The sequence below is a fragment of the Paenibacillus sp. LHD-117 genome (assembly GCF_030929555.1).
Classification (GTDB): domain Bacteria; phylum Bacillota; class Bacilli; order Paenibacillales; family Paenibacillaceae; genus Pristimantibacillus.
This window is the reverse complement of record NZ_JAVFVT010000013.1, coordinates 1-57,671: the sequence shown is the minus strand read 5'-3', so window position 1 is coordinate 57,671 and position 57,671 is coordinate 1. Positions and strand designations below refer to the sequence as shown.

Genomic DNA, 57,671 nt, shown 5'->3' with positions numbered 1-57,671 from the left:
TCTCCACGACCTGTCTATGCAGCTGATTCCGGTCATCCATAATATCCTGCACCGTAGATTCGAAATAATGGAATTCATCGGTGTATTTCTTCATCGACGGTTTGGGGGAATCCGTCAGCCGGTTTCTCATCGACTGCGCAAACCGGTTCATCGGTTTAAACGTCCATCGGCCGATCACGGCGGCGGACGATGTCGCGACAACGAACAGGACGACCGCAAGCACGGCCAGCCCGTTCCGGAATAGGGCAAGCGGCTTGGAAAACTGGGATTCGGGCACAACGCGCACGATATGCCAGCCGGTATAAGCGGCATCGACATAGAATACCGAGGAGGTTGTCTGGTCCACGTCGGCAATGAAATGGCCGCTCCCTTCCGGATCGTTTAACAGGGTGCCGATGTAAGGAAACTCGCTAATGTCCTTGCCCAGCTTGCCGTTGTCCAGATGAAGCACGACGACGCCTTCGCGGTCGACGATAAACGTCTGGCCTTCATCCGTTTCCGCCGTGTTCTGGATGAGTCCGAATAAGGAATCTTCCTTGATATTGACGGCAATGGCGCCTTTCCTCGAGCCGGCGGAATGGATGAGCGGATACGTCCGGACGAGCGTCACGACGTTCCGGTAGACGGGATATTGGGATCGGTTGATCATCACTTTGCGAGTCGTAATCCATTCGAAGAAACCATCGTATTGCTCGAATTGGGAAACCCATTGAAAGTCGCCCGACAAATCCTTTTCCGTCAAAATATTGCCCGAGACGAGCCGCTGCTTATCGTACGAGTACAGATCGATGGTGAATATATAGTCCATGCTCTGGATCGCGCCCGTGATCAGATTGGAAACCCGGATCTGATTGTTTTTGGTTCCCTGCTCGTTCAGCTCGTAATTGTAAAACCGGACAACGTCTTCGTTTTTGAGCAATTGGATCGTCGACTTGTCGATATGCTTCAAGGTAAGCTCCAGCTTATGCTCCACCTGCCCGAGCAGCTCCATGTTCGTGTCGATCAGCTGCTGCTTCAATTGGCCGTTGAATATGGTATAGGTAAAAAATATCGAGGAGGAAACGAGGAGGAACAAGACGATGGACAAAACGCCGATCGCTTTGACATGCCTTCGATTTTTTGCCAGCTTCATTCTAGTTCCCCCTTTGTTTACCCGTTCTTGCGACTGTCTTTAAAAGCCCCCTTTGTTCTCCTCGTACCACTTCTGAGCGATCTCTTCGGCCTTCGCGCCGCCGAGACGCTCCCATTCCTTGCGGATTTCGCCCAGCGCCCATGCGCCGTCGTATTTCTCGCCCTGCGTGACGGCGGTCGCCCGCGTCTCTTTGATGAAGGTATCCAGCGTCGAGCGGATTTCATTGATCTCGTCAAAGCTTGGCTGGTAAGGCATATCTCTCCGGAATTCGTGCTTAAGCGTAAGCTTGATCGATTCCACGTTCAGCCCGGCGATCTTCTGCGATTTTTCATCGTCGGAGGCCATGGCGAGCAGATCCTCCGGATTTACGACCTGCTGCCTTAACACGGCGTATTCGCCGGCGTAAAGCACTTCCTTATTGAATTTATCTTCGTCGATCCGCTTCGGCACGCCGTTCACCATGTTGTAATGGACGCCTTCCTCGCCGTAGGCGAGCGGGAACCAACCTCCGTCCACGAGCCAGTCCAAATATTCGATGGCCGCCTTCGGGTTTTTAATTTCTTTATTGAACGTTACGAAGATGTTAGGCGTCGATTCCTGAAACGCGCCGTATCTGCCGTAAGGGGATTCGACCATTTCCATGGGAACCGGACGGGCTTCGGGTACGTTCGCGAGCAGATCCTGGATCATGATGTCGTTGGTTCCGCCCCCCCATTGGCCTAGGTAAATGCCCGCCTTGCCCGTGGTCCATAGCTGCTTGGAACGCTGATTGTCGTTATCCGTCAAGTATTCGCGGTCGACGAGGCCAAGCTCGTACAGCTGCTTCTCGAGTTCGATTACTTCGGCGAACCGGTCCAGCGTCGCGCCGTATTTCATCTTGCCGTCCTCCAGATACCACATAGAGTTTATGGCGCCGTACATCGCCGCGTAGATATCGCTGGTGGTATGCCCTACGATCGGCGAGCTGTCCGGATCATGTTCCTTGAACGCTTTCGCGACCTCGATGAATTGTTCGACGGTCTGCGGTTGTTCCAGGTTCAGTTCATCCAGCCAATCCTGGCGGATCCAGATGCCGTGGTTCGCGATCCCCGTGATCGGCCTTTTTGTGGCTATGGCGTAAATCTCTCCGTTAAAAGTCAGATGAGGCAGAAGATCCGGATTTTCTTCCAAATATTTTTTGTACGACGTGCTGTACTTTTCAATATAATCGCCAATCGGTTGAATGACGCCCTGCGAGACCAGCTTGCCAACATAAGAGCGGTCATACTCCCAGACCAAATCGGGCGCTTGATTGGAAGCGAAGAGAACGTTCAGCGAATCCTGCGACTGGTTGCGAGGCACCGGCACGATCGATACGTCGATGCCGGACTGCTCCCGGATCCACTTCACCCAGCGGTTGTCCTCGTAGGTGCCTTCGTCGCTGGATACGCGTCCCCTGTCGAACATAGAGATGCTTACTTTCTTGGGCAATCCTTCGTACGGGTCCTCTTCGCCCTGCTTGCCGCCGGAAGGCTGGTCGCTCTCCTGCGGCTTGCCGTCATTCTCCGGCGTATTGGAGCCGTTCGCGCCATTCGAGCAAGCCGTCGCGAGCATGGCCATGATCATGGCCATCATGAGCAGCAGATGCCTCTTCTTCATTTTTTTCCCGTTTCTTTGCATACTTGACCTCCTATTGGTAATTTTTATTATATCAAAACGCGCTGGAAGAGCGTTTGATAACTTTGATAGGGCTACCCTTTGATGGAACCCAGCAGCACCCCTTTGATGAAATGCTTCTGGAGAAACGGATAAACGCACAGGATTGGCACGATGGCGAACACGATCGCGGCCGCCCGGATGCTCTCCGGCGTGATGACGGCTTGCATGACGCCTTCGCCGCGCAGCAGCTCGCTGCTGACCAGGTCGATCATCTGATACAGCTTCACCATCAGCGACAATTTATCCGTGCCGCGGATATAGATAAGCACGTTCATATACGAGTTCCACCAGCCCACCGCGTAGAATAGCGTCAAGGCGGCAATAACCGGTTTCGACAGCGGCAATACGATCTGCCACAGGATTCTGAATTCGCCGGCGCCGTCGATCGCCGCCGACTCCTCAAGCTCCTCGGGCAGTCCTTCCAGGAAGGACTTCAGGACGAACATGTTATAAGCGCTTATCAGCGCGGGAAGCCATAGCGACCAATACGTATTAATCAGGTCGAGACTGTTCAGCAACAAGAAGTTCGGAATAAGGCCGCCGCTGAACAGCATCGTGAACAAAATCGCCATGAGCATGATGTTCCTGCCCTTCAGCCGCGATTTGGACAAGGGATAGGCGGCCATGACCGTTAACAGCATGTTCAGCGCCGTTCCCACCACGGTGATGATGACGGTATTTTTCATGGCGACGACGAGCTGTCCGTCCCGGATCAGATTATGGTAGGCATCGAGGTTGAATCCGATCGGCCACATGAATACTTCGCCTGCGTTAATGGCCCGGCTGCTGCTGAAGGACGTCGCGATAATGTTGACGAAGGGAAACAAGGTCGCGTAGGCGCACAGCGCCAAGAACACGAAATTTAACCAACTTGCTGGAGAAAACCGGCGACTGCGGCTGCTCATCGGGACTCGCTCCTTCCTGTTCGTTACCATAGGCCCCGCTCCCCCATCGCCTTGATGATCCGGTTCACCGACACAATCAAGATTAAAGCGATGACCGATTGGAACAAGCCGAGAGCCGTTGTATAGCTGTACTGCAAATTGACGAGGCCGCGCGTATACACGAACGTGCTGATGACTTCCGCAACGCTCGTCACGGCGTCGTTGCGAAGCGCGTAAACCTGCTCGAATCCGACGTCCATCATTCGGCCGACTTGCAAAATAAGCAGAATCGCGATCGTGCTGCGGATGCCGGGCAGCGTCACATGCCAGATTTGCCTCAGCTTGCTTGCTCCGTCGATTCTGGCCGCTTCGTACTGCGTCGGATCGATCGAAGCCATCGCGGCGAGATAGAGAATGGTGCCGAAGCCCGCTTCCTTCCAGATGCCCGAGGCGATAAAGCTGATCGGCCACCAAACCTTGTCGGCCATAAAGTAGATCGGCTCCATCCCGAAGCCCTTCAGCAAGTAGTTCACAAAACCGGTGGATGGCGACAGCAGCGCGATCACGATGCTCCCCAGCACGACCCATGAAATGAAATGGGGGATGTAAAGCAAGTTTTGCAGCGTTCGCTTATACCACTCCACCCGCACCTCGTTCAGCAGAATAGCCAACACGATCGGCACGGGAAACGCAAACGCGAGATGGTACAAATTAAGAAGCAGCGTATTTTTGAGCACGACATAAAACTCCCGGCTTGCGAACAGCTTCTCGAATTGATCGAATCCGACCCATGGACTGCCCCATATGCCGTCTGCCAGGCGATAATTTTTGAAGGCTATGATTTCCCCGAACATCGGCGCGTATTTAAAAAGAAGAAGATAAGCCGCGACGGGTACCAGCAGCATATAAAGAAAGCGGTTGCGAGAAAGCTGCTTCCAAAATTCCGGCGTCCGTTTCACTTGCGGCGACGTTTCGGCGGGCAGCTTGGTTGGAGCGGGTTCTTCGATCGGCGCAGCTGATTTCATTCGAATGTCATTCCCCTTTCTAATTGAATTTGTTCGTTTCCGCCCTGCAGCCTTAACCTATCACAACCCCTTCGCCCCCTGAAATCGCCACTTTTTGTTGCGCTATGCTTTAACCGTCCGCGCGTATCTACGATTTTTGTGATTGTATGCTTTTTCCATTAACACATCCTTTTTCGATCATGCGGAATGCAAAAAAAGGCTGTCCCAAAGGTCATTTCAGACCTTGAGACAGCCCCTTCCACTATCTATTTAATTTTGCCGTACGGTGCGGCTCGTTACTGCAGAGCTTCCTTCAGCTCTTCCGGCGAACGATCCCACCAATCCGCGTTGTGTTCGATCAGCAGCTTGCGAAGCGCCGCCTTCTCGGTCTCCCCCAGATTGTCGAGCATGTAACGACGTTTGATCGCGTAATCCAGACGGTTCACGTGGTCGGCGAGAATTTTCCAGCCCCGCTTCGCTTCCGTATCGACCAGCATCTCGCAAGAGGTGACGCCCGCGTAATACGAACCTTCCTCATTACGGTCGACGGCTACCCAAACGATCCAGCACGGGCGGCCGTTCGGCGTATCTTCCTTATTCGGGGTAAACTTGATGCCGCGCTCCACCTTGCTCTTGGCATGCATAATGCCTACGTCGATATACGCGACGCCTTCGTCGATCATGACGCAAGCCACGTCGCTGAGGTCGATCGACCCCGCGCCGAAGCCTCTATGTTTCTTGCTGCTCACCACGTTGAGCGACAAGGATTTTTTCTCCTTCGTTTCCGGTTGTTCCGGCATGTTTCCCTGCTCCGTCAAGCTTATCCCACCTTCCCATTCAAGAGGTTGTTGAACCCTCACGACAATAATTCCATTTTAGCTAATAATCTTGGAATTGCAAACATATACATGCTTTAGATGCTTGTCAACGGGAGGGAAACGTTCAATGACTCCACGCAATGTCAAACGCCTATTATTCGGTTTGCTCGCAGCCGCATTGCTTGCGATATCCGTGCAATTCGGCTTCGGGAACGCTTGGCAATCCCAGTATACGTACGCCTTCGCCCCTGCCGCCAAAGCGCCAAACGCATCTCCGCCTGCCGCGAATTCGGCCAAGCCGCAGGCCGTCCAACAGCCGGACAAGACGCTTCCGCCTCAGCCGCAGAGTCTCAGCAAGCGCGTCGTGGAGTACCACATCAGCGTCAGCCTGAGGGAAGATGGCCAACACCTCGACGGGGAGCAGGACGTCACCTGGACGAATCCGGGACGCAAGCCGGTATCGGAGCTCTACTTCCACCTCTACCCCAACGCGTTCCAGTCGGCCAAAACGACCTTCATGACGGAATCCGGCGGGAAGCTGCGCCAAGACAAAGCGACGCTGAACAGCCGCAGCCATATCGAACTGCTGTCGCTCCAAACGCTTGAGGGCGAGAGTCTGCTCCCGCGCCTGCAATACATGCAGCCGGACGACGGCAACACGAACGATTATACACTCGTTCGACTGAGGCTGCCCGAGGCGGTCGCGCCGGGCAAATCGGTTACGCTCAAGATGAACTTCGAGGTCAAGCTGCCCGAAGTGTTCGCCCGCATGGGCTACTCCGGCGACTTCGTCATGGCGGGCCAATGGTTCCCTAAGCTTGCCGTCTACGAAACCGTAGGCATGCGCGGCCGGACGAGCGAGGGATGGAATGTCCACCAATACCATGGAAACTCGGAGTTTTACAGCGACTTCGGCATCTACAGCGTTCGCATCGACGTTCCCGAGTCGCATGTCGTAGCCGCCACCGGCTTCCAGACGAAGCCGATCGTGACGAATGAAGGCCGGAAGGTGTTCCAGTTTTACGCGGAAGACGTACACGACTTCGCCTGGGCGGCGTCGCCTGATTTCGTCTACGAAGAGACCGCGTACTCCGACAAAGGCATTCCGGGCGTCCGCATCAAGCTGTATCTGGATCCGCTTCACGCGGATCTGAAGGACCGTTACTTCCACGCGGCCAAGTCGGCGCTCGCCAATTATGCCAAATGGTACGGTTCGTATCCGTACAATACGCTCTCGATCGTCGTACCGCCGGATGGCGCGAACGGCGCGGGCGGCATGGAGTATCCGACGCTCGTGACGGCGTTCGCGGCCATAAGCCCGAACCCGGGCTATGACCTGGAGCGCACGGTCGTGCACGAGATCGGCCATCAATATTGGTACGGCATGGTCGCTTCGAACGAATTCGAAGAGGCGTGGCTCGACGAAGGCTTCACCTCCTACGCCGAGGACAAAGTCATGGAGGCTGCGTACGGCATTACCCCCAACCTGCGGCTCGAGGCAAGCTACATGACGGATCCCGCTCCGCTCAAGCAGCCTTCGTGGGCATACGCCGATTCGAATCAATACGCCGAGAACGTCTACATGCGCGCCAAGCTGGTGCTGATCGATATCGAGAACAAAGTCGGCGACAAGCTGATGGAGCGGATACTTCGCATCTACTTCCAGAAGTACAAGTTCAAACATCCGACAACGGGCGATTTCCAGCGGGTCATAGAGCAGGTGACAAAAGCGAAGTGGACCGATTATTTCAACCAATACGTCTACAGCAACCGGACCGCCGACGTTTCCGTCGAAGCCATTGGGGTAAAGCCGATTGACCAAGATGGCGCGGTCGCGTACGAATCGACCGTCTTGATCCAGCGTAACGGCGGGCTGACCGGCCCCGTGCCGATCGTGCTGCGGTTCGCGGACGGCACGACGCTGACCAAAGAATGGTCCGATACCGAGACGCATATTCAGTTCACCGAAGTGTCGAACTTCCCGCTGCAATCCGTCACCGTTGACCCGAACCAGACGAACGTGCTCGACAACAAGCTCATCAACAACTTTATGCTGGCCGAGCTGCCGAGCGAGTCCCGGACGCGCTGGAGCCTCGCGGCGATCAAGCTGGTCGAAGGCATTCTCGGCGCGATTAGCTGGTAAGCGCCATGATCTACCATTCGCACGCAAGGAGCGATAAGCGATGAAGACTCATATTTCGCAAGGCTGGCGGCTGACGTTCAAACATTTTCACCTGGTGCTGCTCTTATTCGTCTATCAATTCGGTTGGGGCTTCTTCTTGTACCGCATCATCGATCAGACCGTCACCCCCGTGCTGCGCCGCTTTCCCGATTCGGGCTCGTCGGAGCAGGCGATGCGGCACTTCGTGACGGAAGCGCAAATTCAGCTGTTCAAAACGGATCTCGTCGCGCCATACCTATGGATGCTCGGCGGTCTGTTCGCGGCCCGGATGCTTCTCACTCCGCTGTTCAACGCCGGCTTCTTCTACTCGTTCCATGAACAGACGCGCTCAGGAGGCAAGTCGCGGTTCCTGGAAGGCATCAAGCGGACATGGCGGCCCATCCTGCTGCTCTATGCGGTGCAAGCCGTTCTGACGGCGGCGCCAGGCATTTGGCTCGTGCCCCGCGGCCTGACCGCGCTCATCCGCAGCGGCTCCTACGAGGAGCTGGCGCTCACGCTGCTGCCCGGCATACTCGTTTGGGTTGTCTGGGGGGCGCTTCTGCATCTCTTGTTCCTTGCCATGCAGGTCGGAGCCGTCTCAGGGGAAGGCATTTTCTCCTCCTTATGGCGATCCATGCGGGGTTTTCTCCCGTACGCGGGTTTGTCCCTGGTCATGTGGGGCATCGGCGCGGCGATCGCTCTCGCTGTAAGCAGCATGTCGCTCGTATGGGCAGGCCTGATCGCGCTCATCGTTCACCAAAGCTATTACCTAGTGAAGACGCTCATGAAAGTATGGACGGTTGCGGCGCAATACGACTGCCTGCTGGCGAAGTAACGGCCAGCTTGCGTAATCTTGGCGCAAGGCATAGTGAGCTCAAGCGAATGCCAAGTTCGCGCGGCATGTTCACGCACGCGTTCGATTGCTGATTATTCGGAAACATGCTTCTACACGAAACTGCAACAAGGATTGTCAAGCGAGTCGCCTGCCTGATTCGAGCCTCCAACAATTAGAGGGAAATTCCCCCACAAATTAGTCGGAATTATCGAAGTACGGATGATTACCTGGAAAAATGCCCTCTAATTCCTTACGAACGTACCCATTCGGACGTTTTCTCCCAACTTAAAGGGACTTTTTCCAGCTGTTATCCTCTCCACGGCTCATCATATCCATTTGCGGGACTAATTCCTTCTAAATGCCGAATGTCCGATAGCTCAATAAATAAATTTGTCCCGTTTCAAAGCGAAATCCCTCGGTTTGGCGTTAATGCCGACCTAGGGATTTTTGAGTTGGCTAACCGTTTAGCTCACGGAGCCCTTCGATTCTAAAAAAACCGTCAGCGAATTTTCGCTAACGGGTCGTATGTCTAATCAAAGGCTTAGAGCAACGCTTCGATTGCATCCGTCATGTCACTCGGCTCCTCCGTCGATTCGAACCGCCGTACGACGCGGCCTTCGCGGTCGACGAGGAACTTCGTGAAGTTCCACTTCACCGACGGTCCCTCGAGGCTATCCGGGTATTTCTCCTCCAGGAAGGCATTCAGCATCTTGCCGCTCGACGTTTCCGTATTGAAACCACCGAACGGCAGCTCTTCGGTCAAGTGCCGGAACAAAGGATGGGCATCGTCGCCGCGGACATCCGTCTTCGCGAACAGCGGGAACGTGACGCCGTAGTTCAACTGGCAGAAGGATTGTACGTCGGAGTTTGCACCCGGCTCCTGCTCGCCGAATTGATTGCTAGGGAAGCCCAAAATTTCAAGCCCTTGCTCATGATACTGCTCGTACAGCTTCTGCAGCTCCGAATATTGCGGCGTAAAGCCGCATTTGCTTGCCGTATTCACGACGATCAGCACTTTCCCCTCATATTCTCCCAGACTGGCTTGTTTCCCGTTAATCGTCTCCAGCTCGATATCGTAAATGCTCATTTGTACCTCTCCTCTTTGAATTTAATGAAATTTAATTGTATAAAATTTATTATGAAAAAAAGAATACCATGCCTGACCTCCCCCTGTCAAACATGGTGTCTCTCTACGTTTCTTAGCCGCAGGAAATCGCCCAGCATCGCGAACCGCCACGGGACGATCATGCCGAATGCGAGAAGATAGAAGATCGCTCCCGTCTGCGGGATCGACATGTATTGCTCGACAACGTTATGTAGCAGCAGCCGAAGCAGGAACAACGTGACCATGATAGCGATAAAAGCTTTGGAGCGGCGAACGAAAATATGCTCCTCTACTCGCTCCAGCCGGGTCGTCACGATAAGCGGAAACGCGAACAGCAGCAGCCCCGTTCCGAAGGCGGACAGTCCCCACATCCACGGAATATGCGTCACGGGGAACGCGAACATCGCGAACCCCGTTGCCATGCCAAGCGGAGGCATGATGATTTTCTTCAGCGTCGTCGGCTTCTTCCCGGCCCGCAGGCGAAGCACGATCAGGCTAATGCCTGCCAGCGCGGAGAATACGAGAGAGCCGGCTTGCAGGAGCGGATTCGACCACACGCTAGCGAACCTCCTTAATACGAACCTCGGATATGCGCATGCACATGCTCCTTATAAAAGGTCCGGATCCGATCCATCTCGTCGTCCGAAAACGGCGGGACATGCAGCGCCGCCAGGTTATCCTGCACCTGCGCGACATTCTTAAAGCCGGGAATGACGCAGGTGATCGCTTCATGATCCAGCAGCCAACGAAGCGAGGCGCGCGTCATGTTGTTGCGGTCAACCTCGATCCAGCGCAGCTGTTCGGCCAGCTCGACTCCCTTCGCGAATCCGAGCCCCGCGAACGTCTCGCCGACGTTGAACATCTCTCCGTTCTCGTTGAAGCGGCGATGGTCGTCGGCCTCGAAAGTCGCAGCTGAAGCCGCAGCGAACTTGCCCGTAAGCAGGCCGCTGGCAAGCGGCAGCCGCACGAGGATGCCCACGCCTTTCTCCTTTGCTTCTCCGAGCAGCCGCTCGGCGGGCTTCTGGCGGAACAGGTTGAAGATCACCTGCAACGAGCGAACGTTCGGCTGCCCCAAGCAGAACAGCCCTTCTTCGACGGATTCCACACTGACACCGTATTCGCGGATTTTGCCCTCTTCCTTCAGCTTATCCAGCACGCCGAAGACGCTGCCGTCCTGCAGGATCGACAGCGGCGGGCAATGAATCTGGTACAGGTCGATGCGCTCGCGTCCCAGCCGGCGAAGGCTGCCTTCGCAGTACGCCCTGACGGATGCCTCCGAATAGGTCGCCTGTTCGCGGATATCGCCTGCCCTGCAGAACTTGGTCGCGATCAGAATGTCGTCTTCCTTACCTTTGGTCGCTTGCGCCAGCAGCTGCTCGCTATGGCCTTCGCCGTATACGTCGGCCGTGTCGAAGAAGTTCACGCCGGCTTCGATCGCCGTCTCGAGCGCGCGCAGCGACTCCGCATCGTCCTTGCTTCCCCATGAGCCGCCGATCGCCCATGTGCCGAAGCTGATCTCGCTTACTTTCATATCGGAAGAGCCTAATGCCCGGTAGTTCATATCTTTGTACCGCCTCTCGAAGGAGATGATTCAGCTTTCCTCCAGTTTACCGTTCCGCCGCCCCGCAAGCAAATCGATCCGTCTCCTCCGAACTATATCCGTTATCGCGTCAGATCGTCCGCCAGTCGGTAGCCGGCTCCGCGGACGGTCACGATGTACCTCGGCGTTACTGCGCTGTCCTTCAGCTTTTTGCGCAGGCTCTTGATGTGAACGTCGACCACGTTGCTGCCTCCGTAGAACTGCAAGCCCCACACCGCTTCGAGCAAGCTCTCGCGCGTGAGCACGGAGCCGTCTGACGTCACGAAATGCAGCAGCAAGTCGTATTCCGTCTTCGTCAGGTCGATCCGCTGGCCTCCTCGGGCAACCGTCATCCTGCGGAAATCGATCCGGATATCCTTAAAGGATCGCGTATCTTCGCTGACCGGGGATGCGGCCGCGGCGACGGGCGAAGGCGACGGACGGTTCTCCAGCATCTGATTAATGCGCGCCAGCGCTTCCTCCGGGTCCGACGGCCATACGAGCAGCTCCGCTCCCGCGAGCTCGGCATCGCCGCGCCCCGCGTAAGCTTCGCGGTCGAGCAGCACGAGCACCGGCACGCCGTGGGCGTTCGCCGCCTGCAGCAGCTCCGCGCCGCCTTGGAGCGTATGCCCGGATCCGGGGTTGGCGATTGGCAGGGCATCATAGACAAGCAGCTCCGGCTGCAGCGCGGGAAGCAGGCTGCCCGTGAACTCGTGCAGCGAGAATACGTCGAAGCAATCGCCCGACAACGTCACGAGCAGGCTTCTGACCCGATCCGGCAACGGGCTCACGAGCATGACCCGCTTCGTCAGCGAGCATAATACGCCCTCTGTGAAATCCGTTATGAGTTGATCTTCGCGCATGTTTCGCACACTCCTTCCAGCACGACGTGAGCGTGCTCGATCCGATAGTTCGTTTCCTTCGCCACGGACGCAATCCAGCTGCCGGGCAACTCCGTCAGCACCTCGTCGACACGCCCGCATTTCGCGCAGACGATATGCTGGTGCTCCTCCGTTCTAGCGTCGTAGCGGCTAACGGCCTCCCCTAGCTTCAATTCGCGAATCAGCCCCGCGTCGGCCAAGTAACGGAGCGAGTTATAGACGGTGCCGTAGGCAAAGTTAAAGCCTTTGCCCCGCAGCCTCTCGATGACATCCGCCGCCGTGGGATGATCGAATGACTCCTGGACGACCTCGTAGACGGCCTTCCGCTGTATCGTTAAGTTTATTTTCGCCATGGTGTGATCATGCCGCCTTTAATAATGATTTTAGACTAAGTATAAATATAATTATGTGAATAATCAATGGCAATACGAACCGCTTTCCGCCGATTCATCTATCAAAATTAAAATAATCTGAATATTTACAAAATTGAAATAATAGGTTATGATGGAGGTAATCTAAACGAGAGGGGATAGTCCATTGAAGCAAGTTAGCGATGCATGCCCCACTTCATAGGAGAGGAGCTAACAGGTTCCGGGCATGCGGGTCCCAGCGATCGTAACGAAGCCGAGACGAGGACGTGACGTCAGCGATACGATGAACGTCGAAGGAAACGAAATACTTACCGAAAGGATGGCGTTCAAGGTGAAACGGCAGTCGCAGTCCATTGGCAGCGAGGCGCGTTTCATTCCGGGAATTCTAAGCTCATTATAAGGTGCAACACTTATAAATCTTAGAATTCAAGGAGAAATTCAGGAAGCCATGGATTGGAGCGTTAGAATAAATTGCATAGTTGTCTAATCAGAAAGTAAAGGGATTCCGGTTACCTTAGGATAAGCGGAATCCCTTTTATGTTGCCGTGCGGCCTCGTAACGTTACAAGATGGGACTGAGCAGTCTGGAAACCGATTCCTTGAACCGGTCCCAAAGCGGCCTGTTCCTGTAATCCTCCATCGTCAGCTCGCGCGAGCTCTCCGCATCGTCCCAGAAGATGTCCGCAAGCTCCGCCGCCGTGTCCGTGTCGTAAATAAACGCGTTCATCTCGAAATTCAGCTTGAAGCTCCGGATATCGAGATTGGCCGTCCCTACTGACGCGACCTTGCGGTCCACGACGAGCGTCTTCGCGTGCAGGAAGCCTTGCTCGTACAAGTAAACCTTCACCCCGCTCGCCAGCAGCTCCCCGAGATAGGAATGGGTCGCCCAATAGACGAAGAAATGATCCGGCTTGCTTGGAAGCATGATGCTGACGCTTACGCCCGATAACGCCGCGATGCGAAGCGACGTCATGAGGCTCTCGTCCGGCACGAAATACGGCGTCTGCAAGCAGATCGTTTCTTTGGCGGAATGGATCATTTTGATATACGCGTTCTTGATCTCCTGATATTCGGTATCCGGTCCGCTTGCGACCAGCTGCATGCCGATAATGCCGTTGCCGCTGCGCGGGTAAGGGAAATACCCGACGTCGAGCGGTATCTTCATCGAAGCCGCCAAGTTCCAGTCCATCAGGAACTGAGCCTGCATCTGCAACACCGCCCCGCCCTGCACCTTCAAATGCGTGTCGCGCCACGCGCCGAAATGCTCGTTCAGCCCCAAGTACTCGTTCCCGATATTAAAACCGCCGATATAACCGGTCCTACCGTCGAAAATCGCCAGCTTGCGATGGTTGCGGTAATTGATTTTCATATTGAGATAAGGAATGCGGGACGGGAAAAATGCCGCTTCCATGCCACCGGCCGCCCGGAGCTCGCGGAAATACCGTCTCGGCAGAGCGGAGCTGCCGATATGGTCGTAGAGAAACCGGACCTCCAGTCCTTCGGCCGCCTTCCTGACCAGGGCGTCCATCAATCGCCGTCCAAGCTCGTCGTCCCTGACGATGTAATAAACGAGATGGATATGATGCTCGGCTTTCTCGATATCCGCGATCAGTGCATCGAACTTCCGATTGCCGTTCGTGAAGATGTCTACGACGTTATTATTCGTATACAGCGCGTAGCTCGTCGTTAAATTCATGAACATCATGTCCTGGTAGCCCGCCATCTCGCTGGAATCGGGCAGAAGTTCCCGCTGCGCGAGCAGTATCCGCTGCTTCTCCAGCGTATCCTCGATAATCCGCCGATTGTCGCCGAGCAGCCTGTTCAGCTGCCGCTTGCGCATTTTTTGGCCAAGTATCAAATAAAGCGCGAAACCCAAAACCGGAATGAAGAACAGCACCATCAGCCAAGCCCATGTCGAGCTAGCGTTGCGCCGCTCCAGGAAGATGACCGTGACGGCGAGGAAAATATTCAAAATAATGACCAGGAACGATAAGTTTTGCAGAACGTTCATGCGGACACCCGCGCCTTTCGCCTATGCCAATGGCAATTTCTCTACCCTTCGCCGTAACGTTCCAAGTATAAAAGGGGCCGAGGCTTGTCCATCCTAGTGGTAGGCGTACAATCGCGGCAGAGTCGTCCTCTCCGCGTAACGCTAAAATAGCTGGCACGGGAGGTGAATTTCCAATGGCAAAAGATGTATTGTGTGAAGTCAACTCCTGCAAATACTGGGCCGCAGGCAACCATTGCTCTGCTTCCTCCATCTACGTGGTGAACAACCGCAGCAAGCAGGCAAGCAATTCCGAGGAAACCGATTGCAAGACCTTCGAACCAAAGATATAAGCGCAACATCTTATCCAGGCAGGCGGCGCAACGCCGATTCGCTAATGTCCCGAGGAATTCCGATCGGCATGCGCCCCTGCTCATGAGATATATTACGTTTTACATTTATTTTGCTACCGGTACCGCATTATAATACTCCTCCAACGTCAATCCGCCCGAAGCCAGCTCTTCCGCCAGGTCATCTCCTACATACCGCAAATGCCACGGCTCGTACTGATAACCCGTAATCTTGTCCTTGCCCTCCGGATACCGAACGATGAAACCGAATTTCACCGCATTCGCCGCAAGCCAAGCCGCTTCCTCCGTATCGCCGAAACAATCCGCGGCCGCGCAAGAACCGTCGCTGCTCGTCACGTCGATCGCCAGTCCCGTCTCATGTTCGCTGGTTCCCGGAAGGGCGCTGTACGTTCTGGCTTTCTCGTAGCCGTCACGCTTCACGTACCGGTCGAACAGCTTCGTCTGCGTCGCATGCGAGCGGTACGCCGACACGCCGGCGAGATAGATGCCGTCCGCCTCCGCTCCGCTGAACAACTTCTCGAGCGCTCTCGCAGCCTCTTCCCTCAGCATCCGCTTCTCGACCTTGTCGGAGAATATAAACTTTACATTCGGATAATCGAGATCATCGGGCTCGTAATCCTCCGGCAGCTTATTGTACGGATTCACGAGCGCCGTGACGCTTGCCGGCTGCGCGATGACGGCGATGGCGCCGTTCTCGCCCCTGGAGATGCCTTCGCCTTCTCCCGGCTTGTCTCCCTTGCTTGGTTTTTCAGTCGGATCTTTCTCAGGCTTGTCCGCTCCGCCGCCGTTTCCCGCGCCGTTGCCGCCTTCCTCCCCGCCTGGCTCGTCCGGCACGCTAATCTCGCCGGAATTTCCAGCTCCGGGAGCATCTCCCTCCAGCTCGCCGCCGCTATTTCCCGAACCCTCTTCCAAGCCTTCGGCCAGCTTTGGAGGCTCTTCCAACTGAGGTGATGTATGGATGAGGCCGGCTTGCTTCGCCGCAAAGTAACCTCCAAATAAGAGCACGCCAGCCGTTACGACAACCAAAAATGCCTTTTTCTTCCTCATTTTCGTTCCTCCTGCAGTTTAAGGGCTGTTTTGCCTTTTGACTTTTGGCTGTCAAAAGGAGCATAATGATAGTGACTTTACAATAAATATACTAATACTCTCTGAACGCTAATGAAAGCAAAGCGGCTTGCTCCAAGAGATAGAGATAAGCCTGTTTGTGCTGTGAAAGGTAGGGTCAATAAACGTGTCAATCTTAAATTCCAAACGATTGTTCAGTACTCGTCCGATACTGTTTTTCTCGTTCCTTTTGCTGTTAAAGAGTTACCTGGCATGGACGGTCGTCTTCGAAGGCGGTCCTTCGTGGACAACCCTGCTGAAGGAAATCCCGTTCGTGCTCATCGTGTTCTGCTTGATCGAATGGTTCGCCAGCAAGCGCAAATTTCTTTATTATTTGATCGCGAATCTAGCCATGACTTCTATTCTATTTGCTGTCATTATGTATTACAAGTATTACGGTGTAATCGTAGACTATTCGGCGCTGCAGCAGGTTAACCAAGTGACCGCCGTCAAGAACAGCGTGTTCTCGCTCATGGATCCGCAGTACCTGCTGATCTACATCGACGTCGTGATCATGATCGTGCTGCTGTTCTTTCGCAAGAAAGCAACGGAAGTGAAAGAAAAGTTTTTCTCCTACAGGGAAAATAGAAGAGTCGTGCTCGCCGTCTTGTCCGTGTCGGTCGCGCTCTGCCTGTTCAACGTCTTGCCGAACAGCGCCAGCATGAACGAGATTGTCAAAGCCGAGCAAATGGGCATTTTGAATTACGAAGCTTACCGCATTCTAGCTAACAAAGATATCGAATATGTCGATTCCGATGAAATTACGCAAGAGAAGATTCAGTCCGTAAAGAACGTTCAGAGCCCGGCGCAAGCGAAGCTGTTCGGCTCCGCCAAAGGCAAAAACCTGATCGTGCTCCAGATGGAGTCCATGCAGAATTTCCTGGTGAATCTGTCGATCGAGGGACAAGAGATTACGCCTAACTTGAACAAGTTGGTGAAAGAAAACAGCTATTTCAAACATTTCTATCAACAGGTCGGCCAAGGCAACACGTCCGACGCAGAGTTCGTCGTGAACACGTCGCTGTACATCCCGCCGAGAGGCGCGGCAACGCAAATGTACGCGGGCAAGGAGCTCCCGAGCTTGCCGAAGCTCGTGAAGTCGGCCGGCTACGACACGGCTACGTTCCATACGAACGTCGTGGAATTTTGGAACCGCGGCGAGCTGTACAAGGCCGTAGGCTTCGACCGTTACTACGACGCAGACTTCTTCGGCGGCGAAGATACCGTATTCTTCGGCGCATCCGACGAGGTGCTTTATAAGAAAACGATTGAAGAATTAGCCCGCATGGACGCGAGCGACAAGCCGTTTTATTCGCAGGTCATCTCCATGACGGCGCATCATCCGTACACGATTCCGCAGGACAAACGCCTGATCGACCTGCCCGACCGTTACGACGGTACGCTTGTCGGCGATTATATCGAATCGCAAAACTATGCCGATCACGCGCTTGGCGAATTCATCGCCGATCTGAAGGCGCGCGGCATTTGGGACAATAGCCTGATCGTGCTGTACGGCGACCATCTCGGCCTGCCGATCTATTCCCTGGACAATCACGAGATGGATTTAATGGCGGAGATCTACGGGCGCGAATACACGTACACCGACATGATCAACATTCCGCTCATTGTCGTGAACCCTGGCGATCCGGCTCCGGCCACTTACGAACAGCTCGGCGGGCAAGTCGACGTGCTGCCGACGACAGCCAACTTGCTTGGATTGCCGCTGGAGGGTCAAATGCACTTTGGCCAGGATCTGTTCAACCAAACGTACAACATCTTGCCTCAACGTTATTATTTGCCGACGGGCTCGTTCTTAAGCAGCGAAGAGCTGTTTATGTCCGGCAGCGGCTTCGGAGACGGCAAACATTACCCGCTCGCGGGCGACGGAAACAACGAGCAGCGATCCACGGAAGACGAGTACGAACGCGCGTTGGAGCTGCTGAAGTTATCCGACAGCTACGTGCAGTCGCTTCCGGATTGGAAGAAGGAATAACGTCGGCCGGTCCGTTCAACCAACAACCCTTTTTTATGCCAATGCGAAGGGCTTCCCCCAAGGTCATGATCGACCTGGTGGAAGCCCTTTTTCTATCGATTGGTCGTTGCCCGGCCTGGGCTTTGACTCCTAAAAGTCTAGTTACCCTTCACCGCTTCAAGCACCTCTTGAGCGTGGCCCTCCACGCTGATGCCGCGCCATTCGCGGGCGAGCTTGCCGGACTCGTCGATCAGGAACGTCGAACGTTCGACGCCGATGTACGTTTTGCCGCCCCAGCTAAGCTCCTTCCAGACGCCGAACAACTCGGCCACGCCGTGTTCCGTATCGGACAGCAGCAGGAACGGCAGCTTGTATTCCGTCACGAATTGCTCGTGGGAAACCAGATCATCCGGGCTAATGCCGATCACCTCGGCGTTATGGCTGGCGAACTCCTCGTTGAAATCGCGGAAGTCGCAGGATTCGGCCGTACAGCCCGGCGTCATGTCCTTCGGATAGAAGTAAATGACCAGCTTCTTGCCTCGGTAATCCGCCAGCGATACCTCTTGCCCGTTCGATGCGAGCAGCTTGAAATTCGGCACTTGTTCGCCGACTTGCACGATTTTGTTGCTCATACCTCTCAGCCTCCCAATCATTGAATGGATTGTATGTCTTCTTGCATTGAAGCCCCATGCCATACCTATGTCTAGCTTGCGCGCATCCGATATTGGAAACATGCCCGCTTCGAGCCTTCGAGCCTGCGCCCGCTACTCTCGCTCGATACGAAGTCCCCGTTCGCCTTCCGACAGACCAAGCTTGCCTATGCCTTCGACCGTCGCCTCGAAAGGATAACATTCGGCCGTCAGGTTGGTGAAATGCCATCTGCGCCCCGGCTGCACGACGATGAACATGCCGACTTCGTCGCCAACCGGATTAAAGCTGTCGCTGCGTCCCTGATAACTGCGGATGCCAATCGCCTCCAGCTGGTCAACCGCATCGACGACATCCTTCGTCGGCATGCCGATCTCGCTCATTCCTTCGATGTCCCGCTCCGGATCGAACGGCCGATCGATGGCATTGTCCATCGTATGCCGCGCGATCAGCTCAAGGATATTCCCGGCCGGATCCATGAAGTAGACCGAATCCGAATCCCAAGCCTCGCTGCGGGAAATGTCCTTGCCATCCTCCCTCCCCAGCTCCGTGACCGTTTCGATCCATCTTTTTGCTTCGTCCAGCTTGTTCTCGGGAATATTGAACGCAAAATGGTAGTACGGGATCGCAGCGGCGTTATCCTCCACGCCCCTCGAGTCCCGCTCACGTTTGACGAAACGCAGCCGCGTCGCGCCGGCCTGTACGGCCAGTTCATCCTCGCTTGCGGACACCACGGGGAACCGCATCCTGTCGCAATAAAAATCCAGCAGCTTTCCGGGCTCCTCCGTCCAAAACATTGCTTCAAGTATTCTCATGACATCCCACCTTCCCCGCCCGCTGGCACTTTCTCGTAAAAAATCGTCTCCTGCGCCATCCACGCCCGCGCTTGCCCTGCATCGTCCGCGATGCCATAAGCCGCGATCAGCTTCGTAAGCGCCGCCTCCATGCATATGCCTTCGAGGAATACCGCGCCCGCTTCGATCAACTCGTGCGAGGACGCGTACAACGCATCCGAAGCGTCCTTCAGCGGACTTAAATAAACGTCGATGCCCTGTTCCTTGCAGCGCGAGATAAACGCCGGAAGCGAATAAGGCCCGCTTGCCAGCGCGCAGGCGGTGCCGGAATGATGCAGGTCGTGCAGAATGGCGCTCGGGCGCCGCTCTTGATCCTCCCAACGGTACAGCGAGTAGTTCAGACCCGGATACGGGCGTATGTATAAAACGGTATCGTCCAGCTTCAGCGATTCCGGCTCCCACCGCAACGCCGCACGAGCCGAACCGAGCGACTCCGGCCGAGGATTTCTTGCGTCATCCTGCCAGACGAACCTGCGGTCTTCCATTCGCCCGAACGGCAGCTCGTACGGACTGCGGAACTGATCCGTGAACGATTCGCATTGGATAATTCGCGTGGCCAAATAAACCAGCATCTCTCCGCGGTCGTTCTCGTAGACGGCGAATACGCCGGGCAGCGCCGCGTCGGCGACGAAATCGATGGAAGCGGCCAAATTGCGCAGTCCGTTCGCCCGCGCGTCCGCGATCGGATAATTGCTTGCCGTCAGGATGAGCGGGACCGCTATGTCCGAGAAGAGGTAGCTTAACATCGGAGCCGTATAGGCAAGCGTATCCGAGCCGTGCGTCACGATGACGCCGTCGTACGATCCCGGATCGGTCTTGCGGATGGCCGCCGCAAGCGTCCGCCAGTCGTCGGCGGTCAGATTCTCGCTTAGCAGATTCAGAGGCTGCAGAGTCGTCAGCTCCACATCCGGACGAGCCTCCTCCATCCCCTCGTACGCCTCGAGCAGCGCGTACGACCCGGAGTCGTGGACGTTAATGGAACGTCCTTCCGCTTTGCTTCCGATCGTCCCCCCCGTAAATATAACCAAAAGCCGCTTCATGAAGCAGCCTCCTTCCTAACCTATCCATTGAAGGTTTCCCAGTTTGCGCATACGGATATGCAGTACCCATCCTCCGCGCGTCTCTCCTCATCTTACTACTCGGGCGGCATCCTTGTCTAAAATCTCCCGCAAGCGGTCCCGAGCGACGCCAAACGGCCGCTCCGCAAAGCCGGAGCGGCCGTGGACGTTATTTGGATCAAGCCTTCTGCAGCACCAGCTCGAGCTGAACGGAAAGATCGTTTTCGGCCTCGAGGACGATGGTGTGAGGGCTTGTCATGCCGAAGTCGGAAAATTTCACTTTGGACGTCCCGGAGAGAAGCAGCTGTCCGTCCCTGAACATGGCGGTTGAATCGAACGCGACGTCCTTCTCGACCCCCTTGACCGTCAGCGTGCCCTCGATCGTCAGTGGCACTGCCGTTCCTTCGGTCCATTCCGCGGGCATTTCCGAGAACGACTTCGTTCTGAACGTTGCCTGCGGGAATTCGGATACCTGCAGCAGATCCGCCCGTTCCTTCATGTGCCCGTCGCGCTGGCCGTTGCCGGAATCGAGCGCGTTCATGTCGAGCGTCCCTTCTCCGGTCATGACGGCCGGATCGCTCAGATCCACGCTCCACGATCCGGTAACCGCTTCGTTGACGAAGTTAACCGTTTCCTTCGAGGTCGTGACCGACCAATACACTTTGGAACCGCTCGCGATAGCCCACATGCCGTTCAATTCGTCTGCCGGTACGGACGCGTTTGCCGTACCGTTCCCGGCTCCGGCAACCGATTCCGTCCCGTTCGAAGGCGCCGGAGCTTCCTGCGAACCCATGACCGACTCGACCTCCACGTTGTTGCCGAGATAACGATCCATCGCCGCGTAAGCGCCTGCACCAAGGACAACCGCTGCGGATACTGCTAGAAACACGATATGTTTTTTCTTCATGATTTCCCTCCTCTATATACGGCGGCGGCCGTCCGCTAGCCCCAGTATACCTGTCCAATATGTCGAGCAGATGTCGGCGGCGGCAAATATTGAAATTCCTTCCGGAGACGTCATTCAGTTGACGCCCTTCCATTGCGGGGGAAAAGTTTGGTTGCTACAATGGGAGCAATATAAGCTTAAGGGAGAGGTTGCCGCGTGAAGACCATCCTGGTCGCAGAAGACGAGCCCGCGATTGCACGCGTCTTGTCCGCCTATCTGCGAAAGGCCCAATTCCATGTAAGTATCGCCGCCGACGGACGGCAGGCGCTCGACTTATTCGCCAAGGACTCGCCGGCGCTCGTCGTGCTTGACGTCATGCTGCCGCACATCGACGGCTGGGAAGTGCTTAGCCGGATCAGGGAAACAAGCAGCTGCCCGATCATTATGCTGACGGCGCGAAGCGAAGTCGAAGACCGGCTGAACGGGCTGAACAAAGGCGCCGACGATTATATGCCGAAGCCGTTCGTTCCGGAGGAGGTCGTGGACCGCGTGCAAGCCGTGCTGCGGCGTCCTTCGCAATGGACTGACGGATTAAGGCAGCGCCGCTTCGGGCGGCTCAGCATCGACTTTTCCGCGCAGCACGTTTCGCTGAACGGCGCCCGGGTCACGATGATGCCCCGCGATCTGGCCCTTCTGTTATTCCTTGCGGAGCATCCCAATCAGACCTTCACCCGGGAGCAGCTGCTCGAGCATGTTTGGGGCGCCGACTATGAAGGAAGCGACCGTGCGGTGGACTTGTCCATCAAGCGCATCCGGCAAGCGTTGTCCCACTGGCCTGCGGAAGAAGGGGATATACGGACTTTAAGGGGAACGGGGTATCAATTTTGGATCGAAAACTAGTGAAACAAACCTCGATTTTATCCTATTGGACGGCACGGTATTTCATCATCCTATGTATCGGTCTGCTGGTGCTGGCCGCCGCCGCGGTCTGGTGGACCAAGCAGCAAACGATGGATAGCCGCCTGCAGACCGTCGAGCTGCTTGCGCAAGACATCGCCGACCGGCTAAGCGGCACGGATGGTACGGTCGTCGTCCCCCCGGATCTGACCCGGCTGCTGCAGAAGCGTTCGCAATATTTCCGTCTCGGGCCAGGCATTTGCCTCATCGTGACGGACATGGACGGCAAGCTGCTGTACGCCTCCGACCCGCTGACGCAGGAGGATCTGCCGAACAAGCTGAACGCCGACCTCGACCAGGCGCGGGAGCCTGGCATTAAAGCGATTATCGCGCCCATTACGTACCTTGACGAAAAAATCGGCCAGGTCACCATCCTACAGCCTATTCGCCCTCTTACCCAGCTGCACGACGTTCAATGGGCTTTCGGACTGTCGTTCGTTTGCTTGGCCCTGCTTGGCTGGCTGACCATTTATTTGTTATCCAGAAAACTGTCCCGCCCCATTCGCAAGGTGGCGTCTGCAGCCCGCGCTATTAGCCAGGGGCGTTACGATGTCCGGCTTGACGAGCAGACCAAAGAACGCGAGCTCGGCGAGCTCCTTCATTCCTTCAAAGAGATGGCCGCAAGGCTCAAACAGCTGGAGCATTCCAGAAGCTTCATGCTGGCCGGCTTGACGCATGAGCTGAAGACGCCCGTCACATCGGTCAAGGGATTGATCTTCGCCGTTAAGGAAAAGGTAGTCCAGCAGGAAGAAGCGGACGAGTTTCTGGACATCGCCTTGCAAGAATCATGGAGGCTGGAGCGCATGGTGGCCGACCTGCTCGATTACAATTCGCTCGCAGCCGGCGTGGTCCGCCTCGATCGTCACCGTCTGAACGCTAACGCGCTGCTTGACGAAATCGTCTATCAATGGAAGCTGCTTCAAGGCGACCGTATCTCGGAGCCCGTTCTTTCGCTGCCCGAACAGACGATTTTCATCCAAGGCGACTCGCTGCGCATTCAGCAAATCGTGGTCAATCTGCTTAACAACAGCATGCAGGCCAAACATCCGGATCATCCGCTTCATATTGAAATTACGTTAACTGGCAAATCCGGCATGGCCGAAATAACCGTTTGCGATAACGGCACCGGCATCCCCGAGTCCGAACAGCACCTCGTCTTCGAGCGGTTCTTCCGCGGGGAGAATAAGAAGCACGCGATTCGCGGGCTCGGCCTCGGTCTTGCGTTCAGCAAGCTGCTCGCGCAGGCGCAGCAAGGCGATTTGTCATTCAATCGCAGCACGGAGCAAGGGACTTCTTTCTCGATTACGCTGCCGATTGCCCCGCCGTCATAGCGAGAACTTGTATGATCTCATTTATTCTTTACCCACTAAATTGAGAAAACCTCTATCGAGGCCTTTCGATGATGAGCGACCTTCAGCTTTGCAAAGCAAAGCATCTTCGTAAGCACAAGGTAGGTTTTATCGCCAAATCGAATTTCGGTTTTCGATGGCTCGAAAACTTATTAATTCTATTGTGGTAAGAAGCCGCGCCCCCAGGGCGCGGCTTCTCTACTTGATCCGTATCCGACTATTCTCTGTGATTGTGCACAAACACTTCTTGCTCCCGCCGGCCTGCTTCCCTTGCCTGATCGCCGCGCATGAACGGCCACCAGTTCGCTTCCCCGAACACTCTCACCATGACCGGGATGAAGAGCGGCAGCATGACAAGCGCGTACAGGAACAATCCGCACAGGACCATCGTCGCGATCTGGAGCAGCGACATGACGCCCGACGGCAGCATCGCCGCGAACGTACCGCCCAGTATGACGGCAGCCGACATGATGACCGAGCCCATGTTTTTCATCGCTTCCAGAATGGCCTGTTTCGGCTCAAGATGGCGATACTCGCGGAAGCGGTCCATCAAGAAGATGCTGTAGTCGACGCCGAGCGCGACCAGCAAGACGAAGCCGAAGAACGGAACGGCCCAGCTGATGCCTGTCAGTCCGAGCATGCGAACGAAGATGACTTCCGTGATCGCAAGCGACGTGTAGAACGTCACGAGCAGCGAAATTACGACGTAAGCCGGGATGATGATCGAGCGGAACAGTACGATCAGGATCAGCGTAATGCCGATCAGCATCAGTATGACCGTCCGCGTGTAATCCTCGTTCGAGATCGTGTCGAGATCGTGGTTCATGCTCGTCACGCCGCCGATTGCCGACTGCGCGCCTTCGTAAGCCGTGCCGCGGAGCGCCCGGTCGACGGCCGCTTCCAGCGAGGCAATCTCGGCCATCGTGTCTTCCGAATACGGATTGCTGTCGAAAATAACATCGAACTTCGCAGCGCCCCGATCCGGTGACATGTAGACGTCAAGCGACGATTGGAACTGCTCGTCGTCAATCGCTTCCTGCGGGATATGCCAGCCCGTCAGCTCTTTGTCCGGCGCGTCGGCCAGATTTTGCAAATAGCCGCCAGCGGAAGCAAGGCCATCCGTCACTTGCGTCAATCCGTCAACGCTCTGATCCAGCCCGCTCGTCAGCTCGCCGAGCTGATCGTTCAGCGAGACAAAGCCGGCCTGCAGCTCCTGCTGGCCCGCGGCAAGCTCGCCGAGGCCCTGCGTGACGCCCGGCAGCTGGCCGATGATCGCGCCTTGGCCGGCTGCCGCTTGGGCGATGCCGCCCTGCAGCTCCGCGATCCCCTTGGCAAGCTCGCCAAGGCCTGCAGCCAGCGCTGATTGTCCTGCCGCGGCCTGCTTGTAGCCCGCGTTCGCTTGCGCCATGCCGTCAGTGACGCCTGCCAGCTGGCCGTTCAGCTCCTTCAGTCCGGCGCTAAGCTGCGCCGCACCTTGCTGCAAACTGGCAACGGCCAGCAGCGTCTCTTGGAATTGCTCGTCGTCTTTCAGCTCTGGATACTTCTCTTCCAGGCCGCTAAGGCCGCTCGACACGCCGGATAACCCTTCCGCGAGCTTCGCCCCTTCCGCGGCAACCGATTCGTAGCCGGCATTCAGGCCGGACAAGCCGCCGCCGATCGTCTGGTAGCTCTCGAGCAGCTTAGCATTCGCCGCGGCAAGCTCTTCGGCGCTTGCATTCGCCTGCTCGAGGCCGGCCGTCAGCTCCGCGGCTCCGGCTGTGCCGTCTTTCAGCCCTTTCTCGATGGCGCGTAGACCCGCCGCAAGCTGATTCACGCCGGAGCGGAGCTCTTCCGTCCCCGCCGCGAGCTGGCCCGCGCCGTCCGCCGCTTCGGCAAGCTTCGGCGCGTTGTCGCCCAGCGCGCTGCTCGCCTCCGCCAGACCGCTGCTAATCTCGCTTAGGCCGTCTCCGCTTTTGCCAAGACCGTCATCCAGCGTCAGCACTTGATCCGACACGAGGAAGTCCTCCAGCACCTGGCCCGTCGGGCGCGTCACGCTGCGTACCGCCTGCACGCCCTCCACCTTGGACAGCTCACGGCTCACTTGTTCGAGCGCGGCGAGGCCTTCCGGAGTGTCGAGCGGTTGATCGGACTTGATCACGACATTGGTCGGCAGCGTCTCGCCGGGGCTGAAGCCGTCCGCGATGACGTTAAACCCTTTGACCGAATCGTATTTCTCTCCGATCTCGTCGAGCGAGTTAAAGGAGATCGATCCCTTGTACGCCGTTAGGAACGGCACGATCAGGACCAGCAAGATGACGAGCGCCCACACCGGACGCCGCAGCGAGAAGCTGCCGACCGTTCCCCACAAGCGGCTCTGCTTATGCTCGAGCGTCCCCTTCGCCGGCCAGAACAACGCGTTCCCGAGCACTGCCAGGAAAAACGGCACGAGCGTGAACAGAGCGAGCAGCAGAATGACGACCCCGACCGCTACCGCCACGGCCGAACGGTACAGGACGAACGTCGAGAAGCCGATCGACGCGAAACCGACAAGTACGGCAAGACCGGAGAACAAAACCGTTCTGCCGGCGGTCCTGTATGTGTGAATAATGGCCTCGGTCCGATCCCCGCGATGGGAGAGCTCTTCCTTATACCTGCTGATTAGCAAAATGCAGTAGTCCGTGCCGATGCCGAACAACACGGCCACCATGAAGATTTGCGTGAAGTTCGACAAGGGGAAGTTGACGTATTCGACCAGGTACGCGACGATCGACTGCGACACCAAATAGCTGAAGCCGACCGCCAGCAGCGGCACGAGCGGCGCCGCCGCCGAGCGGAAGACGACGAACAGGATCACCAGAATAAAGCCGACCGTAATGAATTCCGTCTTCTTCAGCCCTTCTTGCGAGCTTTGCACCACGTCTTCGTTAATGATCCAGTTGCCCGTATAGTAATGGTCCACCGATACGTCATCGATCGCGGCGTACAGCTCGTCGCGCACGGCCGCCAGCTCGCGCTCGCCCGCGCTGACATGCAGCAGAGCCAGAACGGTGCTGCCGTCCTCGGACATCATCTGCTCCTTCAGCTCCGGAATATCGAAGTGGGACGTAACGTCGAGCACGCCGAGCGACTTACCTTCCTCGCCGCCCAGCTTCTCGATCGTGGCCTTCGCTTCCGCGAGACCCTCCTCGCCCAGCCCGCCTTCCTTATGGAATACGAGCACGGTGGACATGCCTCCGCCCTCATCTCCCGAGACAGCTTCCGAGCTTGAACCCTCCTTCGATCCTTCGCCGGCACCGTTCGAGGCGGCCCCGATATCCTTCGCGAGCTCGTCGGCCATTGTCGAGGAATAGCCGTCCGGCACCGTTATTTGGCCTTTCGTCCGGACGAGCTCCTCCATATTCGGCGCGCCCGCCATCAACCCGGCTGCGGCCAGCACCCACAGCGCCAGCACGAGCCACTTCAGCTTCAATATGATTCTCACTGCTCCACTCCCTCTCCTCTTGCTTCTCTCTTGCTCTCTGTTATGCTGCCATCGTCAATCTTCCCGTTTACGTCTCCGACATGACGCGCGCCAGCTTCTCGAACGTCGCGATGAACGTAAGCGCCTCTTGCTCGTCGAACAGATTCATATAGCCGGCCAGCATCGCCTCCACCTGCTCCTCCATGAGATCGCACAAGCGCTTCCCTTCTTCCGTCAAAACCAAATTGATGATCCGCCGATCGCTTTCTTCCGGCATACGGCTGATTAGCCCCTTATCGGACAGTCGCGTAACAATGGCCGTAATGGAACTTTTTCCCACGCAAAAAATGTCGGACAATTCCGAAGGCGTGCATCGCCCGGAATAATTCAAGTAACGCAGCATCTTGAACTGGTCGACGGTGAGTTCTTCCGGCATCATGTCCTTCATTTGGGCATGCAGCCTGCGTTCAACGACGAAGTTGGCGCCTTCGTAGCGGCGTATTAAATCTTTTAGAATACAGCTTTCCAATGCCACGTAAGCGTCCCTCCCCGATTAATTCTATTGTGAAACTATTCGATAGTAGAACTATATCAAAATAACGAGACTGCCGCAACTTTCGCTTTTGCCGGAAGCCAAGCAGGATTCTAGAAGAAATTGTCGAATATTAGGGGAAATTAGCGGATTACTCAAGTTATCCAACCAGCATCGGAGGCCGCAGGTGACTAACCCCCATTTATTGCAGCGCAGTCAATGGCTAATCGTCTTATTGTTCGGCCTGTTGACGCTGCTCGCCGTACTTAGCGAATCGAGCAAATTCCAATTTATATATGGCATTACGTTCTCGTTTACGAGTCTGGTGACGCTGCTTGCCCTCCGCCTGTTCGGCTTCTGGCGAGGCATTCTGATCGCCGCCGTAGCGTATACGATCGGGACACAGCTGCTCGGCCAGCCGCTCATCCATCTCATCGGCGTGTTGGAGGTTGCGATCGTCGGGCTTATGCTCCGGCGTTATCCGGGCCGTGTTTTCGCCCTGGATACAGTCTATTGGCTGCTCGTCGGCATCCCGTTAACGTATGCGTTCTATTCGAATGAATATGCCGACGGCCTGGTGAACATCCGTTTATTCGTCTGCATCCTGGCCATTAACGGTCTGTTCAACGCTTTGTTCGCGGAGATTATCCATCAGTACTCGCCCAAGCGATTGAGGAGGAGCGGCCAACATCTGCCGAGCACCTTCAGCCAAATCCTTGTGCATCTGGCGCTCGGCATCGTCATGGTTTCGTTTATGCTGAACATTCTGGTGAACAGCATGAACTCCTTTAAGGAGGTCAGTCTGTACGCGCAGGAGCAAGCGAGACAAGCGATTCATGCCATTTCGCAAGAATGGGAAAACTCGAACGCCCGGACGCCGTGGAGCGCGCAGAGGACGGAACAGCTGCAAGCCGCCGTGGACCGCTACGCCCCCGCGTCCTTCACGATCAGTCTCGTCGGCAACGACAGCCGGGTGATCGCGTCGAACCGCCATTCGCTCTGGTATATGGTGCTAAGGCCGGAGGCCGATCATGCGTACGTTCAAATTACCGGCAACCTGAAGCTCTCCAGGCCGAAGGAGCATTTCCGCAATCTGCTCGCGACGACCTGGCAGAACGAACATTTCCTGTACGAGGAACGCCTGCTGGACGGCTCCGGCCGATTTCTGGTCAAAGTCCCGCTTAGCAACTATCAAAATTACCTGTACAACAAATACGACGTCCATCTGCTGTTCTTGGCGGTATCCAGCATCGTGGCCGCCGCCTTCTCGCTGTATATCCAGCGATCCGTCGTACGAAGCCTGCAGCGGCTGGCGGTGTCGACGACCAATCTCCCTCTCAAGCTGAAGCAGCGCAACGAGCCGGACTGGCCGCGAAGCAGCATACTCGAGATCCACTCGCTGATCGCGAACTTCAAGCATATGGCAAGCAACCTCAGCCACTTGTTCAACGAGTCGCAGAAGAGCAACGAGCGGCTGCAGGCGCAAGCCCAGCTGCTGCAGCAATCGGAGGAGCGCCTGCACCAGCTCGCGTATTACGACATGCTGACGGGATTGCCGAACCGCTTGCAGTTTACGCGCCATTTTCAAGAGCTGATTGATTTAAGCGCAACTACCGGCAGCAAACAGAAGATCGGGGTTTTCTTCGCCGACATCAACCGCTTCAAACAAATCAACGACTCGCTCGGCCATTCGGCAGGCGATGAGCTGCTGAAGCAAACCGCGGATCGATTCATCAACTATCCGGGCAAAAAATGCGACGTCTTCCGCCTCGGCGGCGACGAGTTCGTGTTTATCTACGCTTATCGGGAGGAAGAGGAGCTGGTGCGGGGCGCCAAAGCGATTGTGGGCAGCTTCACGGAGCCGTTCGTCATCGACGGCATGCCGCTTTTCGTAACCATCAGCGTCGGCATCAGCACTTATCCGAAGGACGGCACCGACATGGACACGGTTATCCGCAACGCCGATATCGCGATGTACAACGCCAAAGAAGAGGGCAACGGCTGCTACCGGTTCTTTAAGCCGAGCCTCGCGCCGCTCATTCAGGAGAAGATGCAGCTCGACAACGGTTTGATCAAAGCGCTGCGGGAGAATCAGTTCTCCCTGCACTACCAGCCGAAGATGAGCGCGACGAGCGGAGAACTTTGCGGCATCGAAGCGCTCATTCGCTGGACGCATCCCGAGCTCGGCATGATCCCGCCGGACAAGTTCATTCCGCTGGCGGAGGAATCCGGCTTTATTTTGGAAATCGATAATTGGGTATTCAGGGAAGCCTGCCGCCAGAACAAAGCTTGGCAGGACGCGGGGCTGAAGAAGATCGCGGTGTCCGTTAACATTTCGGCTCGCCACTTCTACCAGGGCAATCTGAAGGAAATGATCATGCGCGGGCTCGCGGATACCGGATTGGAACCTCAGTACGTGAGCCTTGAGATCACGGAAGGCGTGTTCATGCGGAATATGGAGCAGGTTATCGAGACGATTCTGTATTTGCGCGGACTAGGCATCCAAATTTCCATCGACGACTTCGGCACCGGTTATTCCTCGCTGAATCAGCTTCAGCGGCTGCCGATTTCCGACGTGAAGCTTGACCGCTCCTTCATCCAGGGCATCACGAACGACGAGAAAAAGTCGTCCATCGTGAAAGCAATCATCGAGCTGGTCCACAGCATGAACATGAAGGTTGTCGCGGAAGGCGTGGAGACGGCGGATGAGTCGCAGTTCTGCAAAGACCTGCGCTGCGACGAGCTGCAAGGCTACCTGTTTAGCCGCCCGCTGCCGCCGGATCAACTGGAGGCGCTGCTGCGGGTATAGAGAGCGGGGCGTTGCCGGATATGCGCTCCGCGATGGCGCGACAGTGCCGTTTGGCGCGCTGCTGGTACGTTTCGCGGACCTGCAGCCGGCGACGGGGGCGCTTTCCGCGCTGTAGGTTCGTTTCGCGGACCTGCAGCTAGCAGCGGGCGCGCTTTCCGCGCTGTAGGTACGTTTCGCGAACCTGCGGCCGACGACGGGCGCGCTTTCCGTGCTGTAGGTTCGTTTCGCGGACCTGCAGCCGACGACGGGGGCGCTTTCCGCGCTGTAGGTACGTTTCGCGGACCTGCAGCTAGCAGCGGGCGTGCTTTCCGCGCTGTAGGTACGTTTCGCGGACCTGCAGCTAGCAGCGGGCGCGCTTTCCGCGCTGTAGGTTCGTTTCACGGACCTACAGCGGGCAAACGTATGCCAATCATGGCCACTTTGTCGGTCTCGCCGACATACTGCCCTCAAAACACGCTGATCAAGGCCACTTTGTCGGTCTCGCCGACAAACTGCCCTCAAAACACACCATTCAAGGCCACTTTGTCGGTCTCGCCGACATACTGTCCTCAAAACACACCAATCAAGGCCACTATTCGGTCTCGCAGACATACTGCCTCCAAATCATTCCCTATGCAACAACGTAAAAAGACGCCATCACTCCCGTGTGAAACACGGAAATGATGGCGTCTTTGCGCCAATATTGGATTGTGCGGATTAGAGCTGCCGGCAGGCAACATGCGCACGCTGCGCAACAGCAACAGCGACCGGTCATGCATAGGCGACAGTCGACAAGCAGACCGCTCCCTCTAAGCGAACCGCCCGTTTGCTGCCCTCTCCGAATTTCCAATGTCGGAGCGCATCCGTCTTTCTGTCCTGCATAAGCATGCGATGCGGCATCTCTCCTAGCAAACCGATTGCCGTGCTTTCTCCGAGCCGCGGAGCACCGCGCTCCGCCGCTCATCCTAAGCCGGCTGCACCGTGCTGCCTTGCTGCAGCTGGTACATCGCGTAGTACTTGCCACGATGCTCCATAAGCGCGTCGTGGTTGCCGCGCTCGACGATCACGCCGCGGTCGAGCACCAGAATCTGATCCGCTTGGCGGATCGTCGACAGCCGGTGCGCGATGACGAACGTCGTGCGACCTTTCTTCAGCACGTCCAGCGCCGCTTGGATGATCGCTTCCGTCTCCGTGTCGATGCTGGCCGTCGCTTCGTCCAGGATCAGAATCGCCGGATCGTACGCGAGCGCCCGAGCGAAGGAGATCAGCTGGCGTTGTCCGGCGGAGAGCGTGGCGCCTTTCTCGATGACCGGCGCGTCGATGCCTCCAGGCAGCTGGCTGAACATCTCGTACGCGCCCACGTCCCGAAGCGCTTGCTCCACGCGTTCGCGGCTAATCTCCGGATTGTCGAGGCTCACATTCGACGCGATCGTACCCGTGAACAGGAACGGATCCTGCAGCACGATGCCCATATGCTGGCGCAGCAGCTGCTTCGGAATGTCCCGAACGTCCTTGCCGTCGACGATAATACGTCCCGCGCCGTCCTGAATGTCGTAGAAGCGGAACAGCAGGTTTAAGATCGAGCTTTTGCCCGAACCGGTATGGCCGACAAGCGCGACCGTCTCGCCTTGGCGGGCGTGGAAGGAGATCCCCTTCAGCACGTAGTCGTCCTTCTTGTAGGCGAACGTGACGTTATCGAACTCGACGTTGCCCTTGTACCGCTCCAGCTTGCCCGATTCGACGTCTATGCCTTCCTCGTCCATCAGCTTGAACACGCGCTCCGCGGAGACGCGCGCCGTCTCCAAGTTGGACAGCTGGTTGACGATGCCGACGATCGGCGCGAACATCCGGTTCATGTAATCGACGTACGCGTACAGTACGCCGACCGTAACGATCGCGCCCAGCGTGCCGCCCCAGAACATCCAGATCACGATCAGGAACAGCACGTTCCGCACGACGTTGACCAAGTTGTGGGAGGTGATGGAGTTGAGGCTGAGCAGCTTATTTTGATATTTAAAATAATAATCGTTCAGCTCGTCGAATTCCTTCGTCGTTTCCTTCTGGCGGCGGAACGCTTGGATAATCGTCATCCCTTGGATCGACTCGTTGATCATCGCGTTGATCTCGCTCAGCTTCGTCCGGATGATGCGGTTGTATTTGGCCGCGAACTTGCGGTAGACGATAATCCACACGATCAGAATCGGAACCAGCGGCAGTGTGATCAGCGCCAAGCGGGTATCCAGCAGGAACAGCGCCCCGAAGATCGCCACCATGTAGATCGTCCCCGTAAAAAAGTTCGCCAGCACGCCCACGTACAGCTCACGGATCGCTTCCGTGTCGTTCGTTACGCGGGAGACGACTTGGCCGGCGGCCAAATTGTCGTAGTATTGCACCGGCAGCCGCTGCGTCTGCGCGAACACGTCGTTACGCATCTTCCGCACAATGCGGTTCGCTGAAGTCTGGAGAAGCAAGCGCTGGCCGTAGGCGAACAGTGCGACCAGGATCAGCAGGCCGAAGTACATCGCCGCGAGGCGAAGCAGTCCCGGCACCTCCGGCTTGTAGAAGGCGTACAGCTCCTTCGTCGTTAGCTTCGCAACGGGATATGCGGCGGATTCGCCCGTATCCGGATTCGTAACGGTCATTTCGCCGCCGGTCACCGTTTTCTTCCCGTCAAGCGCTAGCTCGCCATCCAGGAAGTAATAGCTCCGTCCGACCTGAAGCACGCGGACCTCCTTGCCCGCAGCGGCTGCCCCGCCGTCTTCCGCGAGCCGGTCCTCCCGTTTGTACCACTTGTCTTTGTATTGCACCGCGTAAGCTTGCTCGCCCTGCACTTCGTGCCAAGGCTTCTCGATGCCGAGGATGTTCTGGTCGATCATCCGCTTGGCGATCAGCGGGCCCGTAAGCTCCGCGCATACCGCCAGCACGAGGAGAAGCATGGCCAGCAGAATCGGTTTTTTATAAAGCATGGCGTATTGAAACAACCGTTTGCCCGTAGGTGTGCCCATTGTTCTTCACGCCTCCTATCTCTCTGAAATAATGTTTAGTTCTCGATCGTCGCTTCCAGCTGCTGTCTGTCGTATTGCTCCCGGTACCAGCCGCCGCGCGCAAGCAGCGTCTCGTGCGTGCCTTCTTCCACGATCCGGCCTTCGTCCATGACGATAATCCAGTCCGCATGCTGCACCGCCGAGAGCCGGTGCGTCGTAATCAGCGTCGTCTTGCCCGCGCGTTCCGTTCGGATGCCGTCGATGATCTCGGCTTCCGTCTTCGCGTCGACCGCCGACAATGCGTCGTCGAGCATCAAGATTTCCGGATCGGCGATCAAAGCCCGCGCGATGCTAACCCGCTGCTTCTGGCCGCCGGAGAGCGCCACGCCCTTCTCGCCGACCATCGTGTCGAGTCCGTCAGGCAGGAAGGCGATATCCTTCGCGAACGACGCGCGTTCCAGCGCGCGCTGGAGATCCCCTTCCGTCGCGCCGGAGCGGCCGAAGAAGATGTTCTGGCGAATCGTCTTCGAGAAGAGGATCGGCTGCTGCGGCACATACCCGATCCAGCCGAGCACCTTGTCGATCGCGAGTCCCTCCAGCGGCTTGCCGGATAACCGGATGGCGCCCTTGCCGATCGGATACTCGCGAAGCAGCTGCTTCAGCAGCGTCGTCTTGCCGCTGCCCGTACGCCCGACGATGCCGAGCGTCTGACCTTGGCGAAGCTTCAGCGTCACGTCCTTCAGGTTATCCGTTTCGGATGACGGATACTTGAACGTGACGCGGTCGAATTCGATCGTCGTCGGTTCGTTCACCGCTGCAGGCGCCTCCGCGTCTTTCACGTCCGGCTTGTAGCCGAGCGTCTCGTTCACCCGGTCGAGCGAGGCGTTGCCGCGCTGCATGATGTTGATCAGCTCGCCGATGGCGAACATCGGCCAGATCAGCATCCCGAGGAAAATATTAAATGAAACCAGCTCGCCGAGCGTAATTTCGTTATGGAAAACCAAGTAGCCGCCGTAGCATAGGCCGATTAGATAGCTCGTTCCGACGAGCATTTTCATCGTCGGCTCGAAGAGCGCGTCGATGCGGGCGACGGCGATATTTTTGCCCAGCACTTCGTTCGTCTTGGCCTCGAACCGCCCCTGGCTCGCTTCCTCCTGCACGAAGGCGCGGATGACGCGAACGCCGGACACCGATTCCAGCACGCTGTCGTTCAGCTCGCCGAACGAGTCCTGCGCGTCCATGAAGCGTTCATGGATTTTCTTGCCGTAGTAGGACATCGCGATCGCCATGAGCGGCAGCGGCAGAAGCGCCGCCAGCGTCAGCTTGAAGCTGATGCCCACGGCCATCACGATGAGGATCGTGATCATGAATAACGTGGAGTCGACGAGCGTTAGAATGCCGAAGCCCGCCGTCGTCGACACAGCGCCGAGATCGTTCGTCGCTCTGGCCATCAAGTCGCCCGTCCGGTTGCGCTCGTAGAACTTTGGCGTCATTTTCAGAAAGTGCCCCATCAGGCTCGATCGCAATAACCGTTCCAGCACGAAGGCTCCGCCGAACAATTTGTAATGCCACACGTACGTGATCAGATAGCCGACCACCGTCAGTGCGATCCACAAGTACATGATTCGGTTAAACTCCGCCGTTCCGAGCGTGCTCTGATTGATGCCGTCCACCAGGTAGCCGAGCAGCCACGGCGGGATAATGTCGATAATGCCGGTTAACACGAGCAGCGTAATGGCTACCGCGTAACGTTGCCAGCTGAGTTTGAAAAACCAGCCTAATTTCGTCAATACGCTGAACATTCTTCGTTCCACACCTTCCATTCGAATCCAATGCGTGCCATTCTCACTAGCATCAGCAGTTGGACTCTATTAAGGAAATAAAAAAGCATGCCGCCGTAAGCGACATGCTTCCTCGCGCATGGGAGAGCGGTCCGCCCGGGCGGAACCGCAAATCTCCGAATGACGCAGCGAAGGCGCATGGTTACGGCTACGTAACCATGCGCCTTCGATCAAGGGGTACACCCTATGTATCAAAGCGAGCGCGAATGGATTACGTTTCTGTGGTTGTGTTGATGCCCGTTAAGGAATGCAATCATGCGGCCATTGTTATCCATAGATACGTAATCCTCCTCTCGTTTTTTTCCAATCTACTTTGTCACTTTACCACCGGGTACAAATGGCTGTCAACGGTAATGTTCGCTTTAACCGTTTTTTACCTCCAGGCTCGCAAGCCACTCCTCCGGCAGCAATCTGCGGTAGCCCGGCTGCCGGTAACGATCGTCCACGAGGGTAATGATTCCGCTGTCCGTCTCCGTCCGGATGAGGCGGCCGCCCGCTTGCAGCACCTTGTTCATGCCGGGGATGACGTACGCATAATCGTAGCCGTTTTTCCCCTCGCGCTGGAAGAAGTCTCTGAGCAAATTGCGCTCCAGTCCGAGCTGCGGCAACCCTACGCCGACGACGATGACTCCGATCAACCGGTCTCCCGGCAGGTCGACCCCTTCGGAGAAGACGCCGCCAAGCACGGCGAATCCGACAAGCGTCCGGTTATTCCCCGGCTTAAAGTCCGCAAGAAACGCATCGCGCTCCTCTTCGCTCATGTCCGTGCGCTGCAGCTTGATCTCGATGTCCATGCTTGCGCCCTCTTGCTTTATATATGCGTCGTATACGTCCTTCATGTAGGCATACGACGGAAAAAAAACAAAATAATTGCCCTTTCGTTTGCCGACCGTGTCCGCGATTAATTGCGCGATGGGCTGATAGGAGGCGTTGCGGTCCTGGTATCTCGTCGAAATCGGATGGATGCCGACCCGAAGCCTCTCGCTCGCGAAAGGCGAGGGCAGCGCCAGCGTGTAGTCCTTATCGGAAGCGCCCAGCATGTCCATGTAATAGCGCACCGGCGTCAGCGTCGCGGAGAAATACACATGCGACCGGTACCCCTTGCCCGATTCCTTCAGCAGCTCGGACGGGTCCATGCAGAACAGCTTCACCCGCATGTCGAGCCGCGTAATCTCGGCAAAGGTCGCGAACCGCTCGTCGTACAGCTTCGCCGTGCGCAGGAATTGCTGTACGGCGAAATACGCGTCGAGAAGCGTATTGTCGCCGCCTCCTTCTGACGAAGCGGGGACGCTCGCGCCATCGCCGGAAGCGGAAGCGGCATTGCCGCCGAACCCGCCTGCTCCGCCGTATCCGTCCAGCAGCTTCTCCGCCGCCTGGGCGAACCGCTCCGCGAGCTTAACAAGCTCGTCCGGCAGCGTGTCTGCGACAATGGGCCGATCCTTGTTGTCCTCGATCGTCTTGCGCAGCGCGACGAAATAGTCGTTAATCGCCTTCGATGCCTCATAGACGCCCCGGTTCCCGTTCTTCTGCTCGCGCTGCAGCGTCTGGAACGGCCATCTCGTCAGCTCCGCCGAGAACATGTCCCGCGCCCGGTCGACGAGGTTATGCGCTTCGTCGACGAGCAGCGCCGTCGCCTTCTTGCCCTCCGCGTACTGCCGCTTGAATGAAATGCGCGGGTCGAATACGTAGTTGTAATCACAAATGACCGCGTCGGATGCGTAGGCCGCGTCCAACGACATTTCGAACGGGCAGACGGTGTGTTTCCGGGCATAATGCTCGATCGTTGAGCGCGACATAATCGTCTCGTTCTCCAGCATGTCGAGAATTGCCCCGTTAATCCGGTCATAGTAGCCATCGGCGTACGGGCAGTGGTCCTTGTCGCAGCGAACCTCGTCCTGGAAGCAGATCTTTTCCTTCGCCGTAATCGTGACGGAATGGACGTGCAGCCCCCGGTTCTGCATATGCTTCAGCGCATCCTCCGCGGCCGCTCGCGTCGTCGTCCGCGCGGTCAAATAATAAAGCCGCTTCAGCAGCCCACTTCCCATCGCCTTGATTGCAGGATAGGTCGTCGAGATCGTCTTCCCGATGCCGGTCGGCGCTTTCGCATAGAGGGAGACGCCCTCCTCGATCGTCTTGTACACGGCGCCGGCCAGCTTCCGCTGGCCCGCCCGGTAATTGTCGAAGGGGAACGCGAGCGCCGCGATGCTCGCATCCCGCTTCTGCTCGTGCCGCTGGCGCTGCTTGGCATAGGGAGCGTATTGGCGGACGATATGCATGATCTGCTCTTCCAGCTCGGCGAAGCTCGCCTCGCGGTAGAACCGCCGCGTTTCTCCCGTATCCTTGTGCACGTAGGTCAATTGGATGCCCATGGCCGGAAGGCCCTCCTGGCCCGCATACATGTAGGCATAAAACAAAGCCTGCGCCCAATGGACGGGCTTGTCCTCCAAGCTGCCGAGATCCGCGCGCGTCGACTTGATTTCGTCGATCGTCGGCACCGGCTCGGTCGCGAGCAGCCCGTCGCATCGCCCGTCGACGACGAAGCGCAGTCCGTCGCTCGCGATCTCTGCGCTCAGGTACACTTCCTTCCGATCCTGCTCGCCGTACGTCTCCTGCACCCGCTGATGCGCCTTCGTCCCCTCTTGCAGCGCGTCCATAGATTGCAGCCGCGTATCGATGCTGCCGCTCAGAAACACGTATTCCACCAGCTGCCTAACCGGCAGAGCTACCGTGTAGGGCTGTTCGGGCTCCCATTGCTCAGCCGTCTGATTCGCAGCTTCTCGCTGTTCCGCTTCGTACCGCGCGGACTCCTTCTGCCCTGCCGTCCGCCGCTTCGTTTCGTCCATTCGTCGCCGCTCCCCGCTCATCTATTCCGTTAACGCCCGATCCCTCTGTTAGAACATTTGTTCCGCTATTGTACCACACTTCCGAAGGAGCGGGCAGGTTGGAAGCTCCGATGAAGACGCTCCCCTCCGGTTTTCGTTAAGTTTTCGCTGACAGCTTGCACGACTTCCAAAAAATGTTTCTTGATTTGTTTCCCATTGAAGATATAATAGTCAGATGCTTTGGACGGAGCGCGCATTTTTTTGGCGTGCCCACATAATCCCTCTTGTGGATTCAAAAAATAGAAATGAAAATTCTATTGTCATTCAAATACATCTATAATATACTAATCCAATAAGTTTAGTATGAATTATACGAACTTACTTGCAAGGGAGTGTTTCTGCTGATTGAGCTGATAGACATAAAGAAAGAATACGTAACGAAAAATGCAGCTCCCTTTATCGCCCTGCACAACATTCAGTTGAAAGTGGAGAAAGGCGAAATCTTCGGCGTCATCGGCCGTTCGGGAGCGGGCAAGAGCACGCTGCTCCGAAGCATCAATCTACTCGAGAGACCGACGAGCGGAACGGTCATCGTCGGCGGAGACAAGTTGACGAAGCTCGGCGAGAAGGCGTTGCAGGAGAAGCGTCAAAAGATCGGCATGATCTTTCAGCACTTTAACCTGCTTTCGACCGCGACCGTGAGGGAAAATATCGCTTTTCCGCTCAAAATATCGAAGCTGCCGGCCAAGGCCGTTCGGCAAAAGGTGGACGCGCTCATCGAACTGGTCGGCTTGACGGCCCAGCAGCATCAATATCCGCGCCAGCTGTCAGGCGGCCAGAAGCAGCGCGTAGGCATCGCGCGGGCGCTTGCTAACGATCCCGACGTTCTGCTGTGCGACGAGGCGACCTCGGCGCTGGATCCTCAGACGACGGACAGCATCTTGTCCTTGCTTCGGGACATTAATCGCAAGATGGGCATTACGATTCTCCTCATTACGCACGAGATGGGCGTCATTCGGGCGATTTGCGACCGGGTTGCCGTCATGGAATACGGGCAAATCGTGGAGAGCGGCACCGTGCTGGACGTATTCCTGAATCCGGTGCATCCGATCACAAGGGAATTCGTGAGCGAGGTGTCCGATACGCTCGGCAGCGAAGCGTTGAACTCGTTCTCGGGCGCCGGCAGAGTCGTGCGAATCGACTTTCGCGGCGATCAGACGTACGAGCCGGTGCTGTACGAAACGGTTCGCGGCACCAATGCCACGTTCGCCATTCTGCAAGGAACGGTGTCCCGCATGAAGGACGTGCCATACGGTCAGCTGATCGTTGAGCTTCGGGGCACCGACGAAGAAGTGAGGCGGATCGTCGCGGAGCTTGGACAACGCGGATTGGCGGTGAGCGAGCTATGATGACGCTTTTGAACACCGCCGAGAAGCAGCCTGGAACGCTTTGGGAAACCATCGCCGCCTTTTTCGATGAAATCGACTGGAAGATCGTCGGCAAAGCTTCGAATGAAACGTTGTATATGCTCGGCTACTCCCTGTTGTTTACATTTGTACTTGGTTTGCTGCTAGGCGTCTTGCTCTTCGTGACCTCAGATAAGCAAATGCTGGGGGGCAAGTTTTTCGCTCGCTTGATTTATTCGATTCTTTCGCTTGTCGTGAACATCTTGCGTTCTGTTCCATTCATCATCCTGATGATAATGATCATGCCCGTCACCAAATGGCTGGTCGGAACATCCATTGGCGTCGAAGGTTCGATCCCGCCTCTCGTCGTGGCGGCGGTGCCGTTCTTCGCGCGTCTGGTGGAATCCGCGCTGCGCGAGGTGGACCGCGGCGTCATCGAAGCGGCGACGGCCATGGGCGCATCCCGCGTCATGATCGTCTTCCACGTATTGCTTCGCGAATCTCGGACGGGACTCATCGCCGCGATTACGATTACGGCGGTCACGCTCGTTTCCTATACCGCCATGTCGGGCGTCATCGGAGGCGGGGGACTCGGCGACCTGGCGCTGCGCTACGGTTACCAGCGCTTCGAGGTGGAAGTGATGATCGTAACGGTCGTCCTTTTGATTGTATTGGTACAAATTCTGCAGATGGCCGGGGACGCGTTCGTGCGTTATTTCAGCCGGAAGTAGAGTGAAGATACACAAATATAGAGAGTGGACTTAGGAGGAATTCATATGAAAAACAAATCGTTATTCGCGATCGTGCTGCTCGCGCTTGTCGTTGCATTGACGGCTTGCGGCGGCAACGCCGGCAAAGTGGACAATTCGGGCAACAACGCCAGTAGCGGCAACGCGCCGGCAGAGGCATCCCCGTCTCCCGCTACCGAAGAAGTAACGCTGAAGGTCGGCGCTTCGCCGGTTCCGCATGCGGAGCTGCTGAAATTCGTCGCTCCGAAGCTGAAGGAGCAAGGCATCAATCTGGAAGTCGTGGAATTCACCGACTATATTCAGCCGAACGTACAATTGTACGAGAAACAGCTGGACGCAAACTTCTTCCAGCACGTGCCGTACCTCGATCAATTCAACGCGGACAAAGGTTATGACCTGGTCAAAGCAGCAGGCGTTCATGTAGAGCCATTCGGCGTGTATTCGAATAAAATTAAAGCCATCGAAGAGCTGAAGGACGGCGCCAAAATCGCCATCCCGAACGACCCTTCGAACGGCGGACGCGCGCTTCTTCTGCTTGCGCAGCACGGCTTGATCGAGCTGGATCCGAGCGCCGGCGTTGACGTGACGGTCGGGGACATCAAAGAAAATCCGCGCAAATTCGAAATTGTCGAGCTCGAAGCGGCCACCCTGCCGCGCGTTCTTGACGAAGTCGACATCGCGGCGATCAACACGAACTATGCGCTTGAAGCGGATCTTAATCCGACGGAAGACGCCCTGTTCATCGAGAACGCGGACTCCCCTTACGTCAACATTCTGGTGACTCGCCCGGATAATAAGGAAGACGCGGCGGTTCAGAAGCTGATTGAAGCTCTGCAATCGGCAGAAGTTGAAACGTTCATCAACGACACGTACAAAGGCGCGGTCGTGCCAGCGTTCGGCAAATAACATCTGCAAGCAAAAGTCCCCGCATAGGGTCGAAATGACCTGATGCGGGGGCTTTTTTCGTACTCACGGATGGGCAGGATAGATTGATACCTTTGTCGAATAACTTATCCGTGCCCGTCTTTATTTACTTGCCAAGGACAGAGAATTATCGTGAAAGGACTGCGCGCTCAAATGGATTTCCTTCAGCTAAATTCCGTCATCCCATGCCTCGAGCATATTCGGCTATACCGATCCTCGCAGCTTCTTACGATCCCACCCGAAAGCTATGCCATCGTCATCGTAAGGCGGAGTCATGTCACGATTACCGCTGCCGACGGTTCGCCTGCCGTATGCTCGCAGGGCTATGCCTGCCATCCTGAGCGGGAACCGTTCCGGATCGATATCCCGCGTACGAAGGAAGCGGAATATGTGGTGCTTCAATACCGCATAGAGCCGACAAACTCCGCATGGGACTTGAGCGGATCACTCAGCACGTTCAGCGAAGTAAAAATTCATTATATGGTCGACGAGCTTCTGCGTCAGCAGGATATGAGGGATAACAGGGATAAGGAACCGCTCGCGGAATCCGAATCGAACGAGGAGGCGGCTTTCCTGTTTCGCAGGCGGCTGATGCTGGAGCGCATATTATATATTTACTTGCGGGAGTCGGTCTTGAAGCCTTCCTCCCCATCGACTGCCCGTTCCGTCGAAGAAACCGTCTCGTATCTCAACGAGCACTACATGCTGCCGCTTACCCTTCCCATGCTGGCCAAACGGGCCGGAGTGAGCGAAGGCCACTACACCGTCATGTTCAAGAAAATAACGGGTCACACGATGACGGTCTATTTGCGAAGCCTTCGCATCGGCAAAGCCAAGCAGCTATTCGAGCAAACCTCCCTCTCCGCCAAGGAGGTTGCCGGCAAGGCAGGCTTCTCCGACTATTTCTACTTCAGCCGGATGTTCAAGCTGGAAACCGGTATTTCACCTTCAGCCTACCAAAAAGAGCATTCACCGAAAATCTAAAAATAAGACATGCCCTTTCTTAAAATAAGATATGGCAGAACGACATTCCATCCCTTACAATGAGTTCTATTGATAATAATTATCATAATCATTGAATTACGGGAGGAAAAACCACTATGCTTCGTCTGCATTTGAAAAAAATCGTTACCCCTGCTCTGATCGGAATATTGGCCCTCGCTCTAGCGGCCTGCGGCAATTCCAATAGCAATGCGCCGGCTGCGAACGGAGAGCCTTCCGCTTCGCCGTCCGCCGCTCCGTCCGAAAACATCGTTATCGAACACGAGCTTGGCAAAATCGAGCTCGACCATGTGCCTCAGCGCATCGTCGTGATGGAATTCAGCTATGCCGATGCGCTCACAACACTGGGCGTTCAGCCGATCGGTGTTGCCGATGACGGCGACGCGGGGCTTCTGATGGACGAAGTGAAAGAAAAGCTTGGCAATTATACATCGGTCGGCTCGCGATACGAGCCGAACATCGAGCTGATCAGCTCGCTGCAGCCGGACCTGATCATCGCCGATTTGAACCATCACAAAAATGTATACGAGCAATTGAACGGCGTTGCGCCGACGCTCGTATTGAACGACCATCTCGCAAACTACGATACCATGCTGAGCAACTATGCGGTCATCGCGAAAGCAGTCGGCAAAGTAGCGGAAGGCCAGAAGCGACTGGAAGAGCATAAGCAGACGATCGATGAGGCAAAGGCAAAGATTAAAAACGCCAACCTCTCGATTCTTCCTGCGGTCGTCAATCCGAAGGGCTTCTTCGCGCATTCCGACCATTCCTACGTCGGTTCGTTCTTGACTTCGCTCGGCTACAACGATCCAGTGAAGAACGAAGAGTCTTACCCGCAGCTAAGCCTGGAACAACTGGTAGAGACGAATCCGCAAACGATCTTCCTGCTGCCTACAGAGGAAGTAACCATTATTAACGAGTGGGAGAAAAACCCGCTGTGGAATAAAATCGAAGCCGTCGCTAACGGCAAGGTATTTTCGGTCGAGCGCCGCAATTGGGCGCTGTCCCGCGGATTGCTCGGATCCGAGCACATCATTAAAGATTTGGTTGCAAACTTGGGAGAGTAACTCAAATGAAGGAATCGGCACAGCACTTATTTGGAAAGCAGGAGCGCCCGGCGCTTCTGCTCTTCCTTTTTTTCTTTCTCGCGCTCATGATCGGCGTCATCGGCAACTTAAAGTGGGGACAAGCGTACGTTTCGTGGCGGACGCTGTATGAGGCCGTATCGTTTCAAGGAGAAGGTAAAGCCCATCTTTATATTCAGACGCTGCGCATGCCGCGAACGATAACGGCGATTATTGTGGGTGTCCACTTGGCGCTTGCCGGATTGCTGACACAGCTTGCGACCCGCAACCCGCTTGCATCCCCGCATATTTTCGGCATTAATGCCGGAGCATCGCTCGCGGTTGTCGCGGCACTTGTGCTTATGAACGGCCTGTCTCTCTTCGTCACCGTCGCTTTCGCGTTCGCCGGCGCGGCGCTCGGCGCCATTCTCGTCTGGGCGCTTGCCGGTCCGCAGCGGCAGAAGCAGCATATACAGCTTGCGCTCGCCGGCATTGCCGTTCACTTCCTGCTCTCGTCGTTGACCGAAGGCATGATGATCCTGAACCAGCACTCTACGGACAGCATGATGTTCTGGCTTGTCGGCTCGACAAGCGGGGCGGCGTGGAAAGACGTCGCGACGCTGCTTCCTTTTACGATAACAAGCCTTGCCGTTCTCATCCTGATGCTCCCTTCGTTTCGGCTGCTTGTCATGGATGATGCGGTGGCGGCCGGACTTGGCGGACGCGTTGCGTTCGTTCGCGGTATCGCCGTTCTGCTCGTCATCGCGCTGTCCGGCTCGGCGGTCGCCATCTGCGGGCCAATCGGCTTTGTTTGCTTAATCGTTCCGCATATCGCGCGGTATTTGATCGGCGGCAAGCTTGCGCTGCTTATTCCTTTAACCGCGCTGCTCGGCGCATGTTTGCTTGTATACGCGGACTTGCTCAGCAAGCTGATCGCATACCCGTTCGAATCGCCGGTCGGCATCGTAACCGCGGCGATAGGCGGTCCATTCTTCATTTATTTGGCCCGTAAAAGGAGGAACGCCGCATGAAACGAATGGTCGCCGTCCTTATCTCTTTCCTTCTGTTCCTTTCGCTCGCGGCGATATCGCTGCAGGTCGGCGCGGTTCCGGTCCCGCTTCGCGAGCTATGGGCAAGCTTGACTTTCCAAGACTCTCCCGCCTCTTATATCGTGCTGCAATACCGACTGCCGCGCGTGATTATCGCGGCGCTCGCCGGCTTCGGCTTAGCCGCAGCGGGCGCAATATTGCAAAGCATCATCCGCAATCCGCTTGCCAGTCCGGACGTGATCGGCATTACGAAAGGGGCTGGATTCACCGCAGCCGCCGTCATCTTCCTGTTTCCAGGAGCGCCGAGCTACGTGCTGCCCGTTGCTGCGTTCGCCGGCGCATTCGGCGCATTGCTCATTCTCGTGCTGCTCAGCAGGCGGATGACGCTGTCGCCGGCTTCCTTCGCTCTCGTCGGAGTGGCGGTCGGCGCCGTATTCCAAGCCGGCATTCAATACCTCCTCGTCAAACATCCCTCCGACGTCAATATGGCGCTGCTGTGGATGTCCGGGAGCTTATGGGGCCGAGGGTGGGATCATGTAGGGTTGCTGCTGCCATGGATCGCGGTTCTGCTTCCGGTCGCCTGGCTGAACTATGGCAAGCTGAATGTCTTTCAGCTTGGCGATGAAGGCAGCTCCGCTCTCGGCTTGAACGTTCCGAAGCAACGCCTTCTGTTGCTGCTTCTCGCCGTGGCTCTTACCGGCAGTTCCGTCGCCGCCGTCGGCTCGATCGGCTTCGTCGGCTTGATCGCCCCGCATATCGCGAGGCTGCTCGTCGGCGGACGCCATCAATGGCTGCTGCCGCTGGCTGCGCTGATCGGAGCCGATCTGATGCTGATCGGTGACATCGTCGGACGCGTGCTCATTATTCCGCGGGAGGTACCCGTCGGCATTACGACGGCCGTCATCGGCGCGCCTTACTTTATCTATTTGCTGCGGCGTGAGCGGCTTAAAGCCGGGTAGGTTTTACTCCGGTTATTAATAAAAGAAGCTGAAGGACAGAAATCCGCATCTATGTCCGATAATGAACTGATTTTTGATTCAATTATGAGGGTTATTCCACCCAGATTATGGTGCTATATTGAGTTTACATCTGTGATAGCGCTATCATTTTGGAACTCGTCAAAATCAAAGGAGGTTCAAGTTCATGAAACGTCGCTTCACCAACCGCCTTTCGTTCCTCACCGCTCTCCTTGTCCTATGGCTCGTCGCCGCCAGCGGGGGCGCTTATGCCGAGGCGGGCAAAGGCCAGCCGCAAGAAGGACAGGCACCTGCGAAACGCTCCGCCATGCAAGCTTACGCCGAAGCGATGCAGCCCGGATGGAATTTGGGCAACACGTTCGATTCCGTCGGTCTGGGCGGCTCGGCCGATCCGTCTTCGGAGAACGAGACGGCTTGGGGCAATCCCGTCGTCACCAAGTCGCTAATCAAGAAAATCGCGGATCAAGGATTCAAAAGCATTCGGATCCCGATTACTTGGGAGCATAAAATAGGCGCGTCCCCTGACTATGCGATCGACCCGGCCTACCTGGATCGGATCGAGCAGGTCGTAGGTTGGGCTCTCGACGAGAAGCTGTATGTCATGATCAATCTGCATCACGATTCATGGAGATGGATCAATGGCATGGGCTCGAATTACGACGAAACGCTGGCCCGTTACAACGCAGCATGGACGCAGATTGCGGACCGCTTCAAGCACGCGTCGCCGAAGCTCATGTTCGAAAGCGTCAACGAACCACAATTCAGCAGCGAACAAGCGGCCAGCTCGCAAGAGATGCTGGATACGCTGAATCGTTCGTTCCACGACATCGTCCGGGCATCCGGCGGCAAGAACGCCACCCGCCCGCTCGTGCTGCCGACGCTGCACACGTCTTCGGATCAGCAGCATTTGGATGCGCTCGGCGAATTGTTCGCGGAACTGGACGACCCGAATCTGATCGCCACGATCCATTATTATGGCTTCTGGCCGTTCAGCGTCAACATTGCCGGGTTCACAAGGTTCGACGAGACGACGCGCGGCGAAATCGACCAGACGTTCAACCGACTCTACGACACATTCGTCTCCAAGGGCATTCCCGTCGTTGTCGGGGAATTCGGCCTACTCGGCTTCGACCAGCACACGGGAACGATCGAGCAAGGGGAGAAGCTGAAGTTTTTCGAATACATGCTCCATTACGCCCAATCCAAAGGCATCACGCACATGTTGTGGGACAACGGCCAGCATTTCAACCGAACGACTTACAAGTGGAACGACCCGCAGCTGTACGACATGATGAAGGCCAGCTGGCAAGGACGCTCCGCCACGGCGGTCTCCGATCTGGTCTTCGTGAAACAAGGCGAACCGATCGCCGATATCTCCGTCCAATTGCAACCGAACGGCAATAAGCTGACGTCTCTGTCCATAAACGGGAAAAAGCTGAGTCGCATCTTCGACTACCAGATCAAGGGCGACGTCCTCACGTTTAAGAAAAGCTTCCTCGAGCGGGTGACCAAGTCCGGCGAGACGGGCGTTCGAGCGACTGTAACGGCCGACTTCAACAAAGGCGCGGATTGGCAGTTCCGCATCGTGGCCGCAGGCACGCCGATTCTGCATGGCGCTTCCGGCACGACCGATGCTTTCGCGATCCCGACGGATTTCCGCGGCGACCAGCTTGCCACAATGGAAGCCGTCTACGCCGACGGAAGCAACGCCGGACCGCAGAACTGGACCTCATTCAAAGAATTTTCGTATACGTTCCAGCCGTCCTACGACACCGGCGAGATTCTCCTCAAGAAAAACTTTTTTAATGAAGTGAAGGACGGCACGGTGACGCTGAAGTTCCACTTCTGGAGCGGAGAGATCGTCCACTACACGTTGACCAAGAGCGGCAGCGGCGTTACGGGTATGCCTGCGCCGTAGAGGGCTCGCATCGCTTTGCGCGACAACCAGAAAGAGCCAATCGGGCAAGTCGTCCGATTGGCTCTTTCTCGTTCAATTGGATTCAACGATCGTGTTCCGACACCGTGTCTACTCTCCCGGCTCCAAAACTTGCTCTTCCTCTTCCTCCGTAAACAACCCGAATTCGGAGTCGATATCGCGTTCCGTCACCAATCCTTGGTGGCCGACGCCTTCCGAAGTCAATTCGTCCGCGCCTTTGCCGTCCTTCTCGCGGAATCTCGGGTTCTCCGCGTTCCTTTCCGTCATGCCCGCATCTCCTTTCAGTAGCCAAGATGCGTTTAGAATGCCCAGGAAAGAAACGGATATGACCCTATGACGACAAGCCGCTTGAAAAAAAACGCGACCCGCTTATCGTTTCCGCCCATAATGAAACAAGCCGCCAAGCGAATTCACTTGGCGGCTTGTTTGGGCTGACTCGCTTGGCCTTCCATAAGGCCATGCCCCTTATTTTTTCACGATGTCCTGAACCGCTTTGTCGAGCTTGCCGAGCAGTTCGTCCGCCGTGATTTGTTTGCCCAGGTATTCCTGCATCGCTGCGCCCCATTGCTGCGTGATGCCGTCCGGCAGGTGATCCCAATGCCAGCCCTTCACTTGAGCAGCGTTCGCTTGCGAGAATGCCGCGAAGTCGCCGGCGATGTCGCCGATCGCTTCCGCGTTCGCTTCAATGGAAGTGAGCGCAGGAACGAATTTGAAGTCTGTAGAGATGTAACGTTTGCCCGTCTCGGACGTTACCATCCAGTTCAAGAACTTCTTCGCTTCTTCGGCTTGGTCGGACTTGCTGTTGACGATCCAGTTGTTCGGAACGCCCGTGAATACGTTAGGCGCATCGCCCAGCAGAGGAACAGGCATCATGCCCAGGTTCAGCTCAGGGTCAACTTCGTCGATCATGCCTTGAATCCAGTTGCCGTGTTGGACAATCGCGTATTTGCCTGCTGCAAATTCGGCGACTTGCGTATTGTAGTCCGTCGTAAGCGCGTTTTCTTGGCCGTTCGCGAACATGATGTCCACAAGCTTGATCCATTCTTTCATTGTCGGATCGTCCTTCAGTGTCGCTTTGCCCGCTTTCACGTCAGCGATAAACGCGGCAGGATCTTCATGATTAGCCAGTGCGATATTCAGCGTGTGAATCCCCATCGACCACCACTCGGAAGTCAGTGCGAAAGGCGTGATGCCAGCCGCTTTCAGCTTCTCGGCCGCAGCGGACAATTCGTCCAATGTTTTCGGCAGCTCGGTAATGCCGGCTTGCGCGAATAGGTCTTTGTTGTAAGTGAAGCCGTAAGCTTCAAGGTTCATCGGCATGCCCAGCAGCTTGCCGTCGCGCGTAATTTGCGCTTTGGACGCCTCTACCAGATCTTTGGCCCAAGCTTCGTTCGTCAGGTCGGCCGCGCGATCCACGTAAGGATCGAATCCTGCCCAGCCGCTGGAGTTGAAGATTTCAGGCTCTTCGCCAGCCGCCAGCTCCGCTTTCAGAAGCGCGCTGTAGTCTTCGCCGCCGCCATGCGTTTCCACTTCGACTTTCACGCCTGTTTCCTTCTCGTAATCCGCAGCCAGCTTCTCAAGCGCATCCGCGATTTCCACTTTGAATTGGAAGATCTTGATCTTGACATCTTTTTTTGGCGCTTCCGTGGCCGTGCCTTCACCTGTATTCGTGCCCGCGTTCGTACCGCCGTTGTTGTTGTTGCCGCAGCCGCTTGCCAGTCCAACAAGCAGCGCCGCAGACATAAGCAGCATTGTCATCTTTTTCTTCAATGTAATGACCTCCCATTTTTAAGGTAGTTCTGTCGTGAAACGCTTACATCGTCATTATAATCTCGTAACGCGTGACCCTAACACCGACGAAATTGAACGGTTAGGGGTAAAATCTTGATTACTTCGGGCGGAAAACTTTGGATTATTACCCCTTCACGGAACCTGCTGTTATGCCTTCGATAATGTGCCGCTGCAGCAGCAGGAAGAACACAACGACCGGAATCGTGCTGAGCGTGAGTGCCGCCATGGCCAAATCCCACTTGCGCAAATATTGACCGAAAAACTTCTGAACCGCAAGCGGAATGGTCGTCATCACATCGTTAATGACAAGCACCGGCAGCAGGTAGTCGTTCCAAATCCAAAGCACGTTCAGGATCATAACCGTAACCGTAATCGGCTTCAGCAGCGGGAATACGATCCGCCAGAACACGCCGTAAGGCGAGCAGCCGTCGACGACCGCGGCTTCTTCGATCTCGAGCGGCACGGACTTGATGAAGCCGTGATAGAGGAACATGGAGAGCGAGATGCCAAAGCCCATGTAACAAAGAACGATTCCGTATAGCTCACCGCGCAGCTCGAACAGCGAAGTAATGCGCATGAGCGGTAGCATGACCGATTGGAACGGAATAATCATCGCTGCGACCAGCACCGTCAGGAGCAGCTTATTGAAGACCGTCGGCCTCCGTACGAGACGGTAGGCCATCATGGAGCTGATCACCACGAGCGCCAGTACGCTGATGGACGTGATCAACAGCGAGTTCATGAAGACGACGGGAAAATCGATCGCGACCCATGCTTTTTTAAAGTTTGTTATGCCCCAAGTCTCCGGCAGCGATGCGGCATTGAGCAGAATGTCCTTCAGCTTCTTGAACGAGTTGACGATCAGGAAGTAGAACGGTCCAAGGAACAACAGCGCGATAAGCACGCCGATGATTTCCAATACGAACGTGGCGGAGGTATATTTCTGTCTGGTTTCCATTAAGCTTCTACCTCCCGTTTCTTCGTGATCCATACCTGCGTGACCGTAATGACCGCGACGCAGAGGAAGAAGATCATGGCCTTCGCCGTTCCGAGTCCGTAACGGTTGTTCACGAGCGCCTCCCGGTAAATGTTCAGCGCGATCGATTCCGAAGCATGTCCCGGACCGCCGGCCGTAAGCGAGAGGTTAAGGTCGAACATTTTGAAAGCGTTGGATGTGGTTAAGAATAAGCAAATCGTAATCGCCGGCATGATGAGCGGCAACAGGATTGACCGCAATACTTGCCAGCGGTTCGCGCCGTCGATGCGCGCCGCTTCGAGCAAATCCTTCGGAACGCCGATAATGGCGGCGATGTAGATGATCATCATGTAACCGGCCGTCTGCCAGACGAATACGATAACGATGCCCCAGAAGGCCGTCTCGGGCGTGCCCAGCCATTGAAGCTTAAAAAAGCCGATGCCCGTCGCCTCTCCGATCGCGCCGAAGCCGCGGACGAAGATGAAGTACCAGATGTAGCCCAGCAGCAATCCGCCGATGACGTTAGGCAAGAAGAATACGGTGCGCAGAACGCCTCGGCTCTTCAGATTCTGCGTAAGCATCAGCGCGAGCAGAAAGGCGAGCAGGTTCGTTACCGCTACGGCTGCCAGCGTAAACTTCGCCGTGAACCAGAAAGCCTGCCAGAATCTCGGATCATCCGTGAGGATGCGCGAGATATTGTCCATCCCCGTCCACTTCGCATTGGCGAGATCAAGACCGTTCCACTCCGTGAACGTATAATAGAATCCCATGCTGAACGGGATCAGTACGATGATGATAAACGCGATCAAGCCCGGTCCGACGAACACGGTCTGCTGCAGCCATTCGCTCCAGTTCACGCGTCTCGGGGCCAGCTTGCTGCCTGCTTTTCCATTCGCCATAAGTCGATCGTCCCCTCTTTCGTTATGTGTTACCAGTATAGAACCTCGGGATGGTGCCAAGCGACGGTCGATGATGATAAGACAGGTGGAATATATTGACCTGAATGCGTCAATTCAGTTACTGTGTAACCATAAACGACATTGGGAGGACGAGGTGCGCCGCGATGATTAGAAAGCCCTTCCATACGATACGCCAGAAGCTGATGGTGCTTTTGCTTGCCGTCACGATATTGCCGATCGCAATCTCCATGGTCATCTCCTACCAGGCGACCACCGCATCCGTAACGAAAAACGCGATCTCGAACAACTACCGCCTGTTGTCGCTCGGCAAGACGAACACGCTGAACTACATGAACAATATTAACCAGAAGTCCCTCGCGGTATACAACGCCATGAACGTGCCGCAATCGCTTTATTACATCTTGGAGCACGGCATGGAGAACGAAGTTTTCCCGAACGACCTGACCGACGTCATCCGTAACCGCAATCTCCTGAAGGATCATCTCTACAACATTTACCAAAGCGTAAGCGAATTCCATAAAGTCCGATTGTACGTCGTAAAACAAAATACGACCTACCTGCTCTGGACCGACGACCTTAAGGTCGGCAAGCATGAGGAGCCGCTGGACATCACGGCGACCAAAGCTTATATCGAGGCCGCCCATCCAAGCCATAACTACGGACTGGACCTGAAGTCGTCAGTCGACGACGAGAAGGTGTTCACGCTTCATCGCCCGATTATCCGCGCGCCCAGCGAGGAGCTGCTCGCGGAGCTGTCCATCGACGTTCGGCTAAGCGTGCTGGAATCGCTGAACGCGCAGCTGTACGATGCAGGCAAGGAAGCCTTCTACATCGCCGACGGCGAAGGCAGGCTCGTGCTCTCCTCCCCCATCGGGGAGAAGGCCGATGAAGCGGAAGCCGAAGATTCGGGGCCGGGGACGCCGCTCATGGACAAGATCCTCCTCTCCGGCCAAGATACCGGGCACTTCGAGTGGAAGAGCGGCGGGTTCGACGGCATCGTGTTCTACGACCGGATCAAAACCCCGTTCATGGATTGGTACTTGATCAAACAAACGCCGTACAAACATCTCTACGGCACCGCCAACCGCATCGCGAAGCTGAACACGGCCGTGGGCGCCGGCTTCCTGGCGGTCGTCGTCATCGCGACGCTCATCATCTCCATCCGGTTCACCAAACCTCTGCTTCGGCTCATCGGCTACGTCAATAAGATCGAGACCGGCAACCTGGGCGTCGAGATCGATATCGAGACGAACGACGAGATTGGCCTGCTCGCCAAGAGGTTCCGCTCCATGATGAGCAAGATCAACCACTTGATCATGACGGAATACCGGCTCGAGATCGCAAGCAAAACCAATGAGTTGAAGGCACTTCAGGCGCAGGTGAACCCGCATTTTCTATACAACGCGCTGCAATCCATCGGAACGGTATCGTTGCATAATGGAGATACTAAGGCCTACTCGCTCATTACTTCCTTGGGCAAGCTGATGCGTTACCAGATGAACAACATGGGAGATACCGTCGAGCTGCGCCGCGAGCTGGACTACATCAACGCGTATCTGGAGCTTCAGAAGCAGCGCTTCGATACGGACCTGGCCATCGAGCTGAAGATCGACGATGAAAGCCGGAACATCCACGTTCCGAAAATGATTCTGCAGCCTCTGCTCGAAAACTTTTTCAAGCACGGCTTCCATCCTTCGTCGGATGAGCCGTCGCGATTGATGCTCTCGAGCGTCATTCAGCCAGAGCCGCGGATGCTGATCATCACCGTGAGCGACAACGGCGTCGGCATGGACGCCGAACGGCTGGAGGAGCTTCAGCGAGAGCTTGCGGAAGCGGCATCGCAGACGGCATCGCATAGCCGAACGGATTCCGAGGACGGGGACAGCGGAATCGGACTGCGGAACATTCTGGCGCGGCTGCGCCTGCAGTCTCATCAGGATGCTTCCATGACGCTTGCGCATGTGGAACCTCACGGACTTTCCGTTCAGATCCAAATACCGCTAGAAGGGAGCGACCCGCGATGAAAGCTCTTATCGTCGACGACGAGAAACATGTCAGAGAAGCCATTCGATTGTTAGTGGAATGGAAGTCGTTCGGCATTACGGACGTTCAAGAAGCGCGCGACGGGCTGGAAGCGACCGAGCTCATCCAGAAGCTTCAGCCGGAGATCGTCTTCACCGACATGATGATGCCCGGCATGGACGGATCAACGCTGCTGTCTTGGGCATCGCGCCATCATCCCGCCAGCAAGATCATCGTCATTAGCGGGCATGACGACTTCCAGCTTGTCCGCAATGCGGTCAAATTCGGCGGAGTCGATTATATTTTGAAGCCGATCGACCCAGAACAGCTGAACCACGCGATAACGAAAGCGATCGAAGCTTGGCTATCGGAGGAGAAGGAACGGGAGAACCGCCGCTCCATGAACATCGAGCTGAACCAGCTGAAGCCCGTCTATCTGGAGCAGTATTTCTCGTCGGTATTGAACGAACCGGGGACTCCTGGAGGCTGGCCGCCTTCGGTTGTGCGCGAGCTAAGGTTGGAGGAGCCCGCCCTGCGCGTGCGCGCGGCCATGGCCAGCTTGACTTTGTCCGCGCCCGCGATGCGCGAGAAGTTTCCTGGCGATCAGGAGCTGATGTTCTTCGCGCTGACGAATATTTGCAACGAAATCCTGCTCGCGCGCCGTGCGGGGTATGCGTTCCGTTATTGGGGCAAGGAGCAGGAGCTCGTGCTGCTCTTCTGGGGAGACGGCGGCGATGCGCCGGCCTTGCTGGAGGAGATCCGCGACGCGATTCAGATCGCGATGAAAGCCTCCTTCGTATTCGGGCTCGGGCAGTCGGCGGCGTTCCCGTCGGATGCCTATGCTTCGTATCAGCAAGCGCGCGTTGCCTTGCTGCGCCGAAACGTGCTGAACGGCGACGGCGGCCATGTCGTCACCGACGAACCCGGCGGCAAACGTGGCCATACGCTGCTCTCGTTCCACGAGCACGAGGAGCAGATCCGCTTCGCCGTGCAGAGCGGCAATCCGGAGCAGCTGCAGCGTGCGCTCGGCGCTTGGTTCGCGAGCATCGAAGCTTCCGGCTACCTCTCTTTCGAGGGGCTTATGGCATGGAGAGAGCATTTCGAGCGGACGAGAGCGATCTGGACGGGCGACGCCGAGGAAGGCGCGATTGTCCCGGATGCGTCGGGTTCAAAGGACACGGGAGAGAGGACCAAGGAGCTGGACGCTTCGAAACCCATTCCGCTGAATGCCGCGGGCAGATTCGATTACGAAGCTTGGAAACAATCGGTGATCGAAGAGCTGAGTCTCGTCTCCGACCGGCTATCGTCCGCCGACAAGGAGAAGGGCGTCATCCACGAGATCGCCCTCTTCCTGGAGCAGCATGCGAGCGAGGACATCACGCTGCAGGATGTGGCGAACCGCTTCTACCTAAGCCGCGAGTACATCTCCCGCAAGTTCAAGCAGGAGATGAACGAGAACGTCTCGGACTACATCGCGGGTATTCGAATGAAACGAGCCAAGGAGCTGCTGGGCAACGCCAGCCTCAAGATTTCGCAAGTCGCGGAGCAGGTCGGCTTCCAGGACGAAAAATATTTTAGCAAAGTGTTCAAAAAGTGGACGGACTGCACGCCGAACGACTACCGCAAACATCATTACGGTGGGGGCAAGGGAGACGGAAAGCAGGGGGAAAGATAATTTCGATACAACGAGAAAACCCCGGAACGCGGCAAAAAGCCGTATTCCGGGGTCATTTAATGTCCAGAGGTGGTTGAACTCAATACTTATCCTTTGAGCTCGGAAACAACTGCCGTCGAATTCACTAACGTAGGAAGCATACGCTCGCTGCTAACCATCGGTGCATTGCAAACTAAGCAATTCGGTGTTCTCTCGAACGAGAAGTTGTCTCTCATCCAGCTATTACAGCCTTCTGTTTCGCACGCCCATATCTTCGTGTTTTCCTGTGGAATTTCCTCTAGCGGTTTTTTACGATTATACATGGCCAGCCTCCTTCGCGCTTTAGCAATGACTCATGTCCCCGTGCAGGCGATCAAACGGCGCCGAAAAACGGAAAACTGCCTCCGCTCAAGCTGGAAGGGCAGTTTTCGTCTATAGGGCTGCCTTCGTCTGACGAGGCCATGCCTAACTTTTTCAAATATCGATTATTGTACCATGTTCGCCCAAAAAAGGCAAACGATGTTCGGAGCCTAGAACGGCTTGAACACCATAAGCAGGATAAGAAGAAAGGCCAGCACATGCGTCATGCCTTCGACTTTCGCATTTTGTTTGGATGCCGCGCGATATTCTGCCGGGAGCTCCTCTCCATGATGCGAATCCAGTATATCGGCTTGCCGCTTCAGCCCTTTGGGCAGCAGCCCGATCACCAGCACCTGGGCAATCAGGTAAAGAACGATGGACGTGATAAACCATCCTTCCTTCCATAGCCAGGGCTCAAGAATCGCAAGCAAAATCCCGCTCAGCAGCAGCGTAATGCTTCCGATCTTCGGCATAATCTCAAGCTTCTTGAACAACAGCAGCGTGTATCTGGCTTGCTCCGCCGTTCTAGCCGTTCTAGCCAAGATCGGGAAGCCGAACGCTACCCCAAGCCCCATTACGGCTGCCAAAATGTGAAGAAACAGCACCGCATCGTACACAACCATCGACATTCCTGCTCATCTCCCTGGACAAGTTATATATACGCCTGCTGATGACAAGTTATGTAGGTCTAAAGGCACATACATCTATCTTACTGAGGCCCTAATTTTCCTGCAATCATTATTTTTGGAAAATGATGAAGATGTTCTCTGGAGTGAAGAAGCGAGCATACGGGGAAAGTGGATATAGGAGGTGAGCGTATGGACAGCACCAACGAATTCGTCGAGAAGGTACATGATACGCAGCGCAAGGCGGAGCGCAACAAACGCCGGTTTGGGCATGGCACGCCGGCAAACAAGCTTCAGAACAAGCAGCACAGCACGAACAAGTAGTCCCTTCGGAAAATAGCAGCAAGAGGCTGTCTCCGCTCGACTCGAGCGGCAACAGCCTCTTCCTTGTTTCGATTTGGGATGTTCCTTGCCAATTTCGTTACCCTTTGCCGCCGCTGGCCGTCACTTCGATCGCATTCGTACCGGCATTCGCGGACGTTCCCGGCTTGAACAGCTTGCCGAGCAGGAACGACTGGGCGATCATAAACGCGCCGCCAGTCACCCAATATAGCGAGATGGCCGCCGGGGCAAACATCGCGAACACGCCCATCAGGATCGGCGAAATATAACCAAGCGCGGCAAGCTGCTTGGCTTTATCGTTGTCGCTCCCGATCTGCGACACTTTGAACTGGATGAAATAAACGACCGCCGCGATGATCGGCAGCAGCAGATCGGGTTCGCCGAGTTTGAACCACAGGAACGAATGCGTCGACAGCTCCGGCGTCATCCGGATGGCGGAATAGAGCCCCATCAGGATCGGCATCTGGATGAGCATCGGCAGGCAGCCGATCGCCAGCGGATTCACATTATGTTTCTGGTAGAGCGCCAGCGTTTCCTGCTGTTTCTTGGCAAGGCTGTCGGCGTCTTTCTTGTCCTTGAACTTCGCTTCCAGCGTCTTCAGCTCCGGCTGGAGCGCCGCCATCTTCCCTTTCATCGTCATCTGCGACTTGTACTGGCGCAGCATGAGCGGGAACAACGCAAGCCGGATGATCACCGTAATCGCCATAATGGCAATGCCGTAATTGTCTTGAAACAGGCCCGCGATCCATGTAATGAACTGGGACAGCGGATAAATCACGTAATGGTTGAACACGCCCGGCGTGTCCCCGTCAATCGTGCCCGTAGCGTTGCCGCAGCCGGTAATGGCGAACAGGCCGACGATCAATATCGTCAGGAATACGATCCGTATCGTAGTCGAACGGGATAAGAATGCGAATGTTTGGTTGCTGGGCATAATAAGCCTCCTCGTTGGTTTTGATCTTGCTTATCCAACGAGGAACCGCATTCTGAATCATCGTCATCGGGCGCTGCCTTGCGCTTCACATACCGGATCAGCCATAACCCGACCGCCATCGCGACGAAGGCGAACTGAGGCACAACCGTGACCCATACTTCCGTCTGGGCGGATTGGCTCAAATAGACCGCAGTCGATTCCCTCAGATGAATCGTATACGAATACGCAATCGTACATAGCAGGCTAATAGAGAACAAATACGGCAGCCAATCGTGCAGCTCCAGCTCGAACATTCCACATTCCCTCCCTTCGACAAGTCGTTAGTTTCATTCTAAAGCATCTTGCTCGAAATTTATACGAGACGAATATGGGTAAGGTAACAATTATTCTCTCGGGCCGTACGCTTCCCAATTTGATGCGATTGTACATCATTTTTTCGGTAAAGCGGCTAAAAATGAACTGAATCCTGCGAATGTGCATCATTTTTCCCCAGATATGCGCAAGGGAGCCGTTTTGAGGCTTAAGTTGACGCACATTTGCAGGATTTTGTCTTTGCAGAGAGGGACTGATTAGGAAATGATGCATATACCAGGCTGTTGGGAAACCCCACTTTTTTTAGATATGAAATTGTCTGGAGACTTTTTACTTGACGAGGAGACGCTGGAACATGCGGAAGTACTCACCCCGCTAGCTTAGCGAGGTGCGTGGCTATTTTCTTTATGTTCTGTGCAGTTGCTGTCATCAACACTTGCATCTGCACTTTGTCTCTTCCCCGAAACCGGCAATAGCGAAGTCCGTGGAGCACTTTGGCGTCCGCGAAACTTCGCTCAATCGTCTGGCTTCGAAATTTATATATGGCTTTGCCCGTATCGGATTCCCG

The 57,671-nt window shown here is 56.1% G+C and carries 48 protein-coding genes (1 of these 48 running past the window's edge); 18 read left to right on the top strand and 30 right to left on the bottom strand.

Going from position 1 to position 57,671, the window contains the following annotated elements; translation table 11 throughout:
* The 5 genes from RB620_RS12010 to RB620_RS11990 all read right to left on the bottom strand — a co-directional run.
* On the bottom strand, positions 1 to 1,132 hold the start of the coding sequence (locus RB620_RS12010) for a helix-turn-helix domain-containing protein (protein ID WP_308094607.1). Its footprint begins 1,196 nt before the window's first position; 1,132 of the gene's 2,328 nt are visible here — the first part of the coding sequence; it begins with the start codon at positions 1,130 to 1,132; its stop codon lies beyond the left edge, outside the window.
* 39 nt (positions 1,133 to 1,171) lie between these two features.
* Positions 1,172 to 2,791 (bottom strand): extracellular solute-binding protein, encoded by a 1,620-nt coding sequence (locus RB620_RS12005; protein WP_308094605.1) that lies wholly within the window; start codon positions 2,789 to 2,791, stop codon positions 1,172 to 1,174.
* A gap of 71 nt (positions 2,792 to 2,862) precedes the next feature.
* The gene (locus RB620_RS12000; RefSeq protein ID WP_308094604.1) at positions 2,863 to 3,735 is read right to left on the bottom strand and encodes a carbohydrate ABC transporter permease; all 873 of its coding nucleotides are present in this window, start codon (positions 3,733 to 3,735) and stop codon (positions 2,863 to 2,865) included.
* Between the two features lie 23 nt (positions 3,736 to 3,758).
* Entirely contained in the window at positions 3,759 to 4,739 is a 981-nt protein-coding gene (locus tag RB620_RS11995; protein ID WP_308094602.1) for an ABC transporter permease, read from the bottom strand.
* A gap of 275 nt (positions 4,740 to 5,014) precedes the next feature.
* Positions 5,015 to 5,518 carry a YwhD family protein gene (locus RB620_RS11990; protein ID WP_308094765.1) on the bottom strand — a complete coding sequence of 168 codons (504 nt, stop codon included), beginning with the start codon at positions 5,516 to 5,518 and terminating at the stop codon, positions 5,015 to 5,017.
* Positions 5,519 to 5,663: 145 nt separating this feature from the next.
* Here RB620_RS11990 and RB620_RS11985 point away from each other — a divergent pair, with 145 nt between their 5' ends.
* Complete coding sequence (locus RB620_RS11985; protein WP_308094600.1) at positions 5,664 to 7,679, top strand: M1 family metallopeptidase; 2,016 nt, start codon at positions 5,664 to 5,666, stop codon at positions 7,677 to 7,679.
* Positions 7,680 to 7,719: 40 nt separating this feature from the next.
* On the top strand, positions 7,720 to 8,532 hold the full coding sequence (locus tag RB620_RS11980; protein WP_308094599.1) for a hypothetical protein: 813 nt from the start codon (positions 7,720 to 7,722) through the stop codon (positions 8,530 to 8,532).
* A 541-nt stretch (positions 8,533 to 9,073) separates the two neighbouring features.
* Here the strand turns inward: RB620_RS11980 and RB620_RS11975 are convergent.
* The 6 genes from RB620_RS11975 to cls all read right to left on the bottom strand — a co-directional run bounded on the left by RB620_RS11975 (position 9,074) and on the right by cls (position 14,478).
* Positions 9,074 to 9,619 (bottom strand): glutathione peroxidase, encoded by a 546-nt coding sequence (locus RB620_RS11975; protein WP_308094597.1) that lies wholly within the window; start codon positions 9,617 to 9,619, stop codon positions 9,074 to 9,076.
* 86 nt (positions 9,620 to 9,705) lie between these two features.
* A complete protein-coding gene (locus tag RB620_RS11970) occupies positions 9,706 to 10,194 on the bottom strand; it encodes a CcdC family protein (RefSeq protein ID WP_308094595.1) in 489 nt (162 codons plus the stop codon).
* Positions 10,195 to 10,208: 14 nt separating this feature from the next.
* Positions 10,209 to 11,198, bottom strand: coding sequence for an aldo/keto reductase (locus RB620_RS11965; RefSeq protein ID WP_308094594.1), 990 nt, complete (start codon positions 11,196 to 11,198; stop codon positions 10,209 to 10,211).
* Positions 11,199 to 11,299: 101 nt separating this feature from the next.
* The gene (locus RB620_RS11960) at positions 11,300 to 12,079 is read right to left on the bottom strand and encodes a winged helix-turn-helix transcriptional regulator (RefSeq protein ID WP_308094592.1); all 780 of its coding nucleotides are present in this window, start codon (positions 12,077 to 12,079) and stop codon (positions 11,300 to 11,302) included.
* Positions 12,058 to 12,450, bottom strand: a complete 393-nt coding sequence (locus tag RB620_RS11955) for a Fur family transcriptional regulator (protein WP_308094591.1) — start codon at positions 12,448 to 12,450, stop codon at positions 12,058 to 12,060. The genes RB620_RS11960 and RB620_RS11955 overlap by 22 nt, the downstream gene beginning before the upstream one ends.
* A gap of 579 nt (positions 12,451 to 13,029) precedes the next feature.
* Positions 13,030 to 14,478 (bottom strand): cardiolipin synthase, encoded by a 1,449-nt coding sequence (cls, locus tag RB620_RS11950; RefSeq protein WP_308094589.1) that lies wholly within the window; start codon positions 14,476 to 14,478, stop codon positions 13,030 to 13,032.
* A gap of 173 nt (positions 14,479 to 14,651) precedes the next feature.
* Here cls and RB620_RS11945 point away from each other — a divergent pair, with 173 nt between their 5' ends.
* Entirely contained in the window at positions 14,652 to 14,807 is a 156-nt protein-coding gene (locus RB620_RS11945) for a DUF1540 domain-containing protein (RefSeq protein ID WP_308094588.1), read from the top strand.
* 105 nt (positions 14,808 to 14,912) lie between these two features.
* On the opposite strand, the gene RB620_RS11940 is transcribed toward RB620_RS11945, so the two are convergent.
* A complete protein-coding gene (locus RB620_RS11940) occupies positions 14,913 to 15,872 on the bottom strand; it encodes a M15 family metallopeptidase (protein WP_308094586.1) in 960 nt (319 codons plus the stop codon).
* A 184-nt stretch (positions 15,873 to 16,056) separates the two neighbouring features.
* Between RB620_RS11940 and RB620_RS11935 the strand changes: the two genes are divergently transcribed.
* Positions 16,057 to 17,922 (top strand): LTA synthase family protein, encoded by a 1,866-nt coding sequence (locus RB620_RS11935; RefSeq protein ID WP_308094585.1) that lies wholly within the window; start codon positions 16,057 to 16,059, stop codon positions 17,920 to 17,922.
* Positions 17,923 to 18,059: 137 nt separating this feature from the next.
* Here RB620_RS11935 and bcp read toward each other — a convergent pair whose 3' ends face one another.
* From bcp to RB620_RS11915, 4 genes are all read right to left on the bottom strand, one after another.
* Entirely contained in the window at positions 18,060 to 18,533 is a 474-nt protein-coding gene (gene bcp, locus RB620_RS11930) for a thioredoxin-dependent thiol peroxidase (protein ID WP_308094583.1), read from the bottom strand.
* A gap of 132 nt (positions 18,534 to 18,665) precedes the next feature.
* Entirely contained in the window at positions 18,666 to 19,364 is a 699-nt protein-coding gene (locus RB620_RS11925) for a VOC family protein (protein WP_308094581.1), read from the bottom strand.
* Positions 19,361 to 20,443: an asparaginase gene (locus RB620_RS11920; protein ID WP_308094579.1), complete on the bottom strand. Its 1,083-nt coding sequence runs from the start codon at positions 20,441 to 20,443 to the stop codon at positions 19,361 to 19,363. Before RB620_RS11920 ends, RB620_RS11925 begins: the two co-directional genes overlap by 4 nt.
* Before the next feature lie 196 nt (positions 20,444 to 20,639).
* Complete coding sequence (locus tag RB620_RS11915) at positions 20,640 to 21,368, bottom strand: YceI family protein (RefSeq protein WP_308094577.1); 729 nt, start codon at positions 21,366 to 21,368, stop codon at positions 20,640 to 20,642.
* A 195-nt stretch (positions 21,369 to 21,563) separates the two neighbouring features.
* Here RB620_RS11915 and RB620_RS11910 point away from each other — a divergent pair, with 195 nt between their 5' ends.
* Together RB620_RS11910 and RB620_RS11905 are read left to right on the top strand one after the other, a co-directional pair.
* On the top strand, positions 21,564 to 22,247 hold the full coding sequence (locus RB620_RS11910) for a response regulator transcription factor (RefSeq protein WP_308094575.1): 684 nt from the start codon (positions 21,564 to 21,566) through the stop codon (positions 22,245 to 22,247).
* On the top strand, positions 22,232 to 23,635 hold the full coding sequence (locus tag RB620_RS11905; RefSeq protein WP_308094573.1) for a HAMP domain-containing sensor histidine kinase: 1,404 nt from the start codon (positions 22,232 to 22,234) through the stop codon (positions 23,633 to 23,635). Before RB620_RS11910 ends, RB620_RS11905 begins: the two co-directional genes overlap by 16 nt.
* 235 nt (positions 23,636 to 23,870) lie before the next feature.
* On the opposite strand, the gene RB620_RS11900 is transcribed toward RB620_RS11905, so the two are convergent.
* Together RB620_RS11900 and RB620_RS11895 are read right to left on the bottom strand one after the other, a co-directional pair.
* A complete protein-coding gene (locus tag RB620_RS11900) occupies positions 23,871 to 27,113 on the bottom strand; it encodes an MMPL family transporter (RefSeq protein ID WP_308094571.1) in 3,243 nt (1,080 codons plus the stop codon).
* A gap of 67 nt (positions 27,114 to 27,180) precedes the next feature.
* Positions 27,181 to 27,627 carry a MarR family winged helix-turn-helix transcriptional regulator gene (locus RB620_RS11895; protein WP_308094569.1) on the bottom strand — a complete coding sequence of 149 codons (447 nt, stop codon included), beginning with the start codon at positions 27,625 to 27,627 and terminating at the stop codon, positions 27,181 to 27,183.
* A gap of 184 nt (positions 27,628 to 27,811) precedes the next feature.
* On the opposite strand from RB620_RS11895, the gene RB620_RS11890 reads away from it, so the two are divergent.
* Positions 27,812 to 30,433 (top strand): putative bifunctional diguanylate cyclase/phosphodiesterase, encoded by a 2,622-nt coding sequence (locus tag RB620_RS11890; RefSeq protein ID WP_308094567.1) that lies wholly within the window; start codon positions 27,812 to 27,814, stop codon positions 30,431 to 30,433.
* A 944-nt stretch (positions 30,434 to 31,377) separates the two neighbouring features.
* Here RB620_RS11890 and RB620_RS11885 read toward each other — a convergent pair.
* The 3 genes from RB620_RS11885 to RB620_RS11875 form a co-directional block, all read right to left on the bottom strand.
* Positions 31,378 to 33,417 (bottom strand): ABC transporter ATP-binding protein, encoded by a 2,040-nt coding sequence (locus RB620_RS11885; RefSeq protein WP_308094565.1) that lies wholly within the window; start codon positions 33,415 to 33,417, stop codon positions 31,378 to 31,380.
* Between the two features lie 35 nt (positions 33,418 to 33,452).
* Positions 33,453 to 35,198 (bottom strand): ABC transporter ATP-binding protein, encoded by a 1,746-nt coding sequence (locus RB620_RS11880; RefSeq protein ID WP_308094563.1) that lies wholly within the window; start codon positions 35,196 to 35,198, stop codon positions 33,453 to 33,455.
* 401 nt (positions 35,199 to 35,599) lie between these two features.
* Entirely contained in the window at positions 35,600 to 38,080 is a 2,481-nt protein-coding gene (locus RB620_RS11875; RefSeq protein ID WP_308094561.1) for an ATP-dependent DNA helicase, read from the bottom strand.
* Between the two features lie 380 nt (positions 38,081 to 38,460).
* Between RB620_RS11875 and RB620_RS11870 the strand changes: the two genes are divergently transcribed.
* The 8 genes from RB620_RS11870 to RB620_RS11835 all read left to right on the top strand — a co-directional run bounded on the left by RB620_RS11870 (position 38,461) and on the right by RB620_RS11835 (position 47,148).
* Entirely contained in the window at positions 38,461 to 39,468 is a 1,008-nt protein-coding gene (locus RB620_RS11870; RefSeq protein WP_308094764.1) for a methionine ABC transporter ATP-binding protein, read from the top strand.
* 116 nt (positions 39,469 to 39,584) lie between these two features.
* Positions 39,585 to 40,196 carry a methionine ABC transporter permease gene (locus tag RB620_RS11865; protein WP_374121399.1) on the top strand — a complete coding sequence of 204 codons (612 nt, stop codon included), beginning with the start codon at positions 39,585 to 39,587 and terminating at the stop codon, positions 40,194 to 40,196.
* A gap of 45 nt (positions 40,197 to 40,241) precedes the next feature.
* The gene (locus tag RB620_RS11860; protein WP_308094559.1) at positions 40,242 to 41,120 is read left to right on the top strand and encodes a MetQ/NlpA family ABC transporter substrate-binding protein; all 879 of its coding nucleotides are present in this window, start codon (positions 40,242 to 40,244) and stop codon (positions 41,118 to 41,120) included.
* Between the two features lie 150 nt (positions 41,121 to 41,270).
* A complete protein-coding gene (locus RB620_RS11855; protein WP_308094557.1) occupies positions 41,271 to 42,122 on the top strand; it encodes a helix-turn-helix domain-containing protein in 852 nt (283 codons plus the stop codon).
* A 116-nt stretch (positions 42,123 to 42,238) separates the two neighbouring features.
* Positions 42,239 to 43,207, top strand: coding sequence for an ABC transporter substrate-binding protein (locus RB620_RS11850; RefSeq protein WP_308094555.1), 969 nt, complete (start codon positions 42,239 to 42,241; stop codon positions 43,205 to 43,207).
* 5 nt (positions 43,208 to 43,212) lie between these two features.
* Positions 43,213 to 44,235 carry a FecCD family ABC transporter permease gene (locus tag RB620_RS11845; protein WP_308094553.1) on the top strand — a complete coding sequence of 341 codons (1,023 nt, stop codon included), beginning with the start codon at positions 43,213 to 43,215 and terminating at the stop codon, positions 44,233 to 44,235.
* Positions 44,232 to 45,212 (top strand): FecCD family ABC transporter permease, encoded by a 981-nt coding sequence (locus RB620_RS11840; protein WP_308094551.1) that lies wholly within the window; start codon positions 44,232 to 44,234, stop codon positions 45,210 to 45,212. The genes RB620_RS11845 and RB620_RS11840 overlap by 4 nt, the downstream gene beginning before the upstream one ends.
* Before the next feature lie 184 nt (positions 45,213 to 45,396).
* Positions 45,397 to 47,148, top strand: a complete 1,752-nt coding sequence (locus RB620_RS11835) for a cellulase family glycosylhydrolase (RefSeq protein ID WP_308094549.1) — start codon at positions 45,397 to 45,399, stop codon at positions 47,146 to 47,148.
* Positions 47,149 to 47,256: 108 nt separating this feature from the next.
* Here the strand turns inward: RB620_RS11835 and RB620_RS11830 are convergent, their stop codons facing one another.
* The 4 genes from RB620_RS11830 to RB620_RS11815 all read right to left on the bottom strand — a co-directional run bounded on the left by RB620_RS11830 (position 47,257) and on the right by RB620_RS11815 (position 50,832).
* The gene (locus tag RB620_RS11830; protein WP_308094547.1) at positions 47,257 to 47,433 is read right to left on the bottom strand and encodes a hypothetical protein; all 177 of its coding nucleotides are present in this window, start codon (positions 47,431 to 47,433) and stop codon (positions 47,257 to 47,259) included.
* A gap of 198 nt (positions 47,434 to 47,631) precedes the next feature.
* Complete coding sequence (locus tag RB620_RS11825) at positions 47,632 to 48,936, bottom strand: ABC transporter substrate-binding protein (RefSeq protein WP_308094545.1); 1,305 nt, start codon at positions 48,934 to 48,936, stop codon at positions 47,632 to 47,634.
* 145 nt (positions 48,937 to 49,081) lie between these two features.
* Positions 49,082 to 49,915 (bottom strand): carbohydrate ABC transporter permease, encoded by an 834-nt coding sequence (locus RB620_RS11820; protein ID WP_308094543.1) that lies wholly within the window; start codon positions 49,913 to 49,915, stop codon positions 49,082 to 49,084.
* A complete protein-coding gene (locus tag RB620_RS11815; protein WP_308094541.1) occupies positions 49,915 to 50,832 on the bottom strand; it encodes a carbohydrate ABC transporter permease in 918 nt (305 codons plus the stop codon). Before RB620_RS11815 ends, RB620_RS11820 begins: the two co-directional genes overlap by 1 nt.
* 164 nt (positions 50,833 to 50,996) lie before the next feature.
* Between RB620_RS11815 and RB620_RS11810 the strand changes: the two genes are divergently transcribed.
* Together RB620_RS11810 and RB620_RS11805 are read left to right on the top strand one after the other, a co-directional pair.
* The gene (locus RB620_RS11810; RefSeq protein WP_308094539.1) at positions 50,997 to 52,877 is read left to right on the top strand and encodes a cache domain-containing sensor histidine kinase; all 1,881 of its coding nucleotides are present in this window, start codon (positions 50,997 to 50,999) and stop codon (positions 52,875 to 52,877) included.
* Positions 52,874 to 54,550, top strand: a complete 1,677-nt coding sequence (locus RB620_RS11805) for a response regulator (RefSeq protein ID WP_308094537.1) — start codon at positions 52,874 to 52,876, stop codon at positions 54,548 to 54,550. The genes RB620_RS11810 and RB620_RS11805 overlap by 4 nt, the downstream gene beginning before the upstream one ends.
* 86 nt (positions 54,551 to 54,636) lie before the next feature.
* Here the strand turns inward: RB620_RS11805 and RB620_RS11800 are convergent, their stop codons facing one another.
* Positions 54,637 to 54,852 (bottom strand): cold-shock protein, encoded by a 216-nt coding sequence (locus RB620_RS11800; RefSeq protein WP_308094535.1) that lies wholly within the window; start codon positions 54,850 to 54,852, stop codon positions 54,637 to 54,639.
* 207 nt (positions 54,853 to 55,059) lie between these two features.
* The gene (locus RB620_RS11795; protein ID WP_308094533.1) at positions 55,060 to 55,518 is read right to left on the bottom strand and encodes a DUF2269 family protein; all 459 of its coding nucleotides are present in this window, start codon (positions 55,516 to 55,518) and stop codon (positions 55,060 to 55,062) included.
* A 189-nt stretch (positions 55,519 to 55,707) separates the two neighbouring features.
* Here RB620_RS11795 and RB620_RS11790 point away from each other — a divergent pair, with 189 nt between their 5' ends.
* Entirely contained in the window at positions 55,708 to 55,839 is a 132-nt protein-coding gene (locus tag RB620_RS11790; RefSeq protein WP_308094531.1) for a DUF4023 domain-containing protein, read from the top strand.
* 97 nt (positions 55,840 to 55,936) lie between these two features.
* Here the strand turns inward: RB620_RS11790 and yidC are convergent, their stop codons facing one another.
* The 3 genes from yidC to RB620_RS11775 all read right to left on the bottom strand — a co-directional run.
* On the bottom strand, positions 55,937 to 56,791 hold the full coding sequence (gene yidC, locus RB620_RS11785) for a membrane protein insertase YidC (protein WP_308094529.1): 855 nt from the start codon (positions 56,789 to 56,791) through the stop codon (positions 55,937 to 55,939).
* A complete protein-coding gene (locus tag RB620_RS11780; RefSeq protein ID WP_308094527.1) occupies positions 56,728 to 57,084 on the bottom strand; it encodes a hypothetical protein in 357 nt (118 codons plus the stop codon). Before RB620_RS11780 ends, yidC begins: the two co-directional genes overlap by 64 nt.
* 386 nt (positions 57,085 to 57,470) lie before the next feature.
* Positions 57,471 to 57,671 (bottom strand): transposase (locus RB620_RS11775; RefSeq protein ID WP_308094525.1); only part of this gene is annotated, 201 nt, incomplete at its 5' end.

Bases quoted from the DNA above. Each gene is read 5' to 3' on its own strand.
- RB620_RS12005 (WP_308094605.1), bottom strand. From the start codon at position 2,791: ATGCAAAGAAACGGGAAAAAAATGAAGAAGAGGCATCTGCTGCTCATG.
- RB620_RS12000 (WP_308094604.1), bottom strand. From the start codon at position 3,735: ATGAGCAGCCGCAGTCGCCGGTTTTCTCCAGCAAGTTGGTTAAATTTC.
- RB620_RS11995 (WP_308094602.1), bottom strand. From the start codon at position 4,739: ATGAAATCAGCTGCGCCGATCGAAGAACCCGCTCCAACCAAGCTGCCC.
- RB620_RS11990 (WP_308094765.1), bottom strand. From the start codon at position 5,518: ATGCCGGAACAACCGGAAACGAAGGAGAAAAAATCCTTGTCGCTCAAC.
- RB620_RS11985 (WP_308094600.1), top strand. From the start codon at position 5,664: ATGACTCCACGCAATGTCAAACGCCTATTATTCGGTTTGCTCGCAGCC.
- RB620_RS11980 (WP_308094599.1), top strand. From the start codon at position 7,720: ATGAAGACTCATATTTCGCAAGGCTGGCGGCTGACGTTCAAACATTTT.
- RB620_RS11975 (WP_308094597.1), bottom strand. From the start codon at position 9,619: ATGAGCATTTACGATATCGAGCTGGAGACGATTAACGGGAAACAAGCC.
- RB620_RS11965 (WP_308094594.1), bottom strand. From the start codon at position 11,198: ATGAACTACCGGGCATTAGGCTCTTCCGATATGAAAGTAAGCGAGATC.
- RB620_RS11960 (WP_308094592.1), bottom strand. From the start codon at position 12,079: ATGCGCGAAGATCAACTCATAACGGATTTCACAGAGGGCGTATTATGC.
- RB620_RS11955 (WP_308094591.1), bottom strand. From the start codon at position 12,450: ATGGCGAAAATAAACTTAACGATACAGCGGAAGGCCGTCTACGAGGTC.
- cls (WP_308094589.1), bottom strand. From the start codon at position 14,478: ATGAACGTTCTGCAAAACTTATCGTTCCTGGTCATTATTTTGAATATT.
- RB620_RS11945 (WP_308094588.1), top strand. From the start codon at position 14,652: ATGGCAAAAGATGTATTGTGTGAAGTCAACTCCTGCAAATACTGGGCC.
- RB620_RS11940 (WP_308094586.1), bottom strand. From the start codon at position 15,872: ATGAGGAAGAAAAAGGCATTTTTGGTTGTCGTAACGGCTGGCGTGCTC.
- bcp (WP_308094583.1), bottom strand. From the start codon at position 18,533: ATGAGCAACAAAATCGTGCAAGTCGGCGAACAAGTGCCGAATTTCAAG.
- RB620_RS11925 (WP_308094581.1), bottom strand. From the start codon at position 19,364: ATGAGAATACTTGAAGCAATGTTTTGGACGGAGGAGCCCGGAAAGCTG.
- RB620_RS11920 (WP_308094579.1), bottom strand. From the start codon at position 20,443: ATGAAGCGGCTTTTGGTTATATTTACGGGGGGGACGATCGGAAGCAAA.
- RB620_RS11915 (WP_308094577.1), bottom strand. From the start codon at position 21,368: ATGAAGAAAAAACATATCGTGTTTCTAGCAGTATCCGCAGCGGTTGTC.
- RB620_RS11885 (WP_308094565.1), bottom strand. From the start codon at position 33,417: ATGGGCACACCTACGGGCAAACGGTTGTTTCAATACGCCATGCTTTAT.
- RB620_RS11880 (WP_308094563.1), bottom strand. From the start codon at position 35,198: ATGTTCAGCGTATTGACGAAATTAGGCTGGTTTTTCAAACTCAGCTGG.
- RB620_RS11875 (WP_308094561.1), bottom strand. From the start codon at position 38,080: ATGGACGAAACGAAGCGGCGGACGGCAGGGCAGAAGGAGTCCGCGCGG.
- RB620_RS11865 (WP_374121399.1), top strand. From the start codon at position 39,585: ATGCTCGGCTACTCCCTGTTGTTTACATTTGTACTTGGTTTGCTGCTA.
- RB620_RS11860 (WP_308094559.1), top strand. From the start codon at position 40,242: ATGAAAAACAAATCGTTATTCGCGATCGTGCTGCTCGCGCTTGTCGTT.
- RB620_RS11850 (WP_308094555.1), top strand. From the start codon at position 42,239: ATGCTTCGTCTGCATTTGAAAAAAATCGTTACCCCTGCTCTGATCGGA.
- RB620_RS11845 (WP_308094553.1), top strand. From the start codon at position 43,213: ATGAAGGAATCGGCACAGCACTTATTTGGAAAGCAGGAGCGCCCGGCG.
- RB620_RS11840 (WP_308094551.1), top strand. From the start codon at position 44,232: ATGAAACGAATGGTCGCCGTCCTTATCTCTTTCCTTCTGTTCCTTTCG.
- RB620_RS11835 (WP_308094549.1), top strand. From the start codon at position 45,397: ATGAAACGTCGCTTCACCAACCGCCTTTCGTTCCTCACCGCTCTCCTT.
- RB620_RS11830 (WP_308094547.1), bottom strand. From the start codon at position 47,433: ATGACGGAAAGGAACGCGGAGAACCCGAGATTCCGCGAGAAGGACGGC.
- RB620_RS11820 (WP_308094543.1), bottom strand. From the start codon at position 49,915: ATGGAAACCAGACAGAAATATACCTCCGCCACGTTCGTATTGGAAATC.
- RB620_RS11815 (WP_308094541.1), bottom strand. From the start codon at position 50,832: ATGGCGAATGGAAAAGCAGGCAGCAAGCTGGCCCCGAGACGCGTGAAC.
- RB620_RS11810 (WP_308094539.1), top strand. From the start codon at position 50,997: ATGATTAGAAAGCCCTTCCATACGATACGCCAGAAGCTGATGGTGCTT.
- RB620_RS11805 (WP_308094537.1), top strand. From the start codon at position 52,874: ATGAAAGCTCTTATCGTCGACGACGAGAAACATGTCAGAGAAGCCATT.
- RB620_RS11800 (WP_308094535.1), bottom strand. From the start codon at position 54,852: ATGTATAATCGTAAAAAACCGCTAGAGGAAATTCCACAGGAAAACACG.
- RB620_RS11795 (WP_308094533.1), bottom strand. From the start codon at position 55,518: ATGTCGATGGTTGTGTACGATGCGGTGCTGTTTCTTCACATTTTGGCA.
- RB620_RS11790 (WP_308094531.1), top strand. From the start codon at position 55,708: ATGGACAGCACCAACGAATTCGTCGAGAAGGTACATGATACGCAGCGC.
- yidC (WP_308094529.1), bottom strand. From the start codon at position 56,791: ATGCCCAGCAACCAAACATTCGCATTCTTATCCCGTTCGACTACGATA.
- RB620_RS11780 (WP_308094527.1), bottom strand. From the start codon at position 57,084: ATGTTCGAGCTGGAGCTGCACGATTGGCTGCCGTATTTGTTCTCTATT.